This is a genomic window from Sphingomonas olei (genome assembly GCF_045369765.1).
In the GTDB taxonomy this organism is placed as follows: Bacteria; Pseudomonadota; Alphaproteobacteria; order Sphingomonadales; family Sphingomonadaceae; genus Sphingomonas; species Sphingomonas panaciterrae.
On sequence record NZ_JBIQEU010000001.1, the window covers coordinates 165,469 to 221,024 of the forward strand.

General features: G+C 67.7%; 54 protein-coding genes and 1 tRNA gene (2 of these 55 only partly in view). 22 read left to right on the forward strand and 33 right to left on the reverse strand.

Annotated elements, in window-relative coordinates; all coding sequences use genetic code 11:
• Positions 1–126: the final stretch of a hypothetical protein gene (locus ACH0BU_RS00870; protein ID WP_052742540.1), read on the forward strand. Its footprint begins 423 nt before the window's first position; the window shows 126 of its 549 coding nt (coding positions 424–549); the start codon falls outside the window, past its left edge; its stop codon occupies positions 124–126.
• A 99-nt stretch (positions 127–225) separates the two neighbouring features.
• Here the strand turns inward: ACH0BU_RS00870 and alaS are convergent, their stop codons facing one another.
• Positions 226–2,889: an alanine--tRNA ligase gene (gene alaS / locus ACH0BU_RS00875; RefSeq protein WP_500263517.1), complete on the reverse strand. Its 2,664-nt coding sequence runs from the start codon at positions 2,887–2,889 to the stop codon at positions 226–228.
• Between the two features lie 105 nt (positions 2,890–2,994).
• Between alaS and ACH0BU_RS00880 the strand changes: the two genes are divergently transcribed.
• Together ACH0BU_RS00880 and ACH0BU_RS00885 are read left to right on the forward strand one after the other, a co-directional pair.
• Entirely contained in the window at positions 2,995–3,318 is a 324-nt protein-coding gene (locus ACH0BU_RS00880; RefSeq protein ID WP_046409281.1) for a YnfA family protein, read from the forward strand.
• A gap of 213 nt (positions 3,319–3,531) precedes the next feature.
• Entirely contained in the window at positions 3,532–4,881 is a 1,350-nt protein-coding gene (locus ACH0BU_RS00885; protein ID WP_046409280.1) for a dicarboxylate/amino acid:cation symporter, read from the forward strand.
• Positions 4,882–4,944: 63 nt separating this feature from the next.
• Here ACH0BU_RS00885 and ACH0BU_RS00890 read toward each other — a convergent pair whose 3' ends face one another.
• From ACH0BU_RS00890 to ACH0BU_RS00915, 6 genes are all read right to left on the reverse strand, one after another.
• Complete coding sequence (locus ACH0BU_RS00890) at positions 4,945–5,613, reverse strand: hypothetical protein (protein ID WP_500263518.1); 669 nt, start codon at positions 5,611–5,613, stop codon at positions 4,945–4,947.
• Positions 5,614–5,619: 6 nt separating this feature from the next.
• Positions 5,620–6,252, reverse strand: a complete 633-nt coding sequence (locus ACH0BU_RS00895; protein ID WP_500263519.1) for a glutathione S-transferase family protein — start codon at positions 6,250–6,252, stop codon at positions 5,620–5,622.
• On the reverse strand, positions 6,249–7,097 hold the full coding sequence (locus ACH0BU_RS00900; RefSeq protein ID WP_500263520.1) for a class I SAM-dependent methyltransferase: 849 nt from the start codon (positions 7,095–7,097) through the stop codon (positions 6,249–6,251). Before ACH0BU_RS00900 ends, ACH0BU_RS00895 begins: the two co-directional genes overlap by 4 nt.
• Positions 7,098–7,272: 175 nt before the next feature.
• Entirely contained in the window at positions 7,273–8,346 is a 1,074-nt protein-coding gene (recA, locus tag ACH0BU_RS00905; RefSeq protein WP_500263521.1) for a recombinase RecA, read from the reverse strand.
• A gap of 152 nt (positions 8,347–8,498) precedes the next feature.
• Positions 8,499–10,295, reverse strand: a complete 1,797-nt coding sequence (locus ACH0BU_RS00910) for a lytic transglycosylase domain-containing protein (RefSeq protein ID WP_500263522.1) — start codon at positions 10,293–10,295, stop codon at positions 8,499–8,501.
• Positions 10,295–11,035, reverse strand: a complete 741-nt coding sequence (locus tag ACH0BU_RS00915; RefSeq protein ID WP_500263523.1) for a uracil-DNA glycosylase — start codon at positions 11,033–11,035, stop codon at positions 10,295–10,297. The genes ACH0BU_RS00910 and ACH0BU_RS00915 overlap by 1 nt, the downstream gene beginning before the upstream one ends.
• A gap of 124 nt (positions 11,036–11,159) precedes the next feature.
• Here ACH0BU_RS00915 and ACH0BU_RS00920 point away from each other — a divergent pair, with 124 nt between their 5' ends.
• The 6 genes from ACH0BU_RS00920 (at position 11,160) to ACH0BU_RS00945 (ending at position 16,909) form a co-directional block, all read left to right on the forward strand.
• Positions 11,160–12,818: an electron transfer flavoprotein-ubiquinone oxidoreductase gene (locus tag ACH0BU_RS00920; protein WP_136450640.1), complete on the forward strand. Its 1,659-nt coding sequence runs from the start codon at positions 11,160–11,162 to the stop codon at positions 12,816–12,818.
• Complete coding sequence (locus tag ACH0BU_RS00925) at positions 12,793–14,394, forward strand: tetratricopeptide repeat protein (RefSeq protein WP_500263524.1); 1,602 nt, start codon at positions 12,793–12,795, stop codon at positions 14,392–14,394. Before ACH0BU_RS00920 ends, ACH0BU_RS00925 begins: the two co-directional genes overlap by 26 nt.
• Complete coding sequence (locus ACH0BU_RS00930) at positions 14,391–15,260, forward strand: 4-(cytidine 5'-diphospho)-2-C-methyl-D-erythritol kinase (protein ID WP_500263525.1); 870 nt, start codon at positions 14,391–14,393, stop codon at positions 15,258–15,260. The genes ACH0BU_RS00925 and ACH0BU_RS00930 overlap by 4 nt, the downstream gene beginning before the upstream one ends.
• On the forward strand, positions 15,257–15,955 hold the full coding sequence (locus tag ACH0BU_RS00935; RefSeq protein WP_500263526.1) for an enoyl-CoA hydratase/isomerase family protein: 699 nt from the start codon (positions 15,257–15,259) through the stop codon (positions 15,953–15,955). The genes ACH0BU_RS00930 and ACH0BU_RS00935 overlap by 4 nt, the downstream gene beginning before the upstream one ends.
• A 31-nt stretch (positions 15,956–15,986) precedes the next feature.
• Positions 15,987–16,514, forward strand: a complete 528-nt coding sequence (moaB, locus tag ACH0BU_RS00940; RefSeq protein WP_500263527.1) for a molybdenum cofactor biosynthesis protein B — start codon at positions 15,987–15,989, stop codon at positions 16,512–16,514.
• Positions 16,515–16,669: 155 nt separating this feature from the next.
• Positions 16,670–16,909 (forward strand): DUF6894 family protein, encoded by a 240-nt coding sequence (locus tag ACH0BU_RS00945; protein ID WP_046409335.1) that lies wholly within the window; start codon positions 16,670–16,672, stop codon positions 16,907–16,909.
• Between the two features lie 170 nt (positions 16,910–17,079).
• Here ACH0BU_RS00945 and ACH0BU_RS00950 read toward each other — a convergent pair whose 3' ends face one another.
• From ACH0BU_RS00950 to ACH0BU_RS00960, 3 genes are all read right to left on the reverse strand, one after another.
• Positions 17,080–19,002: a DUF3857 domain-containing protein gene (locus ACH0BU_RS00950; protein WP_500263528.1), complete on the reverse strand. Its 1,923-nt coding sequence runs from the start codon at positions 19,000–19,002 to the stop codon at positions 17,080–17,082.
• A 312-nt stretch (positions 19,003–19,314) separates the two neighbouring features.
• Positions 19,315–19,391 (reverse strand) — tRNA-Pro (locus ACH0BU_RS00955).
• 49 nt (positions 19,392–19,440) lie between these two features.
• Positions 19,441–19,746, reverse strand: coding sequence for a putative quinol monooxygenase (locus ACH0BU_RS00960; RefSeq protein WP_500263529.1), 306 nt, complete (start codon positions 19,744–19,746; stop codon positions 19,441–19,443).
• 139 nt (positions 19,747–19,885) lie between these two features.
• Between ACH0BU_RS00960 and yajC the strand changes: the two genes are divergently transcribed.
• The 4 genes from yajC to ACH0BU_RS00980 all read left to right on the forward strand — a co-directional run bounded on the left by yajC (position 19,886) and on the right by ACH0BU_RS00980 (position 23,338).
• Positions 19,886–20,224: a preprotein translocase subunit YajC gene (yajC, locus tag ACH0BU_RS00965; protein WP_125945455.1), complete on the forward strand. Its 339-nt coding sequence runs from the start codon at positions 19,886–19,888 to the stop codon at positions 20,222–20,224.
• Between the two features lie 14 nt (positions 20,225–20,238).
• Complete coding sequence (secD, locus tag ACH0BU_RS00970; RefSeq protein ID WP_046409271.1) at positions 20,239–21,843, forward strand: protein translocase subunit SecD; 1,605 nt, start codon at positions 20,239–20,241, stop codon at positions 21,841–21,843.
• Between the two features lie 117 nt (positions 21,844–21,960).
• Positions 21,961–22,944: a protein translocase subunit SecF gene (gene secF / locus ACH0BU_RS00975; RefSeq protein WP_500263530.1), complete on the forward strand. Its 984-nt coding sequence runs from the start codon at positions 21,961–21,963 to the stop codon at positions 22,942–22,944.
• 7 nt (positions 22,945–22,951) lie between these two features.
• A complete protein-coding gene (locus ACH0BU_RS00980; RefSeq protein ID WP_500263531.1) occupies positions 22,952–23,338 on the forward strand; it encodes an Mth938-like domain-containing protein in 387 nt (128 codons plus the stop codon).
• 141 nt (positions 23,339–23,479) lie between these two features.
• Here the strand turns inward: ACH0BU_RS00980 and ACH0BU_RS00985 are convergent, their stop codons facing one another.
• Both ACH0BU_RS00985 and ACH0BU_RS00990 read right to left on the reverse strand, forming a co-directional pair.
• A complete protein-coding gene (locus ACH0BU_RS00985) occupies positions 23,480–24,784 on the reverse strand; it encodes a sugar MFS transporter (protein ID WP_046409268.1) in 1,305 nt (434 codons plus the stop codon).
• Between the two features lie 68 nt (positions 24,785–24,852).
• Positions 24,853–25,512, reverse strand: a complete 660-nt coding sequence (locus tag ACH0BU_RS00990; RefSeq protein ID WP_500263532.1) for a TIGR02117 family protein — start codon at positions 25,510–25,512, stop codon at positions 24,853–24,855.
• A gap of 164 nt (positions 25,513–25,676) precedes the next feature.
• Between ACH0BU_RS00990 and ACH0BU_RS00995 the strand changes: the two genes are divergently transcribed.
• A complete protein-coding gene (locus ACH0BU_RS00995; RefSeq protein ID WP_500263533.1) occupies positions 25,677–26,726 on the forward strand; it encodes an AI-2E family transporter in 1,050 nt (349 codons plus the stop codon).
• Between the two features lie 69 nt (positions 26,727–26,795).
• Here the strand turns inward: ACH0BU_RS00995 and ACH0BU_RS01000 are convergent, their stop codons facing one another.
• The 8 genes from ACH0BU_RS01000 to ACH0BU_RS01035 form a co-directional block, all read right to left on the reverse strand.
• Positions 26,796–27,446: a F0F1 ATP synthase subunit B family protein gene (locus tag ACH0BU_RS01000; protein WP_500263534.1), complete on the reverse strand. Its 651-nt coding sequence runs from the start codon at positions 27,444–27,446 to the stop codon at positions 26,796–26,798.
• Complete coding sequence (locus ACH0BU_RS01005; protein WP_500263535.1) at positions 27,439–27,933, reverse strand: F0F1 ATP synthase subunit B family protein; 495 nt, start codon at positions 27,931–27,933, stop codon at positions 27,439–27,441. Before ACH0BU_RS01005 ends, ACH0BU_RS01000 begins: the two co-directional genes overlap by 8 nt.
• A 56-nt stretch (positions 27,934–27,989) precedes the next feature.
• Positions 27,990–28,217, reverse strand: coding sequence for a F0F1 ATP synthase subunit C (locus ACH0BU_RS01010; RefSeq protein WP_046409264.1), 228 nt, complete (start codon positions 28,215–28,217; stop codon positions 27,990–27,992).
• Between the two features lie 51 nt (positions 28,218–28,268).
• Positions 28,269–29,057, reverse strand: coding sequence for a F0F1 ATP synthase subunit A (locus tag ACH0BU_RS01015; protein ID WP_125944320.1), 789 nt, complete (start codon positions 29,055–29,057; stop codon positions 28,269–28,271).
• Positions 29,058–29,089: 32 nt separating this feature from the next.
• Positions 29,090–29,407, reverse strand: coding sequence for an AtpZ/AtpI family protein (locus ACH0BU_RS01020; protein ID WP_046409262.1), 318 nt, complete (start codon positions 29,405–29,407; stop codon positions 29,090–29,092).
• Between the two features lie 168 nt (positions 29,408–29,575).
• The gene (locus ACH0BU_RS01025; protein ID WP_046409261.1) at positions 29,576–29,956 is read right to left on the reverse strand and encodes a YdbL family probable chaperone protein; all 381 of its coding nucleotides are present in this window, start codon (positions 29,954–29,956) and stop codon (positions 29,576–29,578) included.
• Position 29,957: 1 nt separating this feature from the next.
• Entirely contained in the window at positions 29,958–30,179 is a 222-nt protein-coding gene (locus tag ACH0BU_RS01030) for a YnbE family lipoprotein (RefSeq protein ID WP_500263536.1), read from the reverse strand.
• Complete coding sequence (locus ACH0BU_RS01035; protein WP_500263537.1) at positions 30,176–33,331, reverse strand: intermembrane phospholipid transport protein YdbH family protein; 3,156 nt, start codon at positions 33,329–33,331, stop codon at positions 30,176–30,178. The genes ACH0BU_RS01030 and ACH0BU_RS01035 overlap by 4 nt, the downstream gene beginning before the upstream one ends.
• Positions 33,332–33,493: 162 nt before the next feature.
• On the opposite strand from ACH0BU_RS01035, the gene radC reads away from it, so the two are divergent.
• Positions 33,494–34,186: a RadC family protein gene (gene radC / locus ACH0BU_RS01040; protein ID WP_500263538.1), complete on the forward strand. Its 693-nt coding sequence runs from the start codon at positions 33,494–33,496 to the stop codon at positions 34,184–34,186.
• 19 nt (positions 34,187–34,205) lie between these two features.
• On the opposite strand, the gene ACH0BU_RS01045 is transcribed toward radC, so the two are convergent.
• Together ACH0BU_RS01045 and uvrC are read right to left on the reverse strand one after the other, a co-directional pair.
• Positions 34,206–34,397: a hypothetical protein gene (locus ACH0BU_RS01045; RefSeq protein WP_046409258.1), complete on the reverse strand. Its 192-nt coding sequence runs from the start codon at positions 34,395–34,397 to the stop codon at positions 34,206–34,208.
• Positions 34,398–34,451: 54 nt separating this feature from the next.
• A complete protein-coding gene (uvrC, locus tag ACH0BU_RS01050; protein ID WP_500263539.1) occupies positions 34,452–36,371 on the reverse strand; it encodes an excinuclease ABC subunit UvrC in 1,920 nt (639 codons plus the stop codon).
• Between the two features lie 126 nt (positions 36,372–36,497).
• Between uvrC and ACH0BU_RS01055 the strand changes: the two genes are divergently transcribed.
• A complete protein-coding gene (locus ACH0BU_RS01055) occupies positions 36,498–36,836 on the forward strand; it encodes a hypothetical protein (RefSeq protein ID WP_136450648.1) in 339 nt (112 codons plus the stop codon).
• Positions 36,837–36,901: 65 nt separating this feature from the next.
• Here the strand turns inward: ACH0BU_RS01055 and ACH0BU_RS01060 are convergent, their stop codons facing one another.
• Both ACH0BU_RS01060 and ACH0BU_RS01065 read right to left on the reverse strand, forming a co-directional pair.
• Positions 36,902–38,608: an amidohydrolase gene (locus tag ACH0BU_RS01060; protein WP_500263540.1), complete on the reverse strand. Its 1,707-nt coding sequence runs from the start codon at positions 38,606–38,608 to the stop codon at positions 36,902–36,904.
• Complete coding sequence (locus ACH0BU_RS01065) at positions 38,605–39,444, reverse strand: NAD(P)-dependent oxidoreductase (RefSeq protein WP_500263541.1); 840 nt, start codon at positions 39,442–39,444, stop codon at positions 38,605–38,607. Before ACH0BU_RS01065 ends, ACH0BU_RS01060 begins: the two co-directional genes overlap by 4 nt.
• 177 nt (positions 39,445–39,621) lie before the next feature.
• On the opposite strand from ACH0BU_RS01065, the gene ACH0BU_RS01070 reads away from it, so the two are divergent.
• Both ACH0BU_RS01070 and ACH0BU_RS01075 read left to right on the forward strand, forming a co-directional pair.
• Positions 39,622–40,866: a threonine ammonia-lyase gene (locus ACH0BU_RS01070; RefSeq protein ID WP_296218289.1), complete on the forward strand. Its 1,245-nt coding sequence runs from the start codon at positions 39,622–39,624 to the stop codon at positions 40,864–40,866.
• Positions 40,867–41,047: 181 nt separating this feature from the next.
• Positions 41,048–41,815, forward strand: a complete 768-nt coding sequence (locus tag ACH0BU_RS01075) for an arginyltransferase (RefSeq protein ID WP_500263542.1) — start codon at positions 41,048–41,050, stop codon at positions 41,813–41,815.
• A 13-nt stretch (positions 41,816–41,828) separates the two neighbouring features.
• Here the strand turns inward: ACH0BU_RS01075 and ACH0BU_RS01080 are convergent, their stop codons facing one another.
• The 5 genes from ACH0BU_RS01080 to ACH0BU_RS01100 form a co-directional block, all read right to left on the reverse strand.
• Positions 41,829–42,626 (reverse strand): transglutaminase family protein, encoded by a 798-nt coding sequence (locus ACH0BU_RS01080; protein WP_500263543.1) that lies wholly within the window; start codon positions 42,624–42,626, stop codon positions 41,829–41,831.
• Positions 42,626–43,561: an alpha-E domain-containing protein gene (locus tag ACH0BU_RS01085; RefSeq protein WP_500263544.1), complete on the reverse strand. Its 936-nt coding sequence runs from the start codon at positions 43,559–43,561 to the stop codon at positions 42,626–42,628. Before ACH0BU_RS01085 ends, ACH0BU_RS01080 begins: the two co-directional genes overlap by 1 nt.
• A gap of 37 nt (positions 43,562–43,598) precedes the next feature.
• The gene (locus ACH0BU_RS01090) at positions 43,599–45,074 is read right to left on the reverse strand and encodes a circularly permuted type 2 ATP-grasp protein (RefSeq protein ID WP_500263545.1); all 1,476 of its coding nucleotides are present in this window, start codon (positions 45,072–45,074) and stop codon (positions 43,599–43,601) included.
• 120 nt (positions 45,075–45,194) lie between these two features.
• Positions 45,195–45,794, reverse strand: coding sequence for a thioredoxin family protein (locus ACH0BU_RS01095; RefSeq protein WP_500263546.1), 600 nt, complete (start codon positions 45,792–45,794; stop codon positions 45,195–45,197).
• Positions 45,795–45,805: 11 nt separating this feature from the next.
• Positions 45,806–47,791: a protein-disulfide reductase DsbD family protein gene (locus ACH0BU_RS01100; protein WP_500263677.1), complete on the reverse strand. Its 1,986-nt coding sequence runs from the start codon at positions 47,789–47,791 to the stop codon at positions 45,806–45,808.
• 86 nt (positions 47,792–47,877) lie between these two features.
• Between ACH0BU_RS01100 and ACH0BU_RS01105 the strand changes: the two genes are divergently transcribed.
• On the forward strand, positions 47,878–49,545 hold the full coding sequence (locus ACH0BU_RS01105) for an alkaline phosphatase family protein (RefSeq protein WP_500263547.1): 1,668 nt from the start codon (positions 47,878–47,880) through the stop codon (positions 49,543–49,545).
• 52 nt (positions 49,546–49,597) lie between these two features.
• Here ACH0BU_RS01105 and ACH0BU_RS01110 read toward each other — a convergent pair whose 3' ends face one another.
• Complete coding sequence (locus tag ACH0BU_RS01110; protein WP_500263548.1) at positions 49,598–50,533, reverse strand: right-handed parallel beta-helix repeat-containing protein; 936 nt, start codon at positions 50,531–50,533, stop codon at positions 49,598–49,600.
• A gap of 212 nt (positions 50,534–50,745) precedes the next feature.
• Between ACH0BU_RS01110 and ACH0BU_RS01115 the strand changes: the two genes are divergently transcribed.
• Both ACH0BU_RS01115 and ACH0BU_RS01120 read left to right on the forward strand, forming a co-directional pair.
• The gene (locus ACH0BU_RS01115; protein WP_046409245.1) at positions 50,746–52,176 is read left to right on the forward strand and encodes an aldehyde dehydrogenase family protein; all 1,431 of its coding nucleotides are present in this window, start codon (positions 50,746–50,748) and stop codon (positions 52,174–52,176) included.
• A 60-nt stretch (positions 52,177–52,236) separates the two neighbouring features.
• Positions 52,237–52,533 (forward strand): EthD family reductase, encoded by a 297-nt coding sequence (locus ACH0BU_RS01120; protein WP_500263549.1) that lies wholly within the window; start codon positions 52,237–52,239, stop codon positions 52,531–52,533.
• A gap of 280 nt (positions 52,534–52,813) precedes the next feature.
• Here the strand turns inward: ACH0BU_RS01120 and ACH0BU_RS01125 are convergent, their stop codons facing one another.
• Both ACH0BU_RS01125 and rpsU read right to left on the reverse strand, forming a co-directional pair.
• A complete protein-coding gene (locus tag ACH0BU_RS01125) occupies positions 52,814–53,386 on the reverse strand; it encodes an FKBP-type peptidyl-prolyl cis-trans isomerase (protein WP_046409243.1) in 573 nt (190 codons plus the stop codon).
• Between the two features lie 114 nt (positions 53,387–53,500).
• Entirely contained in the window at positions 53,501–53,707 is a 207-nt protein-coding gene (gene rpsU / locus ACH0BU_RS01130) for a 30S ribosomal protein S21 (RefSeq protein ID WP_007404630.1), read from the reverse strand.
• A 197-nt stretch (positions 53,708–53,904) separates the two neighbouring features.
• On the opposite strand from rpsU, the gene cysS reads away from it, so the two are divergent.
• A complete protein-coding gene (cysS, locus tag ACH0BU_RS01135) occupies positions 53,905–55,335 on the forward strand; it encodes a cysteine--tRNA ligase (RefSeq protein WP_500263550.1) in 1,431 nt (476 codons plus the stop codon).
• Positions 55,336–55,347: 12 nt separating this feature from the next.
• Here cysS and ACH0BU_RS01140 read toward each other — a convergent pair whose 3' ends face one another.
• A protein-coding gene (locus ACH0BU_RS01140) for a M48 family metallopeptidase (protein ID WP_500263551.1) crosses the window boundary here: on the reverse strand, positions 55,348–55,556 show its final stretch. Its footprint extends 754 nt past the window's final position; only the last 209 of its 963 coding nucleotides appear in the window; its start codon lies beyond the right edge, outside the window — the gene reads right to left on this strand; it ends in the stop codon at positions 55,348–55,350.

Below are 55,556 nucleotides of genomic sequence, written 5' to 3' on the forward strand. Positions count from 1 at the left end.
TTCGTGACGCTGACCACGCCGAAGGGCGATGCGCGCCTGCCCAAGGGGTCGTTCGGCCCGGGTCCGCAGGGCGTGACCATCGGCATGACCGCCGCGCAGCTCGACGCTGCGATGGCCGGCAAGTAAGCGGCCTGACCGCGGGGTCGTTTGGCCCCGCGGTCACGTTACCCGGCCTGTTGCCGGAGAAGATCGGCCGCATTCGGCCGTAGCGCGGCCAGCAACGATTCAGGCGGCCGCTTTTGCCTCTTCCAGCGCATTGCGCACCGCGGCGAGCGCCTCATCGGCCTTGTCGCCGTCTGGGCCGCCGCCCTGCGCCATGTCGGGCCGGCCACCGCCGCCCTGCCCGCCGACGGCGGCGACCGCGCGCTTCACCAGATCGACCGCATTATAGGTTGCGACGAGATCGTCGGTGACGCCGACCGCGACGGTGGCGCGGCCGTCGTTGACCGCGACCAATGCGGCGACGCCCGACTCGATGCGCTTCTTGGCGTCATCGACGGCGCCGCGCAGGCCCTTGGCCTCGAAGCCGTTCAGCACCTGACCGACGAAGGCGACGCCGCCGACGGTTTCGGGACCGGCCGGCGCAGCGCCGCTGCCGCCGCCCATTGCGAGTGCCTTCTTCGCCTCCGCCAGTTCACGCTCCAGCCGGCGCTTTTCCTCAAGCAGCGAAGCGACGCGGCCGGGGACTTCATCGGGGGTGGTGCGCAGCGCGGAGGCTGCCTCGCGCAGCTTCTCGTCGCGCGAGGAGAGATAGGCGCGCGCGGCTTCGCCGGTCAGTGCCTCGACACGGCGGACGCCCGAGGACACGGCACCTTCGCCGATCACCTTGAACAGGCCGATGTCGCCCAATGCGTTGACATGGGTGCCGCCGCACAGCTCGACCGAATAGGTCTTGCCGCCGTCATCGCTGCCCATCGAGACGACGCGGACCTCGTCGCCGTACTTTTCGCCGAACAGCGCCATCGCGCCCATCGCGATCGCATCGTCGGGCGTCATCAGCCGGGTGGTAACGGGGGTGTTCTGGCGGATCTTGGCGTTCACCGCGGCCTCCGCATCGGCCAGTTCCTCCGCGCTCATCGCGCTGGAATGGCTGACGTCGAAGCGCAGGCGATCGGGCGCGACGAGCGAGCCCTTCTGCGCGACGTGGGTGCCGAGCCGCTGGCGCAGCGCCTCATGCAGCAGGTGGGTGGCGGAGTGGTTGGCGCGGATCGCGGCGCGGCGCGCGACGTCGATCGCGAGCTTCACCGTGTCGCCGACCTTGATCTCGCCCGCGCTGAGTGTCGCATGATGGACCCACAATTTGCCGAGCTGCTTCGAGGTGTCGGTCACCTCGGCAGCAAGGCCGGCCTCGCTGCTGATCGTGCCGGCATCGCCGACCTGGCCGCCGCTCTCGGCATAGAAAGGCGTCTGGTTGACGATCACGTCGACCTGGTCGCCGGCCGCGGCCTTTTCGACCCGTGCGCCATCCTTGACCAGCGCGAGCACGACGCCCTCGCCGACATCGCTGGAATAGCCGGTGAATTCGGTCGCGCCGACTTCCTCGGCGAGGTCGAACCACAATTCGTCCGATGCCTTCGCGCCAGAGCCCTTCCAGGCGGCGCGCGCCGCACGCTTCTGCTCGGCCATCGCGGCGTCGAAGCCGGCGCGGTCGACGCCGAACGACTGGGCGCGCAGCGCGTCCTCGGTCAGATCATAGGGGAAGCCGAACGTGTCGTAGAGCTTGAACGCGGTTTCGCCCGGCAGCACGTCGCCCGGCTTCATGCCGGCGGTCGCCTCGTCGAGCAGCTTCAGCCCCTTGTCGAGCGTCTGGCGGAAGCGGGTTTCCTCCTGGGAGAGCGTCGCCTCGATCAGCGGCTGCGCGCGGACCAGTTCGGGGTAAGCCGCGCCCATTTCGGCGACCAGCGCCGGCACCAGACGGTGCATCAACGGCTCCTTCGCGCCGAGCAGGTGCGCGTGGCGCATGGCGCGACGCATGATGCGGCGAAGGACATAGCCGCGGCCTTCGTTGGCCGGCAGCACGCCGTCCGCGACGAGGAAGCCGGCGCAGCGCAGGTGATCGGCGATGACGCGGTGGCTGGCCTGATTGGCACCGCTCGTCGCGGTGTGGGTGAGCGCGCCCGAGGCGGCGATCAGCGCCTTGAACGTGTCGGTATCATAATTGTCGTGGACGCCCTGCATGACGGCCGCGATCCGTTCCAGCCCCATGCCGGTGTCGATCGACGGGCGCGGCAGATCGCCGATGATCGCGTCGGCTTCCTGCAGGAATTGCATGAAGACGAGGTTCCACACCTCGACGAAGCGGTCGCCATCCTCGTCCGGCGAGCCGGGAGGGCCACCGGGGATATGTTCGCCGTGATCGTAGAAGATCTCGCTGCACGGCCCGCACGGACCATCCGAGCCCATCGCCCAGAAATTGTCCTTGGTCGGGATGCGGATGATGCGGTGATCGGGAAGGCCGGCGATCTTCTTCCACAGATCGAACGCCTGATCGTCGGTGTGATAGACGGTCGCGGTCAGCTTGTCCGCGGGCAGGCCCCATTCCTTGGTCAGCAAGGTCCAGGCGTGGGTGATCGCCTGTTCCTTGAAATAATCGCCGAACGAGAAATTGCCGAGCATCTCGAAGAAGGTGTGGTGCCGGGCGGTATAGCCGACATTGTCGAGATCATTGTGCTTGCCGCCGGCGCGAACGCACTTCTGCGCGCTGACCGCGGTGGAATAGGGCCGAGTCTCAAGGCCGGTGAACACGTTCTTGAACGGCACCATGCCCGCATTGACGAACATCAGCGTCGGATCGTTCTGCGGCACCAGGGGCGCCGAGGGCACGATGCTGTGCCCGGCCGAGCCGAAGTAATCGAGGAAGCTGCGGCGGATGTCGTTCGTCGAGGTCATGGCGTGCGACTTAATCGGCGGCGGGCGCGCTGACCAGTATCTCTATTCCACAAGTCTCAGCAGCCGGGCTGGCGGGACGCGCCCGCTTCATGCGAGAGGGGCCGGGTGAGCGGGATCGTCTATCTGGCCGCGGCGCTGGCCGAAATCGCCGGCTGCTTTGCCTTCTGGGCCTGGCTGCGGCTGGACCGATCGGCCTGGTGGCTGGCACCCGGGATCGGTTCGCTGTGCCTGTTCGCCTATCTGCTGACGCTGGTCGACAGCGACCAGGCGGGGCGCGCCTATGCCGCTTATGGCGGGGTGTACATTGCCGCAGCGCTGCTGTGGCTGTGGGCGATGGAGGGCGTGCGGCCCGACCGCTGGGACCTGACGGGCGCTGCCGTCTGCCTGATCGGCGCGGCGATCATCCTGTGGGGGCCGCGGGGCGGGTGACGGCGCAAGCGAACGTTTCCGCGTCCCGCCGCATAAACAGATGACGCGCCAGCCATAGCATTTGTGCATCACTGCTGCAGGAAACTGCCTTGTTCGCACCCGCACAGAGGCTTGACGTTGCGACGGCAATCCCCTTCATCACGCCGGATCGACATTTTCCTCCGTTCGCTCTGCGCTTGAACCGGATGGCGGAGGCACATTCCGGGAGCATCCATGGCCAAGCGCCTGACGTTATATATCATGATCGGCCTGGCGGCCGGTATCGTGCTGGGCCTGTCGCTCAACGCGTATTTCGACGACGGCACGCCAGCCTCGGCGGCCAAATTGTCGGAAATTGCCGGCTATTTCTCCATCGTCACGACCATCTTCCTGCGGCTGATCAAGATGATCATCGCGCCGTTGGTCTTCGCCACGCTGGTCGCGGGCATCGCGCACATGGGCGATACCGCCGCGCTGGGCCGGATCGGCGGCCGCGCGGTGGCCTGGTTCATCGTCGCCAGCCTCGTCAGCCTGACGCTGGGCCTGATCCTGGTGAACCTGTTCCAGCCGGGCGTTGGGCTCAATTTCCCGTTGCCGGCGACGAACGAATCGAGCGGCGTCGAACAGGCAGCGTTCAACCTCACCAATTTCTTCACCCACATCTTCCCCGCCTCCGGCATCGAGGCGATGGCGAAGAACGAGATCCTGCAGATCGTCGTCTTCTCGATCTTCATCGGCGTCGCGATCACCGCGGTCGGCGAGAAGGCCGCGCCGCTGGTGCGCGGGATCGAGGCGCTGGTGCAGGTGATGCTGACCGTCACCAATTACGTCATGCGTTTCGCGCCGCTCGCGGTGTTCGCCGCGGTGACCGGGACGCTGGCCGAGCGGGGACCGTCGATCATCGGCAACCTCGCCTATTTCATGGGCACCTTCTACCTCGGCATTATCGTGCTGTGGCTGCTGCTGATCGGCGTCTGCTACGCCATCGTCGGACGCCGCACGACGTTGCTGGTGCGTTATATCCGCGAGCCGTTGCTGCTCGCCTTCTCCACCGCATCTTCGGAGGCGGCCTACCCCCGCACGCTGGAGGCGCTCGACAAGTTCGGCGTGCCGCCGCGCATCGCCAGCTTCGTCCTGCCGCTGGGGTATAGCTTCAACCTCGACGGCTCGATGATCTACATGACCTTCGCGACGATCTTCATCGCGCAGGCCTATGGCATCGACCTGACGCTGTGGCAGGAAATCACCATGCTGCTGGTGCTGATGATCACCAGCAAGGGGATCGCCGGCGTGCCGCGCGCGAGCCTGGTGGTGATCGCGGCGACGCTGGGGTTCTTCGACATTCCCGAAGCGGGCCTGCTGCTGATCATCGGCATCGACCATTTCCTCGACATGGGCCGAAGCGCCACCAACGTCGTGGGCAACGCGGTGGCGGCCACCGTCATCGCCAAGTGGGAGGGCGAGCTCGACCCGCTGGAGCCGGACGTGATCCCCGATCCGCACGCGCCGGCCGGGGGCGGGCCGGCCTATCCGACGCAGAGCTTTGCCGAGACACCGAAGCTGGACAGCGACAAGCGCGGCTGAGCGGGAAAGCCGGGAAGAAGGAAAGGGCGTCGCGGGTGCGGCGCCCTTTTTTTTGTTGGGCGCCTAGCGGGTGGCTCGCTGGAACCGGAGCGTGCCGTCGTCGCGGTGGAGCGTCAGCGTGTCGCCCTCGACGGTGAGATACGCGCCGGTGAGGTCGGCGACGCCGACATCATTGGGCACCAGCTGGAAGATCGCGGTGCGGCCGGCCTGCGGGTCGAGCGGCAGGCGCGTCGACGGCAGGCGGTAGCGCGGCGCGACAAAGGTGACGAAGCGGGGCGTGCGACGCTCCGTCGCGGGCAGGATCCAGCGGTCGCCCGGCGTATAGGCGGTGAGCGGCGGGCCGGAGTCGAATTCGATCACGAAATCCACCGCGGGCACGTCGGCGCCATTGGGGGCAAGGACGCGCAGGCCGAAGAGGGCGCCGGGCGTGGATTGCGGCGGCGCCGGCTCGATCGCCGGCAGGCGCGGGCGCGGGTCGCTGGTCAGTTCGATCATGTCGCCGGCAAGGCGCCATTTGCCCTGCGCGGTTTCATCGAGCGCGCCGACGGTCAGCGCGTAGCGGAAGGTGCCGTCGGGACTGAGGCGGAGCGCGGCGACCAGCTCCATCTGCGCGGCGGTATAGTCACCGGCGAGCGCGGCGGCGCGAGCGGTCGCGGGCGGCGGCACCGCCTGCCCCGCCCCGGCCGGCGTGGTGGCGGCGAGCAGCAGCGCGGCGGGGAGGCGCCCGATCACGCGCGGTCAGGCGTAGGCATAGGGGCCGCCCTTGGCGAGTGCGGTCTGATAGGCGGGGCGGGCGTGGACCTTGTCGAGCCAGGCGATCGTCGCGGGACGGCTCTGGTTCAGGCCGCCGCGGCTGCGCGCCGCCTCCAGCGGGAAGCTCATCATGATGTCCGCGGCGGTCATCGTGTCACCGGCGAACCACGGCCGGCTGGCGAGATGCGCCTCGACATGATCGAGATGGGTGTCGATCATCGGCTGGATCCGCTTCTGCGCCATCTTGCCGAACAGCGGCACGCGCGTCAGCACCAGCTTCACCAGCAGCGGCGGCATCAGCGAGCCTTCCGCATAATGGAGCCAGAAGCGGTAATCGAGCGCGCCGCCGCGGGTGGCGGGGGCGCCGAGGCGGCCGTCGGCCTTGTCGACGAGATATTCGACGATCGCGCCGGTTTCGGCGATCACGCGATGCTCGTCACGGGTATCGACGATCACCGGCGACTTGCCGAGCGGGTGGACCCGCTTGAGCTCAGGCGGAGCAAGCATCGTCTTGCGATCGCGCTCATAACGCTGGATCTCATAGGGCAGGCCGAGTTCCTCGAGCATCCACAGCACGCGCTGCGAGCGGGAGTTTTCGAGGTGGTGGACGATGATCATGAAGCGGTCTTCCCCTGAGCGCGCGCGGTGACGATCCAGGCGGCGGCGGGGAAATCCAGCGTGGTGCCGGTGACCCGCGTGGCCAGGATCGAACGCAAACGTGCGAGGAGCGCGGGTCGATCCGTCTCCGCCGCCTCGGCGATCACGCGGGCGACCGGGCCGATGCGGGTGAAGAAGTCGGCGGCGTCACCGGCGGGGTCGTCCCCTGCCCCGGCGTGGTAGCGATAATCGACCGGCTGGAGCGCGACATCGACGAAGCCGGCGCCCTCGAGCAGCGCGGTGACTCGCGCAGGATCGGCGAAGGCGAAGGGGCCGGGGGCATAGGCCCCGGGCGGGTCGAGGTGGCCGCCCATCGCGGCGATCGTCTCGCTGGCCCAGGGGTTTTCGGCGGGGGCGCGGAAGCAGGAGAAGACCAGGGGTGCGCCGGGGCGCAGCGCGGCGGCGATGCCGCGGAAGGCAACGGCGGGATCATCGAAGAACATGACGCCGTGGCGCGAGAAAGCGAGGTCGAACGGCCCCTCCCCTGCCAGCGCATCGGGAACGGCGCCGCAGACGAAGCGGGCGTTAGACAGCCCGGCGCTGACGGCGCGATCCTGCGCGACGGCGACGAGCGGCGCGGACAGGTCGACGCCGAGGATCGAGAGCGATGGGCGGGCGGCGGCGAGCGCCAGGCTGGTGGCGCCGGCGCCGCAGCCGAGATCGGCCGCCTTCCCCTGTTCAGGCGCGAGGGCGAGGATTGCCGCGTCGAGCGCGCGGGCCAGATCGGCGAAGCTGCGGTCGGTGCGCTGCCATTCCGCGGCCCAGACGTCGCCGACGCGGGTTTGCCAGAGCGGGGCGGTGGTCATCGCAGCATCCTTTTACCGTGGAGGCCCTGAATGCCCGTCGCGCAGGGTCCCGGATAGAGGGCACGCCGCCGTTCCCGGCCGGTCGCAGCAGCAGGAGGCAGCGGCAACGAAAAAGGGCCGGCACCTTTCGGCGGCCGGCCCCTTTTCAGAAGAGCAGGATGGAGCGAACGGCGCCTCAGGCGTCGTCTTCCTCCGACGGACCGGCCATCAGCTCCTCGCCCAGACCGTCCTGGCGGGCGCGGATCTGGCGTTCGAGACGCTCGGCCACTTCGGAATTGTCGCGCAGATACCCCTTGGAGTTCTCGCGCCCCTGACCGATGCGGATCGAATCGTAGCTGAACCAGGAACCCGACTTTTCGACGAGGCCGGCCTTCACGCCGAGGTCGATGATCTCGCCCAGCTTCGAGATGCCCTCACCGAACATGATGTCGAATTCGACCTGCTTGAACGGCGGCGCGACCTTGTTCTTCACCACCTTCACGCGGGTCTGGTTGCCGGTCGCCTCGTCGCGATCCTTGACCGAGCCGATGCGGCGCACGTCGAGGCGCACCGAGGCGTAGAACTTCAACGCATTGCCGCCGGTCGTCGTTTCGGGCGAGCCGTACATCACGCCGATCTTCATGCGGATCTGGTTGATGAAGATGACGAGGCAGTTGGAGCGATTGATCGTGCCGGTCAGCTTGCGCAGCGCCTGGCTCATCAGGCGGGCCTGGAGGCCGACGTGGCTGTCGCCCATCTCACCCTCGATCTCGGCGCGCGGCACGAGGGCGGCGACCGAGTCGACCACCAGCACGTCGATCGCGTTCGAGCGGACCAGCGTGTCGACGATCTCAAGCGCCTGCTCCCCCGTATCGGGCTGCGAGACGATCAGTTCGTCGATGTTGACGCCGAGCTTCTTAGCGTAGGCCGGGTCGAGCGCGTGCTCCGCGTCGACGAAGGCGGCCATGCCGCCCGCCTTCTGGGTTTCGGCGATGGCGTGGAGCGCGAGCGTCGTCTTGCCCGAGGATTCCGGGCCGAAGATCTCGACGATACGGCCCTTGGGCAAGCCACCGACGCCGAGCGCGATGTCGAGACCCAGGCTGCCGGTCGACACCGTTTCGACCTTCATCGCCTCCTTCTGGCCCAGCTTCATCGCCGAGCCCTTCCCGAAGGCGCGGTCAATCTGCGCAAGGGCGGCGTCGAGCGCCTTCTGACGATCCGAGTTCGCGCTAGCCATGTTGTTTGGGATCACCTTGAGATTGGCGGCCATGAGGAGGTCTCTCGCTAGATCAAGCGCGCGAACCGTTCAACGCACGATCGCAGTCGTATCGACTTTGTTCCGAAAGAACAATAGTGGAACGCGAGATTTCCAACACGCCGCCACCGACGCCCCGATCGAGGCGCCGGCAGCATGGCGAAGGCTTATTGCAGGCTGGTGCCGGCGCTGCCCGGGGCCGGCGCAACCGCGGCATTGACAGCGACGGTATTGGTCGACGGCCGGGCCGCGATCCGCACCGCAGGTTCACCCTTCATGCCGGGGAAGCGCGGCCACATGCCCTGCGCGAGCGCGGCGCGGCTGACCGATTTGTCACGGCCGGTCTGCCCCTCGTACATCCAGTAGTTGCGCAGCACGGTGACGACATAGCCGCGCGTTTCCCAATACGGGATGCTTTCGATGTAGAGCAGCGGGTCACCGTTATCGCGCACCAGCGAGTTCCATTCGCCGACCGGGCGCGGGCCGGCGTTATAGGCGGCGATCACCTTTGGCAGCAGGCCCTGCGTCAGCCCCATGTCGCGCAGTCGCTCCAGATGGCGCTGGCCGATGTCGATATTGGTCGAGGGGCGGGTCAGCGCGGCCTTGTCCACCTGAACCCCGCGTTCGCGCATGTAATCGGTCGCGGCGGCGGGCATGATCTGCATCAGGCCATAGGCGCCGGCGGGCGACACCACCTTGTTGCGGAAACCCGATTCCTGGAGCGTGTGAGCATAGACCAGCGCCTTATCGACACGCCAGCCGGTGTCGGGCGTCCAGTTCGGCGTCGGGTAGCGCGTGTCGGCGGTGGCGACGAAGCCTTCCGGGCAATTGTGCGCGAGCCACACGACGCTGGCGGGCAGGTTCATCTGCTCGGTCACGCGGACCAGGCTGGCGAATTCCGCCTTGGGGCCGATCTTCGCCTGCTGGCGGATCACCTGGTCGGCGGCGCTGTCCTCGCCAATCTCGATCAGCGCGGCGGCGACGCGGATGTTGGGGCGGCGTTCCAGATTGGCCCAGTCGCTGGTCACCTTCTGCGGCTTGAAGGCGGCAGTCTGCATGCCGAGCGACTGCCGCGCGATCTGGCCGTAGAAGGTCTCGCTATATTGGGCGGCGTTCTTCAGCCGGCCCTCGACCCGGTCGGGGCGGCCGCACATCATGTCGGCGCGGCTGGCCCAATAGAGGCCGGCGGCGCGCATGTCGGTATCGCCTGCGCGGGCGGAGACTGCCTCGAACCCCTCACCGGCAGCGGCGCAATCATTCTGGCGCCAGGCGGCGAGCGCGGACGTCCAGCGTGCATGGGTGGCCCAGTCGCCCTGCCCGCGCGCAGCCTTTTCGCCGAGGCGGCGGGCATCGCCATCGAGCCCCTGGAGGAAATAGATCCAGGCGACTCGCGACTGCCATTCGGTCTGCGCCTCCGGCGTCAGGCCACTGGTCGAATCAAGCAGCGATTCCGCCGCGCGGCCCATGTCCGCCTTCACATAAGGCTGCATCTTGTTGGCGAGATCGGCGGCGATCGCATCGCTGCGCGTGGCACGGGCGCGCACGCGGGTGGGCGCGCCGTCCTGCCAGATGAGCCGCTGCGCCACCGGCAGCGGCGGCAGGTCAGCGGCGCCGCGCGCACGGGCAAGGCGGGCGAGCGATTCGGCCTGGGGCAGTTCGGGCGCCTCGGTCAGCAGGCGGACCAGCGGCTCAAGCTCCACGCGGGGCGAGCCCTTGGCGGTGTAAAGTTCGGCGCGGGCGTAGCTGTGCAGCGGGCCGGGGGCCATGCCGTCGAGCGCAAGCTGCGCGTCCTGCCAGCGGCTTTCGCGAATGGCCGCGAACACCGCGCGATACTGGCTGCGCTGCTCCGGCGAGAGCTGCGGCGGAATGACGGGTTTTCCGGGCGCCTCCTGACGCGCCGGTTCAGCCGCGACCATCGTTGGCGCAAGCGCCACGGCCGAGACGGCCGCAAGCAGCATCCGCATCACTCAAGTCCCCTTTTCAGCAATTGCAGATCCCTCCACGCGTCGGCCTTGAGCGCGGGCCGCTCCAACAGCATGCGCGGATGGAAGCTCGCGACGACCTCCGTCGTTTGTGAGACTCTATGGTTAAGTGCATGTAAACGCCCACGGGCTTCCATGACGTTCGCCGCCAGGATGGCACGGCTCGCCGCATCGCCCATCACCAGAAGCCGCTTCGGACCGGCCAGCGCGACGTGATGCCGCGCGATCTCGCCCAGCCGCTGTTCAAGATCGCGCGGCATCCGTCCCGCCGCCGGACGGGCGGCGCAGACGCTGGCGAGGTGCACATCGTCACGCGAGCGGCCGATCGCGGCGAGCATCCGGTCGAACAGCCGCCCGGCCATGCCGCCGAGCAGCGAATCGGCCGAGTCACGCTCCGGACAGTCGATCAGGATCATGAGGTCGGCGGTCGCCGGGCCGGTGGCGGTGACCAGCGGCACGCCCCATCCCGCCTCCGGCGCGGCGGTGCCGATGCGCCAGGCGAGCAGTTCCTCCAGCGTCGCCGGCAATGTCGCCGTGACGGGGGGATCGAGCGGCGCACCGCGTGGCTGTGCCGGTGGCGATGACGCTAGGGCAACCGGCTCTTCGCCGCCCAGCCAGTCGAACGGATCGTCGCCGACGAGCATGTCGACGCCCGCGTCCTGCCACCATTCGAGGACGCTTGCCGCGGCCAATCGCCAATTCGTGTTCTGATCTGCCCCCATAAGCCGCTTCATAGCGTTACGGTTGACGTAGCGGTCAATTCGCTCGACAGCCGATGGGGACAAGACGTTGCCGGCGCGCGCCCGATCGCTCGCTTACGATCGGGGCCGGCCAATGGAGAGAATGATGAGCGAACGCGAGTCGATGCCTTATGACGTGGTGATCGTGGGTGCGGGGCCGGCCGGCCTCAGCGCGGCGATCCGCCTGAAACAGCTCGCCGCCGAGAAGGAAGCCGACCTGTCCGTCTGCGTGCTCGAAAAGGGCAGCGAAGTGGGCGCGCATATCCTGTCGGGCGCGGTGATCGATCCCCGCAGCCTGGACGAGCTGCTGCCCAATTGGCGCGAGGACGGGTGCCCGCTGGCCGAAGTGCCGGTGACGCAGAACATCCACTGGGTGCTGAGCAAGCAGGGCAAGTTCAACCTGCCCCACCTGATGACCCCGCCGTTCATGCACAACAAGGGCACCTATACCGGGAGCCTGGGCAATCTGTGCCGCTGGCTGGCCGGCAAGGCCGAGGAACTGGGCGTCGAGATCTTCCCGGGCTTCGCCGCGGCCGAGATCCTGTTCAACGAGGACGGCAGCGTGAAGGGCGTCGCGACCGGCGACATGGGCGTGGCGCGCGACGGCACGCGCAAGCCCGATTACCAGCCGGGGCTGGAGCTGCACGCCAAATACACCTTCTTCTCCGAGGGGTGCCGTGGGCATCTGTCGAAGGAGCTGATGCGCATTTTCGACCTGCGCGCCGATTGCGATCCGCAATCCTATGGCCTTGGCATCAAGGAATTGTGGGACATCGACCCCGCGATGCACGAGCCGGGCAAGGTGATCCACACGCAAGGCTGGCCGCTGAGCGAAAGCGACACCAATGGCGGTGGCTGGATCTATCACCAGGCGAACGGGCAGGTTTCGATCGGCCTCGTCACCTGGCTGAACTATTCCAACCCTTACGTCTTCCCGTTCGCGGAAATGCAGCGCTGGAAGACGCATCCCGAGATCGCGAAGCTGCTGAAGGGCGGCAAGCGGGTGAGCTATGGCGCGCGCGCGATCAGCGACGGCGGATTGCAGTCGATCCCGAAGCTGGTGTTCCCGGGCGGCGCGCTGATCGGCGACAGCGCCGGTTTCCTCAACGTGCCGCGGATCAAGGGCACGCATACCTCGATGAAGAGCGGCATGATGGCCGCCGAGGCCGCGGTCGACGCGATCCTGTCGCAGCGCCAGGGCGACGAGCTGACCGCTTACCCCGAGGCGTTCGAGGCGTCGTGGGTGAAGAAGGAGCTGTCGATCGTCCGCAACGTCGCGCCGCTGGTGAAGAAGTTCGGCGATTTCATGGGTTCGGGCATCGCCGGCATTGCGATGTGGATGGAGAACTTCGGCCTGAAATGGCCGCTGACCATGAAGCAGCATGCCGACCATGAGACCTTGTGGCGCAAGGACATGGCCAAGAAGATCGACTATCCCAAGCCCGACGGCGTGCTGACGTTCGATCGCCTCTCCTCGGTGTTCCTGTCGAACACCAATCACGAGGAGGATCAGCCGATCCACCTGACGCTGAAGGACCCGAACATCCCGGTCGAATACGACCTGCCGCTGTATGACGAGCCGGCGCAGCGTTACTGCCCGGCGGGCGTGTACGAGATCGTCGGCGAGGAAACGGGCGATCCGAAGTTCGTGATCAACGCGCAGAATTGCGTCCACTGCAAGACGTGCGACATCAAGGACCCGACGCAGAACATCAACTGGGTGGTGCCCGAGGGCGGCGGTGGGCCGAACTATCCCAACATGTAAGCTGCCGGCAGCGGCGGCGCTTGCGGCGATCGTCGCCGCAGCGCCGGCGCATGCCGCCGTGCCCGACCTGCTCGCCTATCTGCAGGCGCGCGCCGCCGATGGCGAGGGCGCGGCCGAGGTCGCGGCGCAGCGCTACGCCGATGCGCTGGCCGCGACGCCGGGCGACAAGGGCGTCGCCGCCTACGCCTATCGCGAGGCGATCGAGGCGGGGAACCTGAAGCTGGCGCTCGACGCCGCGGTGGCGCTGGGCAGCGCCGCCCCCGCCGACGCCGACCTGCTGATCCTCGCCAGTGCCGCCGCGCATGCGGACCTCGACACCGCCGACGCCGCGATTGCGCGGATCGGCAAGGGCCAGTTCGCGGTGATGGCGCCGCCGCTCGCCGCCTGGGCCGCGTTCGCGCGCGGCAAGGACCCCCTGCCCCTGCTGGCGGTCGGCCGCAGCGACAGCGTGGCGCGGCGCTTCGCCGGCGAAACGCGCGCGCTGATCCTGATCGCGCAAGGCAACACCCGCGAGGGGCTGACCACGCTGAGCGCAATGCTGGGCACCGGCCAGGCGAGCGAGGACCTGCGCATCATCGCCGCGCGGCTGCTGATCGGTACCGGGCGGGCGGCGGAGGCACGCGGGCTGCTGGCCGGGGACGCGGCACCGATCGCGGCGCTGCGCGACCAGCCCGGTGCGGGCGCGCAGCCATCGCTGGCATTCGGCGCGTCGGCGCTGTTCACGCGTATCGCCAGCGACCTGATCCTCGGGCCCGACAGCCCGCTGCCGCTCGCGCTGGCGCAGGCGGCGGTGATGGCGGATGCCGGCAATGATCGCGCCCGCCTGCTGCTGGCGCATACGCTGTCGCGCGCCGGTGAACCCGCGCGGGCGATCGCGACGCTGAAGGCCATTCCGCCGACCAGCCCCTATCGCGACGCAGCGTGGGCCGGCCGCGTCCAGATCCTGGCCAGCGCCGACCGCATCGACGAGGCGATCGCGGCGGCCGAGGCCGAGGCGCGCGACAACACCCCCGCGTCGCTGCAACGCTATGGCGACCTGTTGATGACCGCCGACCGGCCGGCGGAGGCGGTGCCCGTGTATCGCCGGCTGATCGACAAGGGTGAGGCGGACTGGTCGACGTGGCTGCAATATGGCGCCGCGCTGGACGAAGCGGGCGACTGGCCCGGCGCGCACCGCGCCTTGCAGGAAGCGGTGCGGCTCGCGCCCGAGGAGCCGCTGGCGCTGAACTATCTCGGCTATGCGCAGATCGTGCATGGCGAGCCGGTCGCGCCGGCGCAGGCGCTGCTGGAAAAGGCGAGCGCGCTCAGGCCCAATGATGCCGCGATCACCGATTCGCTGGGCTGGGCCTATCATCTGGCGGGTGACAGCAAGCGCGCGCTGCCGCTGATCGAGCGCGCGGCGGCGGCCTCCCCCGCGGACGTCGAGGTCAACGAACATCTCGGCGACATTTACTGGACGCTGGGCAGGCGCGTCGACGCGCGATACGCATGGCGCGCGGCGCAGGTCGTCGCGGAACCCGAAACGTCCGCGCGGCTCGCGGCGAAGATCGCCAACGGACCGACGACGCAGCAATGATTTCCAGCGATGTGATTGTGGAGCCGGCGCCGGCGAAGCTGAACCTTGCGCTTCACGTCCGCGCGCGGCGGCCCGACGGCTATCACGATCTGGAGACGCTGTTCGTGTTCTGCCGCGACGGCGACGTGGTGACGATCGCAGACGCGCAGGACGACAGCTTCACCATCACCGGGCCGTTCGCGAGCGCGCTGGCGCTGGCGGCGACCGACGCGGTGCCGGCGAATCGGGCTGGCTGGGCCGACAATCTGGTGACGCGCGCCGCCGATGGCTTTCGCGATACCTTTGGCGTCGCGCAGCGCCATGCGATCATCCTGGAAAAGAACCTGCCCGTCGCGTCGGGGATCGGCGGGGGTTCGGCCGATGCGGCGGCGACGCTGCGCGCGTTGGCGCGGCGGCATGGCGTTTCGGCCGATGATCCGCGGCTGATCGCCATCGCTGCCAGACTGGGCGCCGACGTTCCCGCCTGCCTGGCCGGGCGGACCGCCTTCGGCACCGGCAAGGGCGATGCGCTGGCGCCGCTGGATGGCTGGGCCGGTGCGCCGGTGCTTCTGGTCAATCCGGGCGTGGCGGTGTCGACCGCGGCGGTCTTTGCCGCCTGGGACGGGATCGACCGCGGGCCGCTGGACCCGGCGAACCCGATCGGCGGGCGCAACGACCTGGAGCGGGCGGCTCGCAGCCTGGCGCCGGAGATCGACCGGGTCATTGCGGTGCTTGCAGCGCAGCCCGGCGTGATACTGGCGCGTATGTCGGGATCGGGCGCGACGTGCCTCGCGCTGTTCGAGACGGTTGCGCAGCGCGACCAAGCCGCCGCCGCGGTTGCCGCCGCCGAGCCCGGCTGGTGGCAGATGGCGAGCGGGCTGGCATGATCGGGTTTGAGATGGACGGGGCGATCGCGCGAATCACCCTCGCCCGCGATGGCCGGCGCAATGCGATGGGGGCGGCGCATTTCCACGAGCTGGCCGACGTTGCCGCGGCGGTCCCGCGCGAGGCGGCGGTCGTTCTGCTGCGATCGGGCGTGCCGGGGATCTTTTCCGCCGGCGCTGACCTCAGCGAAGCCGCGCGGCTTGCCGACGCGCCCGAGCTGCGCGCGCCCTTTCGCCTCGCGATCCGCGCGGCGGTGGAATCGCTGGCGGCGCTTCCCATGCCGCTGGTCGCCGCGATCGACGGCGGCTGCCATGGCGCTGCCGTCGCCCTGATGCTGGCCGCGGACGTGCGGGTGGCGAGCAGCGACGCCAGCTTCGCGATCCCGCCGGCGCGGCTGGGCATCGGCTATCCGGCGGAGGATCTGGCGCGGCTGCTGGCGGTGGTCGGCCCGGGGCAGGCGGCGCGCCTGCTGTTCACCGCCGCGACGATCGACGCGCACGAGGCGCTGCGCATCGGGCTGGTCGACGTGATCGGCGATGGGGCGGCAATCGCGGCGCAGATCGCCGCCAACGACGTGGGCGCGCTGGTCATGCTGAAGGCGATGTTGCGTGATCCGGCCGCGCCCGACCATGCCGCCGCCTTCGAGGACAGTTTCGCCAACCCCCGCTTTCGCGCGGCGGCCCAACGCTATCGTTGATCGCGTCGCCCTGACGGGCGATACCGTCGCCATGCCGATCGACACCGACCGCCCGTTCCTTCCCGTCAACATCGCCGTGCTGACGGTGTCGGACACGCGGGGCCTGGCCGAGGACCGCTCCGGCGATACGCTGGTCGCGCGGCTGCTGGAGGCGGGGCATGTGCTGGCGCAGCGGCAGATCCTGCGCGATGACGCCGATGCGATCGTGGCGCAGCTTCACGCCTGGATCGAGGACGAGGCGATCGATTGCATCATCACCACCGGGGGCACCGGCGTGACCGGGCGCGACGTGACGCCCGAGGCGGTGGAGCGAGTCGCCGACAAGATGATCCCGGGCTTTGGCGAGCTGTTCCGGTGGCTGTCCTACCAGACGATCGGCACCTCCACCGTCCAGTCACGCGCCTGCGCCTGCGTGGCGCGAGGCACCTATATCTTTGCGCTTCCCGGATCGACCGGCGCGGTGAAGGACGGGTGGGACGGCATCCTCAAGGACCAGCTCGACAGCCGCCATCGGCCGTGCAATTTTGTTGAGCTGATGCCCCGCCTGCTGGAACGCTGAGCGCCGGCAATATTGCGCAACGCGGCGCACATCCCGCCGCCATAATCGGACACGGATCGCGGCCCGTGCGCGTCCATTTTCACATGATTTGTCAAAATGATGATGACGTGGGTTGAACATAGCAACCAACGGCGTTGCCGAACATTTCGATGTGCATGCCCACTTTCTTTTTCCGTGTCCGTACACCAGACCAGATGACCCGCCGCGCGGAAAGCTTCGAACTGCCCGATCTCAACGCCGCGCTGATCCAGGCGCAGCGGTCCGCGCGATCGCTGGTGCGCACCCCGGCACGCCGCGGGATCACCACGATGAAGGGCAGCCTGGACATCGAAAACGAGCTGAATCAACCGCTTGCCCGCCTGACTCTGGCCGAAGTCGCGCACCAGATTTCCTGAGCACCAGAGCTCCTGCCGACAGGAGCCGTCCGCGGAGAGGATGCGCGCGCCGGTGGCCGATGCCGCCGGCGCGCACCCGTGCCTGGGGTGGGATCGGGCTGTCTGGCCCCGGCCAGACAGCCGCCGCGTAGAGCGCGACCGGTCGGTCGACACCAGGGCCGGCAGAGCGGCTACGGCGTTCCCGTTTGCGGCCTTTCCGGCGACACGCACGGCACATTGTCGGCCGTCCAGTCGAGATCATAGGTCGCGGGCACGGTCTCGCCCTCACCCACCGCGGCCTTGCGACCCGCGGGGTCGTAGAAGATCCAACCCATGCTGTTGTCGAACTTGGCGATCCGCGCATTGTCGCGCTCGGCCGACGCGGCATCGGTCTCCGGCCGCTCGACGCGCGATCCGCGGATCATCCGTATCGCGCCGTCGCGCATCTCCCAGGCACGGTGATAATGCCGGCCGAACAGGCGATTGTCGTAGCTGGGCTTCGATGACCATTGTTCAGGCTTCGTGGATGTCGGCAAGCGCACCGTGGTGACGTGGCAGATATATTCAGGCTTGCTGTAATAAGGTGCGTTCTGGTTTGGCCCCGGCGAACGAGCGCGGCGATCGGGCGGGCTGAAGCCACCACCGGGCAACGCCAGCGACTTCCCGCCGCCGTCGCCCTCATCCCAGGTCATCCTGGCCGTGCCGGAAATGGTGAGGACGCTGGCACCCGCCTTCTGATCATAGCGCCACTGGACGTCGTCGATCGTCTGCCAGAACTCGCCGATCGCATTCTGGCGAAAGCCGTCGAGCAGCTGCGGGGCGCTGATGGCGGCGAATTGCAGCTGGTTCTGCAGTCCCTTCACGCCGCGGATAATCTCAGTCGTGACAACGCGGGGCGGCGTGTCGAAGCCGGCTCGCGCGTCAATCTCGAACAGATTGATCGTGTCGGGCACTGTTGCCGGCCCCCAGGGCAGCTGCTCGAGTGCGCTGCCGGCCCGGGTGAGTGGCAGGACCCAGCCCACCGGGAACACCGGCTGTGCGCTTGGCGTGGCAACCGCGGGCAAGGTGCCGTCCAGCCAGGTTTGCTGGCCGTCAATGCGGGCGCGGACAAGCACATGATCAAACACCTGCGGCAACGCGAGTCGTTGATCGAGCCCGTCGTCGTTGCCGTCGGCATTGATGAGGACCGCCTCTGCCTCAATCCCAAGCTCCGCCAGCAGCGCGAGAAGCAGCGCGGTCTTGCCCTTGCAGTCGCCGTAGCGGCGCTTCCAGGTTTCGTCCGCCGACGCCGGGATCACGTTACCGCCATTCAGGCCGACGTAGATGTAACGCACACCCTGCTGCACAAGCTTCAGCGCCGCGGCAGCGCGATCGACCGGCCGCGTGTGAGCCGCGGCAATGCGGGCTGCTTCGCGCCTGATCGGAGAGTCGGCGGCGAGGGTAGCGGCCTTCGCATATATGGGCGCGAAGTGACGCGACAGTGCAGCCCAGTCGGCAAAGTCGCTGTATTCCACGGCGCGCTGCCAGAGATAGCGTGGTGGCGCATCGCGCGGCGGCGATAGCAGCGCGGGATTGTCGAACCGGAATTCGAGCGCCCGCTCCTGCTTCACCATTGCCGACGTCATGTCCGGAGCAATCCTGAGCCGCGGCTCGTGCCCGGCATCCCAGCTCAACCGCAGCCGATAGCGGCCGGGGGCCGGCCCCTGCCCCAGCAACAGCATGCCCGAATCATACGACCCGAGCCCCGGATCGCGGGAGAAGCTAGTAAACTGCACGTCCAGTTCGTCGCCGACGCGCAGATCAGGGACGCGAAGCACGGCCGTCAGCAACCCGTCGAGCATTGCCGCTTCGAGTTGATCCTCTCGCCGCAGGATTTCGAAAGAGGCGCTCTTCAGAACGTCGACGAGCTGTCCGTCGCGCAACACGCTGATGCCATGAACGATCGGGGCTCCGGCGGCCGGGTTCCAGGCAATGGCAATATTGCCGACCTGCAGCGCGCTGGAATCCAGGATCTTCACGCGGTAGCCGAAATATTGCGCCTGGCCCTTGTCGCTCAAATGGACCAGCACATCCTGACGCAGGAATATCAACGGACCGGTGACGGTAGCCGGCATCGGCAACAACTCGGATGGGCCCACCCAGGGGGGAGCGGGACCACGAGAGACCTTGTCGGATTGTGCATAAGCAGGCCCGGCAACAAGCATTGACGCCGCAAGCAGCAGCCCAGCACGAACATTCATCGATATTGCCCCCAACCCCTCAGGCTGCACCTGTGGCAGAAGCAGGTCACTTGCAAGATGTTGGTGTACGATAACGGGCCGCACACGCCCGCGGCTTTCGACGTGGCCGGCCACGCACGATGCGCCGGCACGCGACCACCGTCCGCGCAGTGCGCGGGGATGGTGGCAAATTTTTCTTGAAATCTCTGGTCGGGGCGACAGGATTCGAACCTGCGACCCCCACACCCCCAGTGTGATGCGCTACCAGGCTGCGCTACGCCCCGACCGAGACGCGCGGCCCTACGCGGGCCGCGCGGGATATGCAAGTCGTGATCAGATCAGCTGGCGCCAATGCTGCCCGTCCCAGGCGTCGATCGACATGGCGGACGGCGAATGGGCACGCAGCGCGCGGCCGAATGCCTTTTGATGATCGGCCTGGCCGTGCGCGGCCAGCGCCTCCGGAGTCGCCCAGCGTTCGGCGACGCGGACCAGATCGGGATCGGCCGCGTCGAACGCGAAGCTATATTCCTCGCAGCCCTCTTCGGTTTTCACCACCGCGGCATGATCGGCGAACAGCGACGCGGCCTTTGCGCCCTCTCCGGCGCCAAGCTTGATCGTACCCATTACCAGGATCGTCATTACCTCTCCTTCTCGCTCGTTATCCGCGCTTCCTTACCACGCGCGTGAGTTGCGCCAAGGCCGTGGCAGTGATAGCGGCGCACGCTTCCCTTGAGGTCCGTTCTGCGGGCCTCATGACCCATGTGCACGCAAGGACGGCATGTTCATCTCTCCAGCTTATGCCCAGACGGCCACGGGCGCTTCCTCGCAGGGCGGCATGGCAGGCTTTCTCAGCCTGGCGCCGCTCATCCTGGTCTTCGTCGTCTTCTACTTCCTCATGATCCGACCGCAGCAGCGCCGCATGAAGACGCTGCAAAATGCGATCGCGGCGGTGAAGAAGGGTGACACGGTCGTTACCGCCGGCGGCCTCGTCGGCAAGGTGACCAAGGTCGAGGACCAGTTCGTCGAGGTCGAGATCGCCGCCAACACCCGCGTGAAGGTCGTCAAAGCGACCCTCGCCGAGGTGACGGCGCTCGGCGCCAAGCCCGCGAACGACTGAGGCGATCCGCTCTTATGCTCGATTTCCCGCGGTGGAAGGTCATCTCGATCTGGGCAACGATCATCGCGCTTGTCGCGCTGGCGATCCCCAGTCTGTTGCCGCAGCGCATCACCGATTCGTGGGGTGCCTTCCCGCACCCGCGGATCAACCTGGGCCTTGACCTCGCGGGGGGCAGCTACCTGCTGCTCGAAGCCGATGTGAACGACATCGCGTCCGGCCGGCTCGAGGCGATGCGCGAGCAGGTGCAGACCGAAATGCGGCGCCAGCGGCCCCGCATCGAGATCGGCGACATTTCCGTCCGCGGCGGGCGCCTGTCGTTCCTGCTGCGCGACCCGAGCCAGGTGGACGCGGCGCGCGAGCGGCTGACCCAGATCACCGGCGGCGGCGTTGGCCTGACCGGCCAGCGCGAATGGGACATCCAGGTCGTCGATTCGAGCCGTATCGTCCTGACCCCGACGCAGGCTGGGCTGACGCAGGCGATCGACACCGCGATGGGCGACGCGACCGAAGTGGTCCGCCGCCGTATCGACGAACTTGGCACGCGCGAGCCGACGATCATCCGCCAGGGATCGAACCGTATCGTTGTGCAGGTGCCGGGCCTGCAGAACCCGCAGGCGCTGAAGGACCTGCTGGGCAAGACCGCGAAGCTCGAGTTCAAGCTGGTCGACGAGACGGCGACCCCGCAGCAGCTGGCCAGCGGCCAGGCGCCGGCGGGCAGCCAGATCCTGCCCTATCCCAACAATCCCGCCGGCCTGCCGGTCATCGCGGTAAAGCGGTCGGCGATCCTGACCGGCGACCAGCTGACCGACGCGCGGCAGGAATTCAGCCAGCAGACCAACGAGCCGCAGGTCGCCATCACCTTTGACAGCCAGGGCGGCCGCAAGTTCGCCCAGGTGACGCGCGAGAACGTGAACAAGCCGTTCGCGATCATCCTCGACAATCAGGTGATCTCGGCCCCCAACATCAACGAGCCGATCCTGGGCGGCCGCGCACAGATCTCGGGCAGCTTCACGACGGAGAGTGCCAACGCGCTCGCCATCGCGCTGCGGTCGGGCAAGCTGCCGGTGACGCTGAAGGTGGTCGAGGAATCGACCGTCGGGCCGGACCTGGGCGCCGAATCGATCCGCGCCGGCATCCTCGCCTCCGCCGTGGCGGTCGCGCTGGTCGTGGCCTTCATGCTGGTCACCTATGGCCGGTTCGGCGTCTATGCGAACCTCGCCGTCGTCATCAACGTGTTCGTCATCGTCGGCGTGCTGGCGCTGATCGGCGGTACGCTGACGCTGCCGGGCATCGCTGGCTTCGTGCTGACGATCGGTACCGCGGTCGACGCCAACGTGCTGATCAACGAACGTATCCGCGAAGAGCGGCGGCGCGGGCGATCGGTGGTCCAGTCGGTGGAACTGGGGTACAAGGAAGCCAGCCGCACGATCTTCGAGGCGAACATGACCCACGCCATTTCCGGCATTATCATGTTCCTGCTGGGCTCCGGTCCGGTGAAGGGCTTCGCGGTCGTGCTGCTGATCGGCATCGCCACCAGCGTGTTCACCGCCGTCCTCTTCACCCGCATGCTGACGGCGCAGTGGCTGCGTCGCGCCAAGCCGAAGACGATCAACATATGACCTGGGGCCGATCGATGAGCGACCGTCGCCCCGGGAACATGCCGGGGTCTCGTGCCGCAGCGGCACGTACCAGCAACAAGGAAACCCCGGCTGCGGCCGGGGTGGCGGGTTGAGACTATGAAACTGCTGAAACTCGTCCCCGACGATACCAATTTCGACTTTGTCCGCCTGCGTAGCTGCGCATTCGGCCTGACGCTGATCCTGTCGGTGCTGGCGATCGGCGTTACCTTCGCCAAGGGCCTGAACTTCGGTGTCGATTTCGAAGGCGGCCTGATGATCGAGGAGCGGTTCGCGTCTCCGCCCGATCTCGACAAGCTGCGCTCCGTGGTGGACGCGCAGGGGCTGGGCGAGGCATCGCTGCAGCAGTTCGGCGATCCGCGCACGCTGACCATCCGCCTGCCCGTGCAGGAGGGCGCCGACGAAGGCGCGACCAACGCCGCGGTGAAGAAGGTGGAAGTCGCGATTGCCGAGGCATTCCCCGGCGCGACGTTCAGCCGCTATTCGACCATTTCCGGCAAGGTTTCGGGCGAGCTGATCCGCAACGGCATCCTGGCGGTCGTGCTGTCGATCCTGGGCATCGGCCTGTTCGCCATCGTTCGGTTCGAATGGCAGTTCGGCGTGTCCACGATCGCGGCGATCATCCACGATCTGTTGATGACGCTCGGCTTCTTTGCGCTGACGCAGTTCGAGTTCGACCTCAACATCGTCGCCGCGGTGCTGACCATCGTCGGCTATTCGATCAACGACAAGATCGTCATCGACGACCGTATCCGCGAGAACATGCGCCGGTATCGCAAGATGGACATGCGCGAGATCGTGAACCTGTCGGTCAACGAGACGCTGCCGCGTACCGTGATGACGTCGGTCACCATCCTGCTGGCGCTGGGCGCGCTGCTGTTCCTGGGCGGCCATGTGCTGCGCGGCTTCACCGCGGCGATGATCCTGGGCATCGTGGTCGGCACCTATTCGTCGATCTACGTGTCGTCGTCGCTGCTGATCACGCTGGGCCTGCGCTCGGATCCCACCATCGAGCGCGCGCCGCGCGGTGGCGGGATCGACAATGCCGAGCGGATCGCCCCGCGCGAGCCGCGCGCCGAGTGACCAGCGCATGAAGATGAGCCGGGAGCGTGACGCGGGCGGGCCGATCGTGCGTGGCCTGTCGGCGGCGGGATTCCGGCTCGACGAGACGACCGTCCTCAGCGCGGCGTTGCTGACGGTCTCTGCCGCCGAGGCCTGGACTCCCCCGCCGCTGGCGGAATTGACCGAGGAAGCGCTGGCGCCGATCCTGGAGCCGGCGCCCGAGTTCATCCTGATCGGCACCGGCGACACGCTGGCGCGTCCGCCGCGTGCACTGGTCGATGCGCTGGACGCTCGGGGGATCGGGGTAGAGGCGATGGACAGCCGCGCCGCGGCAAAGGCGTGGGGTGTGCTGCGCAGCGAAGGGCGGCAGATCGGCGCCGCGCTCTACCCGCTGGGTGGTGATCCCCAGCGCTGAGCTCACCGGCCCCCACTCAACAAACAGCACCGCACAACAAAAAGGCGCCCGGCAATCTGCCCGGCGCCTTTTCTTTTGTCGTGGCGGCAGCGTGCGCTGCCATCCGCGGGGAGCGCCACGGCGCCCCCCTTCCCCGTACGGTCAGGCCGCGGCGGGGCGGCGGGCGAAGACGCCGAAGCTCAGGATCACCGCATAGCAGGCGACCGGCAGGATGAGCGCGAAGGCGAGGCTGCCCGTCATGTCCGCTACGGTGCCGTAGAGCGGCGGGATGACCGCACCACCGACGATCGCGGTGGCGATGACGCCCGACCCCTCTGCCGCGCGCCGCCCGAGGCCTTCGGAGGCGAGGCTGAAGATCGTGGGGAACATGATCGAATTGGTCAGGCCAACCGCGATAAGCGCCCAGCCAGCGGCGGTGCCGGTGGTGTTGGCGGAGAAAGCGAGCAGCGCGATCGCGCCGGTGCCGGCGAATGCGAGCACCTTGCCCGGCGAGACAAGCCGCAGCACGGCCGAGCCGATGAAGCGGCCGAGCAGCGCGCCACCCCAGTAGAAGGGCACGTAATTGCCGGCGATGTTGAGCGGCACGTTCCACACGTCCGGCTGCGCCAGATAGACGACGAGGTTCGACCCGATCGCGACCTCCGCACCGACGTAGAGGAAGATGCACAGCACGCCGAACGCGAAGCGCGGGCGTGACAGGAGCGTCAGCGCGTGGAAGATCGAGCCGGTCTGCTCCTGCTCCTCCTGCAGCCGGTTGCGGCGCGTCCACACGACAGCAGCAATGACCAGCAGCGCAACGGCGAGGCCGATATAGGTGTGGACGATCGTCCGCGACGCCTCGATGCGGTAGGCGTCGAGGGCGGGGCCGCTCAACGTCGCGGCGCTGACGCCGGCGAGACCGCCGAGGATCAGCGTCGAGCCGACGCGCGGGAAGATGGTCGTGCCGAGCGAGTTGAACGCCTGCGCAAACGTCAGGCGGCTATGCGCGGTGCGTGCCGGACCGAGCAGCGAGATGAGCGGGTTCGCGACGACCTGCACCACCGTGATGCCGGCGCCGAGCACGAAGAGCGCGAGCAGGAACATGCCGAACGTCGCCGAGCTGGACGCCGGGATGAACAACAGGCAGCCCACCGTCATCGTGACGAGGCCGATCGAGGCAGTGCGCATGTAGCCGGCACGACGAACGATCGCGGCGGCGGGCAGCGAGAACAGCAGATAGGCGAGGAAGAACGCCGAGTTTACCAGATTTGCCTGCGCATGGCTGAGCGTGAACAGCTCCTGCAGCTTGGGCATGATGATGTCATTGAGGCTGGTGATGCCGCCAAAGATGAAAAACAGCGCAAAGACGAACCAGCGCAGGTCCGGCGCATCGACGTGCGCGCCGTCCCCCGTATCGGGCGACGGATCAGCGCTGTTGCTGGTCGTCGCGCCGTGAGCGAAAGCCATGAAAAATCCCCTCCGAGAACATGTAACCGTTTACCGCGAAAAACGGCGAGGACAATCCGGGCCTTGCCTTAGTCGTGTCGAGGGAACCACCACATCACGGTGGCGGGGAATGGCGTCCAGCGCCCCACCCTGACGCCGGCGAAGCGAAGCGCCTCCCCCACCCAGGCGTTGCAGGTGTGGATGGCGTCGTAGCGGCCGCGCGCCTCGTAGAAGGCGTCATTGCCGAAATAGCCGGGATAATGCGCCCCGCCCGGAACCAGCGACGCCTGGATGAAGGCGGCGAGCCGGCGGTATTGCGCGGGCGTCACGACCAGCCGGCGTGCCTCTCCCGTCGGCGACGGGGCCGGCAGGTGATCGACATGGACCAGGGTGCGATTGCTGCCGATCGCCGCGGCCACGACGACGCCGGGGCGCAGATCGGCCCAGGTCGGCGTCTCAAGGTAGAAGTCATGCTCCCCCCAGCCGACCGATACGTGATCGTAAGCGGCAAAGCGCGGATCGCGCAGGTCACGCGCCGGGAAATACCGGCGCCAGTCCACCCCGGCGGCCACCTTGGGCATAATGATGCCGGTGTGGATGCCATTGGATTCGACATAGAGGGTGATGCCCTGCGGGGGAGCTACCCAGTCGCGGTTGGCGGGAAGCGCGCCCCCGAGCAGCCCGGCGAGCGGATAGGCGGCCAGCGCCAGCACCACGGCAACCAGGATGAGAAGCGGGCGACGGCGCATTGCAGGGAACGTACCAGCCGGCGCGGCGCAGCACACCCCGTGGCGCGCGCTGTTTCCCGTCGCCGCAACACCGCGCGACGACAGGCGTTGATCGATCCGGAAAGCGCTTACCAGGTCGACCGAGGCCGCAGGGTCGGTCGAATGACCCGAAAACAAGGAACAGGATGCAGATCGACCGGGAGGCCATTGCCGATTTCGCCCTGAAGACCATTGTCGCGATCGGCCTCGTCAGCCTCGCCCTGCTGGTGTGGAAGTTGCGCGATGCGGTGCTGCTGGTGTTCGCGGCGGTCATCACTGCGGTGATCCTGCGGGCCTTTGCCCGCGCACTGCAACGGGTGATGCCGATGGGAGACGGCATCGCATTGTCGCTCGCCACCGTGATCATCGCCGTGGTGGTGATAGGCGCGGTCGCGCTGTTCGGGCAGGAAGTGTCGACCCAGATCAGCGCATTGGCGAACATGCTGCCCGGCGCATGGGATACGCTGGTCGATACGGTGGGCGCCGAGCGGCTCGACCAGCTGGTCGATCGCTTCATGCCGGAGGGGGCGACGATCGCCTCGATCGCGCAGTCGGTCATCAGCGTGGTGGTCAGCGCCGCTTCCGGCCTCGCGCTGGCCGTGCTGGGCGGGATCTATCTCGCGCTGTCGCCCGATACCTATCGCCGCGGTGCGCTGCGGCTGCTGCCGGCGAGCGCGCAGCGGCGCGCGACCCGGGCGATCGATCAGACAGGCGATTCGCTGCGCGCGTGGCTGATCGGACAGATCCTGCTGATGCTGCTGGTCGGGGTCGTGACGGGCGTCGGCCTGTCGGTGATCGGCGTGCCGTCCGCCTTCGCCCTGGGACTGATCGCCGGGCTGCTCGAGTTCGTGCCGCTGATCGGGCCGATTGCCGCCGCCATCCCCGGGGTGCTGATTGCACTGACCATGGGGATTGAGACCGCTGCGCTGACCGCGGGCTTCTACCTCGTCGTCCAGCAGTCGGAGGGGAACATCCTAGAGCCGCTGGTGATGCGCAAGTCGGTGTCGATCCCGCCGGCTATCACGCTCTTTGCGATCTTCCTGTTCGGCGCCTTGTTCGGGCCACTCGGCGTTCTGCTGGGCGGGCCGCTCACCGTCGCGGCGTTCGTGATGGTGCGGGTGCTGTGGTTGAACGATGACCTGAGCGGCGGTCGGCAGGCGAAAGGTTGGGACCCGGCGGCGGATGGCGCCGCATAGCAAAACGGCCGCATCTGGGAGATGCGGCCGCTTGGCTGGTCAGTCCTGATCCGCTGCCTGTTCAGGCGATCAGTTCAGGCGACCGATTCCGGCAATCGTCCCGTTGACCAGCGCGCGGTCGGCATCAGGGCCGAGCCGATCGGCGATCAGCGCCGACGCGGCGTCCGCTGCCGCGGCGGCGGCGCGGGCACGGACCTCGTTCACCGCGGCGCGTTCAGCCGCTGCGATCTTGTCCTGAGCCATCTTTGCGCGGCGGTTCACGAGTTCGTCGGCATCGACCCGGGCCTGGGCCACGATGACTTCCGCCTCGTGATTGGCCTGCTCCGCCATCTCGGCCGCGGTCTTTTCCGCGTCGGCGATCTTGCGGGCATATTCGTCGCGCAGCGCCTCAGCCTCGGCACGAAGCGCCTTTGCCTCGTCAAGCTGCTGGCGGATGCCGGCGATCTGGCGATCGAGGCCGCCGACCAGCATGGCCGGCACCTTCTTCGCCAGAAGAATGATGATGAGCACCAGCATCGCCAGCGACACGATCACCGTGCCATTGGCAAAGCCGAACAGCGACGGATCGACGTGGTGGTCCGGGCCGCCCTCGGCGATCGAGGTGCTGAGCGCCTCGGTCCCCTCGGCGGTCATGCCCTCTGCCTCGGCCGCATGGGCGAGGTTCTGGGCAACCTGGGCGGAACCGCCGGTCGCGGCGGAGAGGATGATGAACTCAGCCATTCGCCATCGACGCCTTCACGGCGCCCCTCGCTTCGTCGGTCGACACCTGGATGCCGGACACGCGGGCCACGATCTCCTGCGCCGCTTCGGCGGCGATCGTCTCGATCTCGCCCAGCGCACGTTCCGTGGCCGCCTTGATATCCGCCTCAGCGGCCGCGATCTGCTGCGCCTGATCGGCGGCAGCCAGCGACAGCCGTTCCTCGGTAGCCCTGGCCGCCCGCTGACGCGCCTCGGCGACGAGCGCCTGCGCCTTTTCACGGTTGGCCTGGTCGCGCACGCGCCAGTCGGCTTCCACCTTGTCGGCAGCGTCACGCGCAGCCGAGGCGGCGGCGAGATCAGCCGCGATCGAGCGATCGCGCGAATCGATCGTCTTCTGCACCTTGGGCAGCATGCCGCGGCCCACGACGAAGAAGACGATGCCAAAGGTGATCACCAGCCAGAAGAGCTGGGACGCCCATGTCGCGGCAAGTTGGGAAATCTGAGGCATCGAAAATCCTGCCTGAACAGGGCCGGCGTCAGGCGCCGGCCCCGTCAAGGATCATGTTAGGCGACGAACACCAGGATCATCGCCACGACGAACGACAGCAGACCGAGAAGTTCCGCACCGGCGAAGCCGATGAACAGACGGCCCTGCTGCGCGTCTGCCGCACCCGGATTGCGCAGCGCGCCTTCGAGGAACTTGCCGAACACGTTGCCCACGCCGAGCGAGGCGAGGCCAGCACCAACGGCCGCGAGACCGGCGCCGAGCAGCTTTGCGGCTTCTGCGTCCATTTCAGTAACTCCCTATCAAAAATCAGATGGTTGGAAAAAACAGGTGAAAACTCAGTGCAGGTTGACCGCATCGTTGAGATACAGCGAGGTCAACAGCGCAAAGACATAGGCCTGGATGCCGGCGACGAGCAGCTCGAGCGCCGAGATGCCGACCATCAGGCCGAAGCTGGGGATACCCACCAGCAGGCCGATGCCGAGGCCGGCATTGCCGGCATTGACGACGAACCCGGCCAGCACCTTCAGCAGGATGTGCCCGGCGGTCATTGCGACGAACAGTCGCAGGCCGAGGCTGAACGGGCGCACCATGAACGAGACGAACTCGATCAGCGGGATGACCGGCAGCAGCCACCAGGGCGTGCCGTGCGGCACGAACAGGCTGAAGAAGTGAAGGCCGTGGCGATAGAAGCCGACCACCAGCACGATCGCGAACGACAGGATCGCGAGGATCCCGGTGATGGTGAAGTGGCTGGTGAAGGTGAAGGGATGGACGCCGATCACGCCGAGCGGCAGCAGGCCGAGCACGTTGGCGAACAGGATGAACATGAACAGCGAGAAGACGTAGGGAACATAGCGCTTCCCTTCCGGTCCGATGTTCTGCGCCAGCATGTTGTCGATGAAGCGCACGAAGCCCTCCACCATCATCTGCCCGCGCGTCGGCACAACCTTGCCCTTCGTGCCGAGCGACATGAAGCCGATCAGCACGATCGTGGCCACGGCCATCCACATGGCCGAGTTCGTAAAGGCAATATTGTATCCGGCAATCTGCCAGTCCTGGGTGCCGAACAACGGCTCCACCAGAAACTGGTGCATCGGATCGATCTTGCCGCCGCCTTCCGCCACGCCTGTATTTCCCTAACGAAAGCGCCCGATTGTCACTTCGGGCGCTTGGTCGAAATCCGAATGATGTTTCTGAACGCGGCGATCGTCCCGAGGGCGAGCATCACGAGCAGACCCCAGGGCTGCGTGCCCGCAAATCGGTCGATCACCCAACCGATCAGCGCGCCGCCGACCATTCCCCCGGTCAATTCGGCGAGCACACGGTTTCCGAGGCGATAACCGCCGTCGGATTCCACCGCGCTCGCCTTTGTCCGGCTCGCCTCGTCCGCCTGCGCCGCCTTCAACCGCTCATCGAGCGAGGTGAGGCGTGCATCGTTGCCGAGGGAGTCTGGTCCGGGCTCTTTCTCGACCATTCGCGCACTCCCCAATATTGGTTGGGCAGGCGCGAAGAAGCCAAGTGGCGAGCCCGCCAAGGCGCCGTCCGGTTAGCCGGGGGGTCCGGGGGTGTCAACACTTGGCCACCCCTTGCCCCCCTTCGCCGGCACCTTATCAGCCCGTTAGCGGGCGCATTTGGGGCCGACTCAGATGCAGCGCGGATCGCGGGTCGGCGCACCGGCCCCGCGAGTCTGCCACACGCCATCGGGCGTGCGGTACTTCTCACCTGCCTGAGTCTGCTGGATGAGGTTGCAGCCGCTGGTGAAGGCTAGCTGTTCGACCGTCGCGCCCGATGCCTGCGCCTTTTGCGTATAGGCGGCCTTGCGCTGGATATTGATCGCGTTGACCAGCGCGCGCAGCTCCGCATTGCCGGCGCCGACCACCCCGAGATAGCCGTCCGGCTGCTCCCCGACCTGACCCGCCGCCCGCGCCGCGGCATAGGCCGGATCACGCTGCGCCAAGGCAACGCTCGAGACGCCGCTGAGCGCCAGCGCCCCCGCAACCATCCACATCACCTTCTTCGTCATGTCAAAAGATCTCCGGATTCTGCTTGATCAGCGATTTGGCCTCGCTGTCGAGGCGATACACCACCTCTTGCGTGACGCTGATATTGAGGTTGATCACGATCGGCTTGTCCGGCGCGGAGACGTTCACGCACGCCCCCGTGGCCAGCACCATTGCCGCCAGGGCCTTCCCCTTCAGCACCGCAGAGATCGTGCGCCCTCCATCAATGTTCAACGTTTCGTTCATGGCATCATCTCGCTTGCGGAGGGCTGAATGGCGGGTGGTTGGCGGGCGGGCGGCTGGTTCGGGAGCGGTTGGGCACGCCGGTTCTGTTCTTCGATCAGCGCGGGCAGGTTGCGGTCGATCAGCCGCTTCGGATCGTAGAAGCTGGCGACCGAATCGATCAAGCCGCGGAAGGGCGCGGTGATGCGGATGTTGAACACGAACGGCAGTTTCTGCAGGCGGCGGACGAGGAAGTTGGACTTCGCCCCCTCCCCCTGGCTGATCCCGGCGAACTTGACCTCGGTCACCATCTCGCCGGCGAGCGGGCCGTTCATCACCAGCTCCAGATTGCGGTAGCGAAGCGAACGGAGCGCCTGGAACGCGATATTGCCCCAGGTGCCCAGATCCTCCTCGGTCAGTTCACCGAGATAGGCGATGCTGCCGCCGCCCTCTCGCATCACCAGCCGGCCGTTTTCAATTCGCCCGCCGCTCTGGTCGAAGATCATCGGCAGGACGCCATCGGCGACACCGGTGGCGTCGAGGTTCTTGAAATCGAACTTCTGCAGGAAGTGGCGCGCCTCCATCCCCTCGATCAGGAAGGTCATGTGGCGTTCCTGCGGGGAGGAGAAATCGAGCAGCGTCGGGCGCAGCGTGAGCGTGCCGGAGGCGAACGGCCAGACCCCGCCATTCACCTTCACCCGCAAGTCGCGCAGCAGTTGATAGTCGATCACGCCGTCGGTCACCGCGACGCCGGGGTTGATCTCCGCGACGGTGACGGTCTGATTCGGCGCCGATTCGAGTGCGAGCAAATCGGTGAAGCGAACCTGCCCCTTGATCCCGGCGACCGGGCCGAATGCTGCGGCGAGATCAAGCTGGTCGGTGGCGAAGGTGCCGGTCGAGGTCACGCCATCGGGGGACCAGTCGATGTTCCCGACGCCGCGCACGCTGCCGCGCACATCGGCGATGACGCCAAAGGTGAGCGGGGTAAGCTCCTCCGGCTGGAAGCCGTCGCCGAAGGTGATGCCGGGAACATCGAGCCGTGCGTTGCCGGCGCCGCTCGACAGCTGATGCCGGATCGTGACGTTGGCGACCTTCACGTTCTTCGCCGGTTCGAACAGCGCGCCATCGGCGGTGATGACGTTGTCGGCGAGGCGCAGCGTCACGGTGCGCGCGGCGAGCGGGCGGAAGCGGGCGCTGTCGGCCGTGTCGCTAACCGACAGGGCGCCATCCAGCGACAGGACCGATGCAGCGAAACGCCAGTCACCTGCGGCGTCGGCTAGGTGGAGCGGGACCGCGCCGATCCGTCCCGAGCCGCCAGCGAAGGTGCCGAGGATGCCGCCCGATGCGACGCGGCCGACCAGCCGGGCGAAATCGAGCTGGGTCACGCTGCCGGTGCGGCCGATCCGGGCGGCGACATCGTCGAGCGCGAAGGATGCGCCGGCGTGGCGCCATTCGGCACGCGCGGCGCGGAGCTGCAGCGGCGTTCCGCCCAGCGCGCCGGTGAGCTGCGGGCTGGCGATCGCGATTCCCCCGCCGACGCCGCCCCGACCGAGGCGGAACATCGCGCCGTCCACCGGGCACAGCGCGAGGCGGATGTTGCTCAATGCGAGCCCCGACAGGGCGAGGCGGGTGAAGGAGGCGTCGGCGCAAGCGCGGTTGAGCGTCAGCGCGCCACGCTCGTCCAGCTGCGCCGCCAGCGGGATGCGCAATTCCTCCACCACGCCGCCGCTGAGCGGGCCGGTGAGTGTGGCGATCGCCTGGAGCGAGGTGCGGCCATCAGGGGCCGCGGTGAAGCGCGCCGGGGTGAGTGCGAGCCGGGCGCCGCCGGCGGCATAAGGCGCGACCTGCGCACCGCCCGAGATCGGCCCGCCCGGACGTTGCTGCGCGATGCGGACACTCGCCTCGGGCAAGCCGCCGCCGCTGAGGCGAAGCGTGCCGTTGGCGCGGATGCCGGCGGGGTGACCGAGGATCACTTCCCCGCCCTCGCCGAACTGCAGCCTCGCGCCGCTGGCCGACCGCACGGTGAGCTCGCGCAGAGTCGCGAGCGGGCGGTTCGTGGCGGTGCCCAGCGCCGCCTCGCCGGTGATGGTGAAGTCCGCACCCGCGCGCGCCAGAGCAGTGCCAGCCGCCGTCGCGAGCGGCGCGAGCGGGGTACCGGCGGCGCTATCGCCGGCGGCGGCGAGCTGGCGCTGCATCGCCGAGGGCAGCGCCACGTTCTGGCCATCGAAACGGCCGGCCACGATGGCGCGACCATTCGTGAGCCGCCACGTGCCGGCGAACCCGGCCTGGCGGCTGCTGGCGCCGGCGACGCTCACCTGCTCGCCGCGCAGCTGTGCGCGGCCCTCGGTCCTGGTCTTGTCGCCGGTGAAATCGACCTGTCCGGTCAGTGATGCGGTGCGCGCGCCGCTGCCGGCGATCGCGCCGCTGCGGAGCGCGGCACTGCCGCTCCACCGAGTCAGCGCGGCGTTGAGGCTGGCGTCCAGCCGCGCTGCCGGCTGCTCGGCGCGGATGCCGGCGCATGACAAGGCCATGGCGCGCAGCGGGCCGGCGACGTGCGGCGCGGCCTCTCGCACGCGGATGTCGAGAAACGCGGTCGGTCGCTGGATCGCGCAATCGCCGACGGTGACGCCGGGCGCGACCGCGGCGAGTGTACCCCGGAAGTCCTGATCGAGCCGGCCGCGCCCGGACAGGCGGAGGCCGACGACGCCGAGCGGCGTTTCCAACCGCATCCGCGCGTCCTCGACGTCGACGCCGAGCGCCGGCAGTGCGAAGGGCTGGCCGGACGGCGCCGGCAGGAGGCGATCGATCGCGCCGAGGGACAGGCGCCCGTCCACCAGCCGCCCGCGCAGCCGCACATGGCCGGCGCGCACCGCATCGAGGGCGGGAACACCCCCGCGCAGCGCGATCCGGGTCTCGATCCAGTCCGCCACCAGATCGGGATTGTCCGGATCACCGATAACGACATTGGTCAGCCGCTGCCGCCGGACGCCGAGATTGTCGATGCGGTAGCTGGCGGGAACATCGCTTGCGGCGAAGGTGCGGTCGATGACCCCCGAGGCGATCGGCACGCGCGACAGCCACAAGGCGGCAACGCCCAGCAGCACGACCAGCAAGAGGACGAGCAGCCACCGCCGGGACATGCGGCGGCGTTGCTGTGCGACCTCTCCCGCTGTCACAATGCCCCTTCTCGATCCCAGAACAAAGCGCACCTCTAGGGGGTGATCATGGCACTTGGAAGAAGCACGGTGGCGGACCTGCGGCAGCGCCGTCCACCATCGGGATCAGCCGCGCCGCGGCGCGATTGCGCGCGGGGGTCGCGCGCCCTAGCCTGACGCGTAATGGCCGACGACGAACCCGCCGCATCAGACAATCACGGCCATCGCGCGCGGTTGCGCGGGCGGTTGCTGGCGGGTGGCGGCGACGCGCTGCTGGACCATGAGCTGATCGAATATCTCCTGGCGCTGGCGATCCCGCGCCGCGACACCAAGCCGCTCGCCAGGGCGCTGCTGCGCGAGTTCGGCGGGATCGGCGGGCTGCTGACGGCGGATGCCGAGGCGCTGCGGCGAGTGCAGGGAATGGGCGAGACCAGCGTCGCGGCGATCAAGATCGCGCAGGCCGCGGCGATCCGCCTGCTTCAATCCGACGCGGCGGCGCGGCCGATCCTGGGCAATTGGCAGGCGCTGCTCGACTATCTCCACGCCGACATGGCGCATCACGTGATCGAGCGGGTGCGCGTGCTTCATCTCAACAGCCGCAACATGCTGATCCGCGACGAGGTGATGAGCGAGGGATCGATCGATCAGGCGCAGGTGCATGTGCGCGAAGTGATCCGCCGTGCGATCGACCTGGGCTCCGCGGCGATCATTCTGGTGCACAACCACCCGTCGGGCGACCCCTCCCCCAGCCGCGCCGACATCGAGATCACGCGCGCGATCATCGATGCGGGCAAGGGCCTGGGCATTGCGGTGCATGATCACCTGATCATCGGCACCAGCGGCCATGTGAGCCTGCGTGCCAAGGGCCTGATGTAACCGCCGACGTAGACTGCAATTAGTGGCCGGCGTTCTTTTCGGCCTTTTCCTCCGCCGCGGTCTTCGGTTCGGACATTTGCGGCGGCTCCGAGGTGATCATCGACCCTTCCAGCGCAATGTCGAGCTTCGCATCTTCATCGAGCGGATTGCCGTCGGCATCGGTTTGCGCCAGCGGATCGGTCTGCGCGGGATTGAGCGGGGGATTGGACATGAGGGTCTCCTTCGCCGCATCAACGGTGAAGAAGGCGTGGCCGTTCCGCTTTGCTCATTTGGCGTGGTAGAAGTCGTACACCTGCTGCGCGACGCCGGCGCTGACACCGGGCGCCTTCTGCAGATCGGCGAGGCTGGCGTTGCGCACCGCGCGCGCGGTGCCGAAGTGCATCAGCAGCGCCTTCTTGCGCGCCGGACCGATGCCGGGGACTTCGTCCAGCGGACTCGCCCCCATCGCCTTGGCGCGTTTGTCGCGATGCGCGCCGATGACGAAGCGGTGCACCTCGTCGCGTAGCCGCTGAAGATAGAACAGCACCGGCGAATTGACCGGCAGCGTCAGTTCGCGCCCGTCCATCAGGTGAAACACCTCGCGCCCCTCGCGGCCGTGGTGCGGCCCCTTGGCGACGCCGACGAGACACACGTCCTCAATGCCGAGATCCTCCAGCACTGCCTTGGCCGCGTTCAGCTGACCCCGCCCGCCGTCGAGCAGCACAAGGTCGGGCCAATTGTCGCCGTCACGATCGGGATCCTCCTCGATCGCGCGGGCGAAGCGGCGGGTCAGCACTTCGCGCATCATCGCGAAATCGTCGTCGGTCGCCGCCTGCTTGATGTTGAACTTGCGATACTGGCCCTTGCGGAAGCCCTCCGGCCCGGCGACGACCATCGCGCCGACCGCGTTGGCACCCTGAATGTGGCTGTTGTCGTACACCTCGATCCGCTGCGGCGGCTCGGCGAGTCCGAACAGGTCCGCGACCTCGCGGTTGAGCTTCGCCTGAGTCGTGCTTTCCGCCAGCCGGCGTTCCAGCGCTTCCGTCGCGTTGCGACAGGCCTGTTCCATCAGCCGCTTGCGCGTGCCCCGCTGCGGCACCTCGATCGACACCTTGCGCCCGGCCTGGGTCGTCAGCGCCTCGGCCAGCAGGTCCGCCTCCGGCAGCACGCGATCGACCAGCACCGCCTTTGCCGGCGGCACCTCCTCGTAGAATTGCATGAGGAACAGGGTCATCACCTCTTCCTCGGTGACGTCGGCGGTGTGCGCGGGGAAGAAGCTGCGGTGCCCCCAGTTCTGGCCGCCGCGGATGAAGAACGCCTGGATGCCGATCACGCCTTCATGGCTGGCGAGCGCGAAGATGTCCGCGTCCCCCACCCCTTCGGCGTTGATGAATTGCGAGCCCTGGATGAAGGTGAGCGCGCGCAGCCGATCACGCAGCACGGCGGCGAGCTCGAAATCCATCGCCGCCGCCGCAGCTTCCATCTGCGCGCCAAGCTTCGCCTGGACGTCGGTGGTCTTGCCGGCGAGGAATTTCTTCGAATCGGCGACCAGCTCGTCATAGCCGGCCTTGTCGATCCGACCGACGCACGGCGCCGAGCAGCGCTTGATCTGGTACAGCAGGCAGGGCCGGTCGCGCGTCTTGAAGAAGCCGTCGGTGCAGCTTCTGAGCAGGAACAGTTTCTGCAGCGCGTTCAGCGTGTTGTTGACGCTGCCCGCGCTGGCAAAGGGGCCGTAATAATCGCCCTTCGCACGGCGGGCGCCGCGGTGCTTCTGAATGCGCGGGAAGTCGTGGTCGGCGCGCAGCAGGATGAACGGGAAGCTTTTGTCGTCGCGCAGCAGCACGTTGTACGGCGGGCGATAGCGCTTGATCAGCTGCGCCTCGAGCAGCAGCGCCTCGGCCTCATTGTTGGTCGTGACGATCGTCATCGACCGGGTCTGCGACACCATCCGCTGGAGCCGCTTCGACAGGTTGTTGATCTGCGTATAGTTGCTGACGCGGTTCTTCAGCGCGCGCGCCTTGCCGACGTACAGCACGTCGCCGCGCGCATCCTGCATCCGGTACACGCCCGGGCGCAACGGCAGCGTCTGAACGACATTGCGGATCGCCGCCACGCCAGCCTCCAGATCGGGCTGGTCGCTGCCGCGGATCGCGAATGTCGCTTTCTCTTCGTTGAACCGGTCAGGCGGGCCGTAGGAACCTTGCATCGTTCTCGCGATCTAGGGCCGGGCGGCCGGTTTTTGAACCATGAAGCGACGAAGCGGCCGGGTGCGAAGCGGCTGGGCGCGCGGCGAGGCGGGGAACGCGCGGCTTGGCACAGGTGTTGAGCGCGCATGACCCAGAAACGCGAGAGCAACGGCCGCTTCAAGGCCGATCATCACCAGCGCAACGTCGCGATCGGCGCTGCCACCGCGATCGGCGCGATCGCCACGGGGCTGGCCAGCGCGATCCATTTCGGCCTGTTCGACCGCTTCTTTGCGCCAAAGGACGGGCATCGTGCGCCGGACCTGGAGGGTGACCATCATCCCGGCCCGAACGAGCGGGCGCCGGACCATTTTCGCCCCGATCCGACGGCGCCAGTGCCGGCGTCGGAGCGTGAGGCGCTGCGCCCGGCCACCGGCCCGGCGCCCGGCTTCGCCGCCAATCGCGGCGACCTGCGCAGCGAACCGTAAGGCTGAGCCGAACTGGCCGATGACGCGCGCTGCCGGCAGCGTCATCGGCCCGGTTTCAGCAGGCCTTACTGGGCAGGTACCTTCACGCCCTTGGCGCGATCAAACACCTTCTCCCCGCCGACCCAGGTCTGTTCGACCTTGATGTTGCGCAGGCCCATCGCGTCGACGGTAAGCGGATCGCGGTCCACGACGATGAAGTCGGCCTTCTGGCCGGGCGCGAGATTGCCGAAGTTCTTTTCCGCGAAGCCGGCATAGGCCGCGCCCCCGGTGAACGCCCACCACGCCTGTTCGCGCGTGACCGCTTCCTCCGGGTGCCAGCCGCCGGGCGGCTGGCCATTGGCGTCCTGCCGCGTGAAGGCGGCGGCCCAGCCGGCCCAGGGATCGGGCTTCTCGACCGGGAAGTCGGAGCCGAACGCCAGCTTGCCGCCATTGTCGAGCACCGATTTCCACGCATAGGCGCCGTTCAGCCGGTCCGGGCCGAGCCGCGCCTCCGCCATGGTGCGGTCGCCAGTCTGGTGAGTCGGCTGCATCGAGGCGATCGTGCCATATTTGCCGAAGCTCTTAAGATCGTTGGGATCGACGATCTGGGCATGTTCGATCCGCCAGCGGCGATCGCCGCCATAGGTGGCGTTCAGCACCTGGATGGCATCGAGCACCTGCGAATTGGCCTTGTCGCCGATCGCATGCACGGCGAGCTGGAAATTATCCATCGCCGCCCGGCTCATCTGGTTCTGCAGCTGCGTGTCGGACAGGAAGCTGAGGCCCTTCTCTCCCGCCGCATCGGCGTAGGGCGCCTTCAGCGCCGCACCGCGCGACCCGAGCGCGCCGTCGAGGTAGATCTTCACCCCGCCAAGGCGCAGGCGATCGTCGTACAGCCACGGCGTCGGCCCCTTGCCGCCGATCTGGCTCGCGGTATCGACACCGGCGGCATAGCTCATGACGCGCACGCGCATCGCACCGATATCGGCCATGCGGCGATAGCTGAGCCAGTCATCGACCGTGGTGCCCATGTCGGCGACGGCGGTGATGCCATTGGCGAGAAGCGCCTGCTGCGCCTCGAGGAAGGCGGCGTCGCGCTCCTTGGGCAGGGGCTTGGGCACCGCCCGCTCGATCAGCTGCATCGCCGCGTCGACAAAGACGCCGGAGGGCGCATTGCCGCTCTTCTCGATCCGGCCGCCGGCAGGCGAGGCGGTCGCCGCGGTGACGTTCGCCTCTCGCATCGCCGCAGTGTTGGCCCAGCCGGCGTGGCCGTCGGCGCGCTCCAGCCAGACGGCGCGGTCGCCGACCACCGAATCGAGATCCGCGGCGGTCGGGAAGCGGCCGAGGCCCCATGCCTCCTGGTTCCAGCCACGGCCGGTGATCCACTTGCGATTAGGGTTGGCGCGCGCATAAGCGGCGACCATCGCCTTCGCCTCATCCAGCGAACGCGCGCCCGACAGGTCGAGCGACAGCGCGCCGAAGCCGAGGCCCATGACATGGCCGTGCGCGTCGATGAAGCCGGGCAGCACCGTCTTGCCGCCCATGTCGATGCGCCAGTCGTAGAGCGGCTTGCCGGCGTTCTTCTTCAGCTCGCGGCGGCTGAGCTTGGGCGGCTGCTCGCCCGGGGGCACCAGGCGGGTGACACGGCCCTGCTGGTCGATCAGCAGCGCCTTGAACCGGACGACCTTGCCGTCGGCGGTGGGCGCGATTCCGTTGACGTTGTCGACGAAGCCATCGGCGCTCGCCGGGACCGCCATCACGGCCGTTGCGAGCAGGAGAAGAGCGCGCTTCATCGCGGCAACCTCCGCACCAGCGCACTCGTATCCTGCCTGCCACCACCCATTTTCTGTACCTCGGCGTAGAATTGATCCACGAGCGCCGCCACCGGCAGCACCGCCCCGTTCCGCTTCGCCTCATCCAGTGCAAGGCCAAGATCCTTGCGCATCCAGTCGATCGCGAAACCAAAGTCGAATTCGTCGCGGGCCATGGTCGGCCAGCGGTTCACCATCTGCCAGCTTTGCGCCGCGCCGCCGGAGATCGCCTCGAACACCTTGTCGAGATCAAGGTCGCTGGCCTGGGCGAAGCGAAGCGCCTCCGACAGGCCCTGAACGACGCCGGCGATGCAGATCTGGTTGACCATCTTCGTCTGCTGGCCGGCACCGGGCGCGCCGACATGGACGATCCGCGCCGCATAGGCCTCCATCACGGGGCGGGCGCGGAGAAAAGCGGCCTCGCTGGCGCCGCACATGATCGACAATTGGCCCTTTTCGGCCCCTGCCTGGCCGCCCGATACCGGCGCGTCGACGCTGAGCGGCCGCGCCGCAGCGAGCCGCCGCGCGATGTCCGCCGAAACAGTGGTATGGTCGATGAACAGCGCATCGTTGGCCATCGCGCCGAACGCACCATCGGTACCCAAGGTGACGGCGGCGAGATCATCGTCATTGCCGACGCAGGTGATCACCGCATCGGCGCCTGCCGCCGCAGCCGCGGGCGTATCGGCGATGGTGAGCCCGGTCGCCTCCGCCTTTTCCCGTGTCCTGTTGTAGACGGTGACCTGATGGCCGGCGCGCGCCAGATGCCCGGCCATGGGTGCACCCATGACGCCGGTGCCGATGAAAGCGATCCTCATGCCCGGCGGGATAGGGCCTGTTTGCACCGCGCGCCAGATGCTCCTACTGGCGACCTTTGCGAACCAGGATCGATGATCCCGTTCGGGCCGAGCATGTCGAAGCCCCTGCCCTTCTTCTCCGAAGAAACGACAGCCCTTTCGACATGCCGGGGCGAGCGGCTGGTAGGACCTATGCGTATGGCGACTGCGGTGCACCCGACGACCGAAACCCTTCCCGTCAGCATGGCGGACGTGCGTGCCGCCCACAGCCGAATTCGCGATTCCATCGTTCGGACGCCCACGCTGATCAGCAAGACGCTGTCGGCGCTGGCCGGCGCGACGATCTACCTGAAGTTCGAGAATTTGCAGTTCACCGCGGCGTACAAGGAGCGCGGCGCGCTCAATACGCTGCTGCTGCTGGACGACGATGCCAAGGCGCGCGGCGTCATCGCCGCATCGGCCGGCAACCATGCGCAGGGGCTGGCCTATCACGCCAACCGGCTGGGCGTGCCCGCGACGATCGTCATGCCGACGACCACGCCGATCGTGAAGATCGTCCAGACCGAGGGCCATGGCGCGACGGTGGTGCTGCACGGCGCGACCTTTGACGAGGCCTATGCCCATGCGCGGGTGCTGGAGGCGGAGCGCGGCTATACCTTCGTCCATCCGTTCGACGACGCGCGCGTCATCGCCGGCCAGGGCACGGTGGCGATCGAAATGCTGGAGGAGATCCCGACGCTCGACACTTTGGTGGTGCCGATCGGCGGCGGCGGGCTGATTTCCGGCATGGCAACGGTGGCGCGCGCGGCTGACCATCCGATCGAGGTGATCGGCGTTCAGGCCGAGCTGTTCCCGTCGATGTACAACAAGCTGCGCCACACCGACCTTCCGTGCGCCGGCGACACGCTGGCCGAGGGCATTGCGGTGAAGCAGCCCGGCGGCGTGACGGCGAAGATGGTCGAGGCGCTGGTCGACGACATCCTGCTGGTGAGCGAGCGCAGCCTGGAGGAATCGGTCAGCCTGTTGCTACAGATCGAAAAGACGGTGGTCGAGGGCGCCGGGGCGGCGGGCCTTGCCGCGGTGCTGGCGAACAAGGATCGCTTTGCGGGCAAGTCGGTCGGCATCGTGCTGTGCGGCGGCAATATCGACACCCGGCTGCTGGCCAACGTCCTGCTGCGCGACCTCGCCCGCTCCGGCAGGCTGGCGCGGCTGCGCATCCGGCTGCAGGACCAGCCGGGCGCGCTCTACAATGTCGCGCGCATCTTCGACCAGGAGCGGGTCAACATCCTGGAGCTGTCGCACCAGCGCATCTTCACCAACCTGCCGGCGAAGGGCCTGAGCCTCGACGTGGAATGCGAGACGCGCGACCGCGCGCATCTCGACCGGCTGCTCGCCGCGCTGGACGTGGCGAAATATCAGGTCAGCCTGATCGAGCTTGCCTGAGCAAACCACCGGCGGCGCGCGATATTCTGCCCCACATTGGGGCATTTCGCCGCGCCGGTAGCAATTGCTTCACCCATCCACGGCAAAACGGCGGCGCGGCGGCTTCTCACGGGGGCGGCGTCTCTTCATATCGATCACGGCACGCGCGCGAGGGCCGCGTTCGACTGGAGTTCCGTCAGCGGTGACCGCCTCTTTCCGTTTTCCGCGTTTCTTCGTCACCAGCGCTGCACCGTGCCCGTATCTGCCCGGGCGCGAGGAGCGGAAGGTGTTCACCGAATTGTCGGGGCCGAACGCGGCGGAGCTGAACGATGCGCTGGGGCGGATCGGGTTTCGTCGCAGTCAGTCGGTCGCCTATCGCCCCTCGTGCGCCGGGTGCAGCGCCTGCGTGTCAGTACGGGTGCGCACGACCGAGTTCGTCCCCAATGCCAGCCAGCGCAAGCTGATCCGCCGCAGCGCCGACCTTGACGTGGCGGCATGCAAGCCATGGGCGACGGACGAGCAGTTCCAGTTGCTGTCGCGCTACCTGACGCATCGCCATCCGACGGGCGGCATGGCCGGGATGGACGAGCAGGACTATGCCGACATGGTCGAGCATTCGCCGGTCAACACCGTCATCGTCGAGTATCGCGAGCCGGCGCGAGATGGGCGGCCGGGGCGGCTGATCGGCGCGTGCCTGACCGACCAGCAGGCCGATGGCCTGTCGATGATCTACAGCTTCTTCGACCCCGACCTGCCGACTCGTCCGGGGCTGGGCAATCTCATCATCCTCGACCACATCCTGCGCGCGGCGCGTGCGGGGCTGCCCTATGTGTATCTTGGCTATTGGGTGAAGGGCGCGGATCGGATGGCGTACAAGACGCGCTACCAGCCGCTCGAGGCGCTGGGCCCGCGCGGCTGGGCGCTGATGGAGGATGAAGGTGAAGCCGCGTCGGCCGAGCAGATCGCCTGACGTTTTCGGGCGCTTAGTCCGCGCCCTGCACCGTGACGTCGACCTCCAGCGCCTCGCGCCCATCGCCGAGGCGTGATCCCGCCACCGGTGCCGCCTGCGCCGCATCAAGCGCGACGGCGACGCGGACGTGATGCTCCTCCGGCGATTGGCCGAGCCAGGGATCGAAGCCGACCCAGCCCAAGCCTTCCTGCCATGCCTCCGCCCAGCCATGCGGCGTGGGGCGGTGATCGCCCGCGAGGTCGCAATAGCCCGAGACGTAGCGTGCGGGCACGCCGATCGCGCGGGCGGCGCCGATGAACACCTGCGCCATGTCGCGCGCGGTCAACGCGTCGCGCGCGAATGCGTCGGTGACGGCAAGGCCAGCCTCCGGCCGGCCGCAATCGTCGGCGAAGCGATCACGCACCGCATGGTTCAGCCGGTGCAGCGCGGGAATGTCGGTGCCGGCGGCAGCACGCGTGGCGAAATCGGCAATCTCCGCGTCGGCCGCGGTGGTCGGCGTCGTGCGCAGGAAGAAGCGCGGCGGCAGCAGCTCATGCGCGCCGTGCAGCACGCCGGCCGACGGGCTGGTCACCACCTCCCCTGTGACGGTCAGCTCAAGCTGGTCGAGCGGGCCTTCGCAATAGAGCATGGTGGTGGCATTGCCGAAGCCGTCGCGATGGTGCGTCATGCGGGCATCGCAATCGACCGCGATATGCCAGGAGGCGACCGTCTGGTCGTGCAGGTCAGAGGGGGTGAGCCGCAGCAATTGCACGACACGGCCCTGCGGCGCGGTGAAGGCGTAAAAGGTGCGGTGATCGATCGACAGGCGCATCAGGCGAACTTGAACTGGCGGCCGATCGCCGCGTGAAGTTGATCATTCTCGGCGATCAGCGCCTCGAGATGCTGGTGCAAGCCGGACACGATGACGTCGCTGGTGCGCGTCTTGCTGACCCGCGCGTGGCGGGTGCGGGCCATGCGATCCGCCTCGCCATTGGTGCCGGTGCGCTTGGCAAGCTGGGTCAGCACGTCGGTCACCTCCTCGATCGCGCCGGCAATGCTGCGCGGCAGTTCAACGCGCGAGAGCAGCAGGTCGATCACGTTCGCGGGCTGCAGCCCGTCATTGTAGAGCCAGCGGAAGGCGGTGACGGCCGACACCGTCTGCAGGATGGTGGTCCATTGATCGCGATCGACCGCGCCGCCGACCTCCTGCCCTTCGGGAAGGAGGATATGGTATTTGACGTCCAGCAGACGCGCGGTGTTGTCCACCCGCTCCGTCGCCTGGCCCAAGCGGATGAACAACGTCGTCTGGTTGCGCAACATGCGGTGCAGCGCGCCCTCGAACCCGCGAGTCTCGGCCTTCACCGCATCGACCAGCGCCAGCGCACGATCGGGATCGAGCCGGCTGACGCGCTTGTCGAACACCAGCCAGGCGCCGTTGATCGCGGACCAGGCCTCTCGCGTCAGGGCGGTGCGCACGGCGCGGGCGTTCATCCGCGCCATGTCGAGGCTGCGCACGAGCGAGCCGGGGTGCGACGTATCGCTGGTGAGGAAGCGCGAGACGGCCTCGCGCGTCAGGCTGGCGCCGGTCGACTTGAACGCAGCCTCCGTATCAGTGACGGTCAACGCGGAGAGCCACGCCGCCTCCCCCGCTGGGCGGGCGGACAGGACATCGAGGCGGATCGTCGCCTCGACCAGCCGGGCGATGAAATCGGCACGTTCGATGTAGCGGCCGAGCCAGTAGAGCGAGCTGGCGGTACGGCTCAGCATCGCGCGCCCCCCCAAACGGAGCGGCGAAGCGCGGGGCTCACAGGCTCTGCTCCTGCGTCATCGTGCCCATCGTCTGCGACTGGCGCCACTGATCATCGAGCAGCACGAACGAATCCTTGGTGCCGCCGCCCTGCGACGAATTGACGACCAGCGATCCTTCGCGAAGCGCGACGCGGGTGAGGCCGCCGGGGACCACCTGAACGCCTTTCGAGCCGGTCAGGACGAAGGGGCGGAAATCGACGTGGCGCGGTGCGACACCCTGATCAACCAACGTGGGCACAGTCGAAAGCGCGAGCGTCGGCTGCGCGATGTAGCGATGCGGCTCCTTTTCCAGCACGGCGCGGAAGGTGGCGACCTCCTCCTTGCTGGCCGTCGGGCCGACGAGCATGCCGTAGCCGCCCGAGCCGTCGACCAGCTTCACCACCAGTTCGTCGAGGTGGTCGAGCGTGTAGCGAAGCGCCTCCGGCTCACGGCAGCGCCAGGTTTCGACATTGGGCAGCTTCGCCTCGGCGCCCGAATAGAAGCGGACGATTTCGGGCATGTAGCTGTAGATCGCCTTGTCGTCGGCGATGCCGTTGCCCGGCGCGTTGATGATCGCGACGTTGCCGGCGGCATAAGCGGCGATGAGGCCGGGGACGCCGAGCAGCGAATCGGGACGGAACACCAAAGGATCGAGGAAGTCGTCGTCGACGCGGCGGTAGATCACGTCCACCTTCACGCGGCCAGCGATGGTCCGCATGTAGACCATGTCGTCATCGACCACGAGGTCCGCCGCCTCGACCAGCTCGATGCCCATCGAATCGGCGAGGAAGCTGTGTTCGTAATAGGCGGAGTTGAAGTGGCCGGGGGTCAGCACGACGCAGGTCGGGTTCTGCGCGCAGCCGCGCGGCGCGACCGAGCGCATCGTTTCCAGCAGGCGATCGGGGTAGCTGTCGACCGCGGCGACACGGAACTGCTCGAACAACTCGGGGCAGAGCCGCACCATCGCCTCGCGATTTTCCAGCATGTAGCTGACGCCAGATGGCGTGCGGGCATTGTCCTCCAGCACGTAGAATTCGTCGGCGCCGGTACGGACCAGGTCGATCCCGCAGATATGCGCCCAGATCCCGTGCGGCGGGCGGATGCCGAAGATCTCGGGGCGGAACTGCGGGTTGAGGAAGATCAGTTCCTCCGGCAGCACGCCGGCCTTCAATATCTCCTGCGCGCCATAGATGTCGTCGAGGAAGGCGTTGATCGCCTCCACCCGCTGGACCAGCCCCTGCGACAGGCGCGCCCATTCGTCCGCAAGAAAGACGCGCGGCACGATGTCGAACGGGATGATCCGCTCGCTCGCGTCGCTATCGCCGTAGACCGCAAAGGTGATGCCGAGCTGGCGAAAGGTGGTTTCGGCCGCCTCCTGCCGCCGGCGCAATTCGCCGGACGGCGTTTCGTCCAGCCACCGGACAAGATTGTCCATTTCCGGGCGCGTCTGCGCACCCAGCCCCATGATTTCGTCGAATGCCCGAGTCCCCATCCGACCGATAACGCTCCAAGATCGTTTCGGGTGCATGCTGTGCGATAATGTTGCGCCGCACAAGAGCGCGGCGACAGCCGCATACGAAAACGCCGCCATTGTGGCGGCGTTCCGTCGTGCTCAGTCCGCGTATTTCACCGAACAGCCATAGGGGCGCGCCTCGGGCACGGACACTTTCTTGCCGGCCTTCACCTCTCCCAAGGCGGCGAGCAGGTGGTTGCGCGCGCCCGGAATGTCGGCCTTGTCAGCGGTCGGCTTGTCGTCGATCCCGCCCTGGTAGACGAGCTTCCCAGAGGCATCGATCAGATACATGTGCGGGGTGGTCTTGGCGCCATAGCCCTTGCCGACGCGGCCCTGCGGATCGAGGAGGTAGGCGGTCGGCTGCGCCTTTTGCGCGGCGAGAAACGCCTTTGCCTCGGCGCCGGTCATATGGCCCTGCTTGCCCGGGGCGCCGGAATTGATGGTAAGCCACGCGGCGCCCATCGCCTTCGCCTTGGCCTGCGCGGCCCGCATGTTGCCGCTGTCGTAATGCTTTTGCACGAAGGGGCAGCCGGGGTTGTTCCATTCGAGCACCACGGGGCGGCCCTTGAACTGCGACAGCGTCACCGCCTTGCCATCGGCGTCCATGAGGCGGAAGTTGCCGGCGGGCTGGCCGGTCGTCTGTTCGGCGGCGGCGGGCGTCGCGACCAGGGCCACGATCGCAAAAGGAAGCAGGCGCATCATCGCTCTCCTCAACTTTTCGTGCCCCCCGGCAATGCCGCCAGCATGCCGCTGGTCAGCAATTGCGGCAAGACCTGCGGCCGATCGGCGCCGGTCGGATACCAGAGATAGAGCGGCACGCCGGCGCGGTTGTGCGCTTCGATGAAGCGGCCGAGCGCGGGATCGCCGTCGGTCCAGTCGCCGACCAGCACCGCGACATTGCCATCGGCAAAGGCCTGGCGCGCGGCGTCGGTCTCGATCGCGGTCTTTTCATTGACCTTGCACGTCACGCACCAGTCAGCGGTGAAATAGGCGAACACCGGCCGCCCCTCGGCACGCAGCGCGGCGAGTCGCGCCTCGGTGAAGGGCTCACCGGTGGCAGAGGCGACCGCGGCAGCGGGCGGCGCGGCACGGACCAGCAGCACGCCGGCCAGCGCCAGCGCGATCGCTGGTACGGCGGGCCACCATACACGCTCGCGCCCAGCGGCCTGGCGGCGACCAGACCACCACAGGCCGAAGGCGGCGAGCAAGGTGGCGCCGAGCCCGATCGTCATGCCGTCGACGCCCGCCTGACGCCCGAGCACCCAGGCGAGCGCCAGCGCGGTGAGGAACATCGGCACCGACAGGATGCGCCGCAGCCGCGCCATCCACGGCCCGGGCTTGGGCAAGCGGCGGCGCAGCGCGGGGACGAAGCCGATCGCAAGGAACGGCAGCGCGATGCCAAGTCCCAGCCCGGCGAACACCAGCATCGCAGCAAGCGGCGGGAGGACCAGCGCGGCGCCCAGCGCCGCGCCCATGAACGGCCCGGTGCACGGCGTCGCCACGAACGCCGCGAGAGCGCCGGTGGCAAAGGCGCTGCCGGTCCCCGAGCGGCTGGCGAAGCGCGGCGTCGGCAGCTCGAAGAGCCCGGCGAGGTTGAGCGCGATCCCCATGACCAGCAGCAGGAGCACGCCGATGACGCGCGGATCCTGCAACTGGAACGCCCAGCCGACACTGGCGCCGCCAGCGCGCAAGGCCAGCAGCACGCCGCCCAGCGCCAGGCAGACCAGCACGACACCGGCGGTATAGGCCAGCGCCTCACGCCGCGCTGCGCTCTCCGTCTCACCCGAACGCGCGAGCCCCAGCGCCTTCAGGCTGAGGATCGGGAAGACGCAGGGCATGATGTTGAGCAGCAGGCCGCCGAGCAATGCGCCGGCAAAGGCGAGCAGCGCCGGCATCAGCGCGCCGGTCGCTGCCGCGGGCGCCGGCGCAGCGACGCTGCCCGGGTTGGCGCTGATCGCGAAGCCCTGCCCGTCGCCGGTCGCCAGCACGCCCTCGATCGCGCCAGTCGCAGGGGTCGATGCGGCCTTTGTTGCGACGACGAGCTGGTCGCCATCGCGCGTCACGCTCTGCGGCGCGGCATAATCGATTGCGCCACCGGCGAGCGGGTAGAAATAGGCGTCGCGAATGGACGCATCGGCAGGGAACGGCACGGCGAGGCGGAACTGGCCATTGGCTGCCTGCCATGTCGCGGTCGAGCCCAGGGGCCGGGGCAGCTTCTGGCGCCATTGGTCGAAGCGCGCGCGGGTTGCGGGATCCACCGCGCCGTCGCCGACGACGAGTTCGGTCGACAGCGTCTGGCTTTCCGGAACGCAGATCTCCTTGGTGCAGACCAGATAGTCCGCCTTTACCGACACCGGCAGGCGCGTGCCGGCGGGCAGGCCGGCGGGGATCTTCAGGTCGACCAACTGGGCGAAGGGCGCCTCATAGACATAGTTCATCAGCCCGCCGACGATCAGCCGCTCGGGCACCGGATAGCGCAGTTCGCCCGCGCTCACGCCCTCGGGCAGTTTCCAGTCGAGCTGAGTCTCGATCCCGGCATCGCCCGGATTGCGCCAATAGCCGTGCCATTCCGGCTCGGGCCGCGAATCGAACGCGAGCGTCACGGTACTGCCGGCGGCCGGGCGCGCCGTCTCGGGCACCAGGGTGATCGCCACATGACGGGTCTGCGCCGGCGCGACAGTCGCCAGCACCGTCATGACCATGAAAAACAGGGTCGCTACCCAAGCTTGCCTCGCCGTCATGCCCGGCACATACCCCGCCTCGTCGCCAAGCACCAAGGTTCATGATGAAAGCTCTTCTCGCCGCGCTTCTTGCCTCCATCGCGCTTCCGGCTGCCGCGCAGGAGGCGGTTCTCGAATCCGCCCAGCCGCCCGCACCCGCCCCCGTTCCCAGCAATGCGGTTACCCCGCGTACCCCGCCCAAGCTGATCGTCGCGATTTCGGTGGACCAGTTCTCCGCCAATCTGTTCGCGCAATATCGCAACCGCTTCACCGACGGCTTTGCGCGGCTGTTGCAGGGCGCGGTGTTCCCCGCGGGTTATCAGAGCCACGCCGCGACCGAGACGTGCCCCGGCCATTCGACGATCCTGACCGGGATGCGGCCGGGCCGCACCGGCATCATCGCCAACAACTGGATCAACCAGGACGCGCCGCGCGAGGACAAGGAAGTCTATTGCTCCGAGGATGAGCGGATCCCGGGGACCGATCACCGCAACTACAAGGTCGCGGATCTTCACCTGAAGGTGCCGACGCTGGGCGAGATGATGAAGGCGGCGAACCCCGCCAGCCGCGTCGTCTCGGTCGCGGGCAAGGATCGCGCCGCGATCATGATGGGCGGCCACCAGGTGGACGAACTGTGGTTCTGGGACGGCAAGGATTTCGTCTCCTATGACCAGCGTCCCGTGCCGCCAGCGGTGCAGCGCGGGCGCGAGGCAGTCGCCCGCCTGATCGCGCAGCCGCAGGAGCCGCTGGCGGTGCCCGCCTTCTGCCGGCCGCTGATGCAGCCGATCACGGTTGGCGGCCAGACGATCGGCGACGGGCGCTTTGCCCGCGCGGCCGGGGACTTGCGCGCGTTCCGCGGCTCCCCAGCGCTTGACGGCGCGGTGTTCGCGATCGCCGCGGGGCTGATCCAGGACATGAAGCTCGGCAAGGGCGATGCGCCCGACATCATCTCGATCGGCGCGTCGGCGACCGATTATGTCGGCCACGGCTATGGCCCCGGCGGTGGCGAGATGTGCCTGCAGATGGCGGAGCTCGACAAGACGCTGGGCGGCTTCTTCGCCGCGCTCGATTCCTGGGGGATCGACTATCAGGTGGTGCTGACCGCCGACCATGGCGGCCATGACGCGACCGAGCGGCAGCAGCAGCGCGGCATGCCGGGCGAGACGCGAGTCACCCCCGCGCTGTCGGTGCGCGACATTGGCGCCGAAATCGGCAAGCAGCTGCGTATCGCCGGACCGGTGCTGCTGGGATCGGAAGGTGACGTCTATGTCTCCAACACGGTGCCGGCGAACCGCCGCAAGGCAGTACTCGCCGAGGCGGTGAAGCGGATCAGCGCCTTCCCGCAGGTCGCCACCGTTCTGACCCGCGAGCAGATCGCAGCGGCGACGATCCCGGACCTGCCGCCCGAAGCCTGGACGCTGGAGCAGCGCGCGCACGCCTCCTACGATCCCGAACGCTCGGGCGACCTGCTGATCATGCTGAAGCCCCGCGTCAGCGGGATTGCGAAGCCGGGCCCGGGCTATGTCGCCACGCATGGCAGCCCGTGGGATTACGACCGCCGCGTGCCGATCCTGTTCTGGCGCAAGGGGATGGCCGGCTTTGAACAGCCGCAGTCGATCGAAACGGTGGACATCGTCCCGACACTGGCCGCGACGATCAACCTGCCGGTGAAGAAGCTGGATGGCCGCTGCCTCGATCTGGACAGCGGGGCGGGCGACACCTGCCGCTAGTCGACGGCGGAGCGCCGGCTGTCAGGGTGGCAGCCGGCACTCTTCGCCCCAATCAGGGCTGGCGCACCTCATAGGCGCGCACGCCGGCACCGAGCTGGTTGGCGCCGATCGCCAGCCGGTCACCGCTGACATTGGCGACAAAGGCGGGGCTTTTCTGCTGACCGGGCGCGAGACTGGCGACATTGTCGTGGATCGAAAGGCCGGCGGCGCTGTATTTGCGCTGCTCGGCCGAGACCACGATCATGCCGCCCCAGTTTTCCTTGCGCGGTCCCTGCACGAAGGTGTTGCGCGCGATCTCCCCGGTACCGCCCTCCGGCAGATCGATCATGTAATTGGTGCGGTTGCCGGCGCTGTCGTCGAAGCTGTTGTCGATGATGCGCACGCGCGGGGCGCGGAGCTTCACATAATGGCCGCCCTCCCCCCGCTCGAACCGCGAATTGGTGATCGTCACGCTGCCGCGGTTGGCGAGGTAGATCGAATGGGCGCAATCCTCCGTCTCATGGCATTGGCCAAGGCCCGAGAAGGTGGAGCGGTCGATCGTGACGCTCGCCGGATCGTCGGTCGCACCCAGGATCCCCTCCTGACTATCGAGGAACATCGAGTTGCGCACCACCAGGTCGCCGATCTCGATGCGGATGCCCGCGCCATTGCCGTCCGGTACGCGGATGCCGCGGAAGACGAGGCCGTCGACGGTCGATCCCTTGCCGCGCAGCACCAGCGCCGCCTTCCCCTCGCACGCGCCCTCGAAGATCACGGTGCCGGGCTGCACCGCCTTGAAGGTCACCCGGCCGGCCTGCTGGATCGCACATTCGCGGTAGGTGCCGGGCGCGATCAGGACGGTGAAGTCGCGACCGCGATTGGCCTGAAGCGCATCGTCCAACGTGCCATAGCCCTCGCCCGTCTCCGCCACCGTGAACGGCGCCGCGCGCTGCTGGCTGGCCACCGGGGCGGCGAGGAGAAGCGCAAGGAGGGCGGAAGCGGTGCGCATGGTCGGGTCCCTTTGTCGGTCACCGCGTCGGGCCGCGCGGCGAGCAGGCTCCCGTGGCGATAGTGGCGCAGGGCGGGCCGCGCAGCCCATGACGGGCGCGCCCCTTGTCCCGTCGCGGCACGGCCGCAACGTGTCGCGTTTCCTGTTGCAACTGACTTAATCGCGCCCCACACATGAAGGGAAACGCCGATTTCAAGAGACGGAGAGGCATCATGCAGAGCTATCTGAAACATTATATCGACGGCGCCTGGGTCGACAGCGAAGGCGGCAAGCGCCACGAAGTGATCGATCCCGCGACCGAGCAGCCCACCACCGAAATAACGCTGGGCAGCGAGGCGGACGTCAACAAGGCGGTGGCCGCCGCCAAGAAGGCGTTCAAGACCTGGTCGCAGTCGACGGTCGAGGATCGTATCGCGCTGCTCGAGCGGATCATCGCCGGCTACAAGGCACGTATCCCCGACCTCGCCGCCGCGACGAGCCGCGAAATGGGTGCGCCGATCTCCTTCGCCAACATGGCGCAGGCCCCCGCTGGCCTCGGCCATTTCATGGGCACGCTGGCCGCGCTGAAGGAATTCAGCTTCTCCGAACAGGCCGCCAAGGGTGCGCGCGTGGTTCACGAGCCGATCGGCGTCGTGGCGATGATCACGCCGTGGAACTGGCCGCTGAACCAGATCTGCGCCAAGGTCGCGCCGGCGCTGGCGGCGGGCAACACGATGGTTCTGAAGCCGTCGGAAGAAGCCCCCACCAACGCCATGATCCTGGCCGAGATCCTGGAAGAGGCCGGAGTCCCGGCGGGCGTGTTCAACCTGGTCAATGGTGACGGCCCGACGGTCGGCGCGGCGCTTTCGGCGCACAAGGACGTCGACATGGTGAGCTTCACCGGATCGACCCGCGCAGGCGTTGCGGTCGCGACCGCGGCCGCCGCGACCGTCAAGCGCGTCCACCAGGAACTGGGCGGCAAGGCACCGAACGTGGTGCTGGAAGGCGCGAAGCTGGGCGAAGTCCTGCCGCCGACGCTGGCGGGCGTCATCGCCAACACCGGCCAGAGCTGCATCGCTCCGACCCGCCTCCTGGTCCACAAGAGCCAGGTGAACGAGGCCGAGGAAGTCGTGAAGGCGATCATGGAGGCGACCCAGGTCGACAGCCCCGACAAGCAGGGCGCGCACATCGGCCCGGTCGTCAACAAGGCCCAGTTCGAGAAGATCCAGGACCTGATCCAGTCGGCGCTGGACGAAGGCGCACGTCTCGTCACCGGTGGCGTAGGTCGCCCCGATGGCCGCAACGCCGGCTATTATGTGAAGCCGACCGTCCTCGCCGATGTGACCCCCGACATGCGCATCTATCGCGAGGAAACCTTCGGCCCGGTCGCGACGATCACGACCTATGAGGACAGCGAGCAGGCGGTCGAGATGGCCAACGACACCGATTACGGCCTGTCGGCGACCATCTCCGGCGATCCTGCCGAGGCGTCTAAGATCGCCGGCAAGCTGCGCGCGGGCCTTGTCACCATCAACGCCTGGGGGCCGAACGGCGCGACGCCCTTTGGCGGCTACAAATCCTCGGGCAACGGCCGCGAGGGTGGCAAATGGGGCCTGACAGACTTCATGGAAGTGAAGACCATCATCGGCGAAAACGCCGCCTGATGAAAACAATCGCGGGCGTCCCCAACAAGGGGGCGCCCGTTTTCTTGAGGGGAGAGGAAAATGATCGTCAGTGTGCTGTACCCGAATCACGACGGCGCGAAGTTTGACGCGAGCTATTACAAGGCGAAGCACGCCGAGCTCGCCAAGGAGATTTGGCAGCCCGAGCGAGTCGAGCTGATCGAAGGTCAGGCGCCGGGCGGCGGGGCTGCGCCCTTTGCGCTGATCGCGCATTTCCATTTTGCCTCGCCCGAAAGCATGGGCCAGGCGATGGCCAATCCGCGCATCGGCGAGCTTCAGGCCGACGTGCCGAACTTCACCGACATCACGCCCACCATCATGGTTGGCCGCACGCTCTGAGCGCCGGAGCCCCCGGTCGGCGAAGCGCCGGCTGGGGGCATCCTGTCGATGCTGATTATCTGCGTATGCGGGCGCGACGATCGCTGCCACTGCAGTGCCCCTTAGGCCTGTGAGCCGGGCCACTCCCTCCGGATAGGCGCAACGCCGCGCGACTGATCGGCCGCGACCACGGCTGTCTCGGTCAAGAGCCCGTTCGCGTCCAAGGCCGTGTGGCACATAAGAAAACACCGCCGCCGCTAGGAGCGACGACGGTGCGAAATCATTCAGGTTCGTGCGAGGATCAGCGACCCTGGGGCGGAGCCTCGGCACCCGGCATCGCAGCACCCGGCATGCCGGCTGCGCCGCCCATCTGCTGCTGCTGAAGCTGGCGGATCACCGCCTCAGGCAGGAAGTCGAGCAGCTCGACGTCGAACACGAGCGTGGAGTTGCCCGGGATAGGACCCTTGGTCTCGGCGCCATAGCCAAGCTCCGGCTTGATCCAGAAGCGATACTTGGCCCCCTTCGGCATCAGCTTCAGGCCTTCGGAAAACCCCGGAACGACGCCGGTGACCGGAAACGGCGTGGGCTGCTGCGACTTGTCGAAGGTGGTGCCGTCGAGGAGCTTGCCCTCATACATCACCAGCGCGACGTCGGTGTCGGTCGGCTTCGCTCCCGAACCCGGCTCGATCACCTGATACTGAAGGCCGGACGGCGTCGTCACGACACCCTTGGCACGGGCGTTGCGGGTGAGGAAATCATCCCCCTGCACCGCCAGCGCGGCGGCGGCCATGACCGCGGCGATGATGCCCACGATCAACCAGACGACATAGCTGCGCTTCACCGGAGCGATCGGAACAGCGGTAACGGTCGACATGGCGATCCCCGTAAAGGCCGGACGCGGCGTACCGCCCCCGGGTGGCAACATCAGATATCTTTGATCGAGTCGGCCAGCACTGTTGGCGGCGAGCCGACTCGAGAAAGCCGGTTCTTACCGGGCGCCGTCACGCTCGGCGCGCTTGCGCTCCAGCTTGCGCGCACGACGAACCGCAGCGGCACGCTCGCGAGCGCGCTTTTCCGACGGCTTCTCATAGTGGCGGCGCAACTTCATCTCGCGGTACACGCCTTCACGCTGCAGCTTCTTCTTGAGCGCACGCAGGGCCTGGTCGACGTTGTTGTCGCGAACGATGATCTGCATAAAACCGACACTTCTCCGAGATCTGAAACAGCCCGATTCCGTCAAACGGAAACGGCGGCACCAAGCATCGCCTGCGCCGTGAACCCGCTGCGTCTACCACCAGCCCGCCACCCGTGCAACCCGCTGGTCTGTGGCGATTACATCACAGCGCCAGACCCGCCCTTTTCGGCCGCCGATCACGCGGGTAGAGCGCGGGCATGACGCCGTTATCGCTGTACGACAGCCTGTCGCGCTCCCTGCGCGTTTTCGAACCGCTTGATCCGCAGCGCGGGGTGCGAGTCTATTCCTGCGGCCCGACCGTCTACAATTACGCGCATATCGGCAATCTGCGCGCCTATGTGTTCACCGACACGCTGTCGCGCACGCTGACGTGGAAGGGTTACGCCCTGACCCATGTCATCAACATCACCGATGTCGGCCATCTGACATCGGACGCCGATGCCGGTGACGACAAGATGGAAGCGGCCGCCCGACGGGCGGGTCAGGACATCTGGGCGATCGCGCGTCATTACACCGACGCGTTCAAGCGCAACCTGGCGGATCTCAACATCCGCAACCCGACTCACCTGCCGCTGGCGACCGATCACATCGCGGAGATGATCGATTTCGCCGCCGCGATCGAGCCGAAGCATTGCTACCGTCTGGAAAGCGGGCTGTACTTCGATGTGACGACGGTGCCGGATTACGGCCGCCTTGCGCGATTGAAGGACGATGCGGGAGAGAGTCGGATCGATCCGGTCGACGGCAAGCGCCATGCGCAGGATTTCGCGATCTGGCGCACCTCCGCGCCGGGTGAGAACCGCCAGATGGAATGGGATTCGCCCTGGGGCCGCGGCGCGCCAGGCTGGCATCTGGAATGTTCGGTGATGAGCCAGAAGTATCTGGGCGAATCGTTCGACATCCATACCGGCGGGATCGACCATCGCGAGATCCACCATCCCAACGAGATCGCGCAGAATCAGGCGCATTGCCACTGCGCCGACACGGGTGCCGCCTTCTGGATGCACAACAACTTCCTGGTCGAGCGGGCGGGCAAGATGAGCAAGTCGTCGGGAGAGTTCCTGACGCTGCAAGCGCTCGTGGACCGTGGCTACCATCCGCTGTCGTACCGGATGCTGTGCCTGCAGGCGCATTATCGCAGCGAGCTGGAGTTCTCGTGGGAGAATCTGGCCGCGGCACAGGTGCGATTGAAGCGGATGGTGCAGGCGATCGAAGGCTTGCGGTCGCGCGCGGACGGCCCGTCCAAGGGCTCTGCCGCCGAGTATCGCGCGCAGCTTGATGCCGCGATCTCCGACGATCTGGCAACGCCGCGCGTGCTGCCCGTGCTCGACGCGTTGCTGGGAGACAAGAAGGTGTCGGCCGGCGATCGGCTGGCCGCGATGGGTGACTTTGTCGAGGTTCTGGGCCTGCCGCTCGATAGGCTGCGGCGCGAGGACCTTCGCGTCCGACCGTCCACGGCGACGATCACGGCGGAGGTGATCGAGGCACGGCTTGAGGAGCGCAAGGCAGCGCGGGCCGCGAAGGACTTTGCCGCATCGGACGCGATCCGCGACGAGCTTGCGGCAGCCGGCGTCGAGGTGATGGACGGCGATCCGCTGGGCTGGGACTGGCGCGTGCCGGCCGCCTGAGCGGCCGGCCCATTACTTCATCGGCTGGTCACGCCCTGCGAGGATCGGCGGGATGACGGGGCGCTGTTGCTCTGCGAGCGACGCGGCCGCGGTATCGATCGCGGCGACGCGCCGCTTCGTTGCCGGATGGGTGCGGCTGCGGAACAGCCCGCCATCGATGTCGCCGCCGCGCTGCTGCCAGAAGCGCGCGGCGGACGCCGGATCATAGCCCGCATTGTAGA

Excerpts from the sequence above, each read along its gene's own strand:
- rpsU (WP_007404630.1), bottom strand. The coding sequence starts at position 53,707 with ATGCAGATCATCGTTCGCGACAACAACGTCGACCAGGCCCTGCGTGCG.
- cysS (WP_500263550.1), top strand. The coding sequence starts at position 53,905 with ATGACGCCGTTATCGCTGTACGACAGCCTGTCGCGCTCCCTGCGCGTT.
- moaB (WP_500263527.1), top strand. The coding sequence starts at position 15,987 with ATGCCGATCGACACCGACCGCCCGTTCCTTCCCGTCAACATCGCCGTG.
- ACH0BU_RS00895 (WP_500263519.1), bottom strand. The coding sequence starts at position 6,252 with ATGATCATCGTCCACCACCTCGAAAACTCCCGCTCGCAGCGCGTGCTG.
- yajC (WP_125945455.1), top strand. The coding sequence starts at position 19,886 with ATGTTCATCTCTCCAGCTTATGCCCAGACGGCCACGGGCGCTTCCTCG.
- ACH0BU_RS01005 (WP_500263535.1), bottom strand. The coding sequence starts at position 27,933 with ATGCCTCAGATTTCCCAACTTGCCGCGACATGGGCGTCCCAGCTCTTC.
- ACH0BU_RS00935 (WP_500263526.1), top strand. The coding sequence starts at position 15,257 with ATGATCGGGTTTGAGATGGACGGGGCGATCGCGCGAATCACCCTCGCC.
- ACH0BU_RS01085 (WP_500263544.1), bottom strand. The coding sequence starts at position 43,561 with ATGCTGAGCCGTACCGCCAGCTCGCTCTACTGGCTCGGCCGCTACATC.
- ACH0BU_RS00900 (WP_500263520.1), bottom strand. The coding sequence starts at position 7,097 with ATGACCACCGCCCCGCTCTGGCAAACCCGCGTCGGCGACGTCTGGGCC.
- ACH0BU_RS01045 (WP_046409258.1), bottom strand. The coding sequence starts at position 34,397 with ATGTCCAATCCCCCGCTCAATCCCGCGCAGACCGATCCGCTGGCGCAA.
- ACH0BU_RS01055 (WP_136450648.1), top strand. The coding sequence starts at position 36,498 with ATGACCCAGAAACGCGAGAGCAACGGCCGCTTCAAGGCCGATCATCAC.
- ACH0BU_RS01095 (WP_500263546.1), bottom strand. The coding sequence starts at position 45,794 with ATGCGCCTGCTTCCTTTTGCGATCGTGGCCCTGGTCGCGACGCCCGCC.
- ACH0BU_RS00885 (WP_046409280.1), top strand. The coding sequence starts at position 3,532 with ATGGCCAAGCGCCTGACGTTATATATCATGATCGGCCTGGCGGCCGGT.
- secF (WP_500263530.1), top strand. The coding sequence starts at position 21,961 with ATGAAACTGCTGAAACTCGTCCCCGACGATACCAATTTCGACTTTGTC.
- ACH0BU_RS01020 (WP_046409262.1), bottom strand. The coding sequence starts at position 29,407 with ATGGTCGAGAAAGAGCCCGGACCAGACTCCCTCGGCAACGATGCACGC.
- ACH0BU_RS01070 (WP_296218289.1), top strand. The coding sequence starts at position 39,622 with ATGGCGACTGCGGTGCACCCGACGACCGAAACCCTTCCCGTCAGCATG.
- ACH0BU_RS01080 (WP_500263543.1), bottom strand. The coding sequence starts at position 42,626 with ATGCGCCTGTCGATCGATCACCGCACCTTTTACGCCTTCACCGCGCCG.
- ACH0BU_RS00930 (WP_500263525.1), top strand. The coding sequence starts at position 14,391 with ATGATTTCCAGCGATGTGATTGTGGAGCCGGCGCCGGCGAAGCTGAAC.
- ACH0BU_RS01100 (WP_500263677.1), bottom strand. The coding sequence starts at position 47,791 with ATGACGGTGCTGGCGACTGTCGCGCCGGCGCAGACCCGTCATGTGGCG.
- ACH0BU_RS01105 (WP_500263547.1), top strand. The coding sequence starts at position 47,878 with ATGATGAAAGCTCTTCTCGCCGCGCTTCTTGCCTCCATCGCGCTTCCG.
- uvrC (WP_500263539.1), bottom strand. The coding sequence starts at position 36,371 with ATGCAAGGTTCCTACGGCCCGCCTGACCGGTTCAACGAAGAGAAAGCG.
- secD (WP_046409271.1), top strand. The coding sequence starts at position 20,239 with ATGCTCGATTTCCCGCGGTGGAAGGTCATCTCGATCTGGGCAACGATC.
- ACH0BU_RS01120 (WP_500263549.1), top strand. The coding sequence starts at position 52,237 with ATGATCGTCAGTGTGCTGTACCCGAATCACGACGGCGCGAAGTTTGAC.
- ACH0BU_RS00985 (WP_046409268.1), bottom strand. The coding sequence starts at position 24,784 with ATGGCTTTCGCTCACGGCGCGACGACCAGCAACAGCGCTGATCCGTCG.
- ACH0BU_RS01060 (WP_500263540.1), bottom strand. The coding sequence starts at position 38,608 with ATGAAGCGCGCTCTTCTCCTGCTCGCAACGGCCGTGATGGCGGTCCCG.
- radC (WP_500263538.1), top strand. The coding sequence starts at position 33,494 with ATGGCCGACGACGAACCCGCCGCATCAGACAATCACGGCCATCGCGCG.
- recA (WP_500263521.1), bottom strand. The coding sequence starts at position 8,346 with ATGGCCGCCAATCTCAAGGTGATCCCAAACAACATGGCTAGCGCGAAC.
- ACH0BU_RS00945 (WP_046409335.1), top strand. The coding sequence starts at position 16,670 with ATGCCCACTTTCTTTTTCCGTGTCCGTACACCAGACCAGATGACCCGC.
- ACH0BU_RS01065 (WP_500263541.1), bottom strand. The coding sequence starts at position 39,444 with ATGAGGATCGCTTTCATCGGCACCGGCGTCATGGGTGCACCCATGGCC.
- alaS (WP_500263517.1), bottom strand. The coding sequence starts at position 2,889 with ATGACCTCGACGAACGACATCCGCCGCAGCTTCCTCGATTACTTCGGC.
- ACH0BU_RS01025 (WP_046409261.1), bottom strand. The coding sequence starts at position 29,956 with ATGACGAAGAAGGTGATGTGGATGGTTGCGGGGGCGCTGGCGCTCAGC.
- ACH0BU_RS00995 (WP_500263533.1), top strand. The coding sequence starts at position 25,677 with ATGCAGATCGACCGGGAGGCCATTGCCGATTTCGCCCTGAAGACCATT.
- ACH0BU_RS00980 (WP_500263531.1), top strand. The coding sequence starts at position 22,952 with ATGAAGATGAGCCGGGAGCGTGACGCGGGCGGGCCGATCGTGCGTGGC.
- ACH0BU_RS00960 (WP_500263529.1), bottom strand. The coding sequence starts at position 19,746 with ATGACGATCCTGGTAATGGGTACGATCAAGCTTGGCGCCGGAGAGGGC.
- ACH0BU_RS00915 (WP_500263523.1), bottom strand. The coding sequence starts at position 11,035 with ATGGGGGCAGATCAGAACACGAATTGGCGATTGGCCGCGGCAAGCGTC.
- ACH0BU_RS01125 (WP_046409243.1), bottom strand. The coding sequence starts at position 53,386 with ATGTCGACCGTTACCGCTGTTCCGATCGCTCCGGTGAAGCGCAGCTAT.
- ACH0BU_RS00910 (WP_500263522.1), bottom strand. The coding sequence starts at position 10,295 with ATGCGGATGCTGCTTGCGGCCGTCTCGGCCGTGGCGCTTGCGCCAACG.
- ACH0BU_RS01115 (WP_046409245.1), top strand. The coding sequence starts at position 50,746 with ATGCAGAGCTATCTGAAACATTATATCGACGGCGCCTGGGTCGACAGC.
- ACH0BU_RS01090 (WP_500263545.1), bottom strand. The coding sequence starts at position 45,074 with ATGGGGACTCGGGCATTCGACGAAATCATGGGGCTGGGTGCGCAGACG.
- ACH0BU_RS00920 (WP_136450640.1), top strand. The coding sequence starts at position 11,160 with ATGAGCGAACGCGAGTCGATGCCTTATGACGTGGTGATCGTGGGTGCG.
- ACH0BU_RS01110 (WP_500263548.1), bottom strand. The coding sequence starts at position 50,533 with ATGCGCACCGCTTCCGCCCTCCTTGCGCTTCTCCTCGCCGCCCCGGTG.
- ACH0BU_RS01010 (WP_046409264.1), bottom strand. The coding sequence starts at position 28,217 with ATGGACGCAGAAGCCGCAAAGCTGCTCGGCGCCGGTCTCGCGGCCGTT.
- ACH0BU_RS01000 (WP_500263534.1), bottom strand. The coding sequence starts at position 27,446 with ATGGCTGAGTTCATCATCCTCTCCGCCGCGACCGGCGGTTCCGCCCAG.
- ACH0BU_RS01030 (WP_500263536.1), bottom strand. The coding sequence starts at position 30,179 with ATGAACGAAACGTTGAACATTGATGGAGGGCGCACGATCTCTGCGGTG.
- ACH0BU_RS00950 (WP_500263528.1), bottom strand. The coding sequence starts at position 19,002 with ATGCCGGCTACCGTCACCGGTCCGTTGATATTCCTGCGTCAGGATGTG.
- ACH0BU_RS00990 (WP_500263532.1), bottom strand. The coding sequence starts at position 25,512 with ATGCGCCGTCGCCCGCTTCTCATCCTGGTTGCCGTGGTGCTGGCGCTG.